60 protein-coding genes, 1 tRNA gene and 1 pseudogene (1 of these 62 cut by a window edge) are annotated in these 55,561 nt (G+C 59.8%); 30 read left to right on the forward strand and 32 right to left on the reverse strand.

Annotated elements, in window-relative coordinates; genetic code table 11:
• Positions 1-749: 749 nt before the first annotated feature.
• The 3 genes from clpS to K2Q04_RS15435 all read left to right on the forward strand — a co-directional run bounded on the left by clpS (position 750) and on the right by K2Q04_RS15435 (position 3,884).
• A complete protein-coding gene (gene clpS / locus K2Q04_RS15425; RefSeq protein ID WP_092866355.1) occupies positions 750-1,103 on the forward strand; it encodes an ATP-dependent Clp protease adapter ClpS in 354 nt (117 codons plus the stop codon).
• 7 nt (positions 1,104-1,110) lie between these two features.
• Positions 1,111-3,567, forward strand: coding sequence for an ATP-dependent Clp protease ATP-binding subunit ClpA (clpA, locus tag K2Q04_RS15430; RefSeq protein ID WP_291165555.1), 2,457 nt, complete (start codon positions 1,111-1,113; stop codon positions 3,565-3,567).
• Between the two features lie 83 nt (positions 3,568-3,650).
• Positions 3,651-3,884 (forward strand): hypothetical protein, encoded by a 234-nt coding sequence (locus tag K2Q04_RS15435; protein WP_291165557.1) that lies wholly within the window; start codon positions 3,651-3,653, stop codon positions 3,882-3,884.
• Positions 3,885-3,900: 16 nt separating this feature from the next.
• On the opposite strand, the gene K2Q04_RS15440 is transcribed toward K2Q04_RS15435, so the two are convergent.
• From K2Q04_RS15440 to K2Q04_RS15455, 4 genes are all read right to left on the reverse strand, one after another.
• Positions 3,901-4,323 (reverse strand): HIT family protein, encoded by a 423-nt coding sequence (locus K2Q04_RS15440; protein ID WP_291165559.1) that lies wholly within the window; start codon positions 4,321-4,323, stop codon positions 3,901-3,903.
• A 48-nt stretch (positions 4,324-4,371) separates the two neighbouring features.
• Positions 4,372-5,544, reverse strand: a complete 1,173-nt coding sequence (locus K2Q04_RS15445; protein ID WP_291165560.1) for a GNAT family N-acetyltransferase — start codon at positions 5,542-5,544, stop codon at positions 4,372-4,374.
• Between the two features lie 114 nt (positions 5,545-5,658).
• Positions 5,659-6,408, reverse strand: a complete 750-nt coding sequence (locus tag K2Q04_RS15450; RefSeq protein ID WP_291165562.1) for a glycerophosphodiester phosphodiesterase family protein — start codon at positions 6,406-6,408, stop codon at positions 5,659-5,661.
• A gap of 4 nt (positions 6,409-6,412) precedes the next feature.
• Complete coding sequence (locus K2Q04_RS15455) at positions 6,413-6,874, reverse strand: RidA family protein (RefSeq protein WP_092864868.1); 462 nt, start codon at positions 6,872-6,874, stop codon at positions 6,413-6,415.
• Between the two features lie 126 nt (positions 6,875-7,000).
• Between K2Q04_RS15455 and K2Q04_RS15460 the strand changes: the two genes are divergently transcribed.
• Positions 7,001-7,870 (forward strand): cell envelope integrity EipB family protein, encoded by an 870-nt coding sequence (locus tag K2Q04_RS15460; RefSeq protein WP_291165564.1) that lies wholly within the window; start codon positions 7,001-7,003, stop codon positions 7,868-7,870.
• 38 nt (positions 7,871-7,908) lie between these two features.
• Here the strand turns inward: K2Q04_RS15460 and K2Q04_RS15465 are convergent, their stop codons facing one another.
• Positions 7,909-8,181 carry a DUF3572 domain-containing protein gene (locus tag K2Q04_RS15465; RefSeq protein WP_291165566.1) on the reverse strand — a complete coding sequence of 91 codons (273 nt, stop codon included), beginning with the start codon at positions 8,179-8,181 and terminating at the stop codon, positions 7,909-7,911.
• 141 nt (positions 8,182-8,322) lie between these two features.
• Between K2Q04_RS15465 and K2Q04_RS15470 the strand changes: the two genes are divergently transcribed.
• The gene (locus tag K2Q04_RS15470; protein WP_291165568.1) at positions 8,323-8,757 is read left to right on the forward strand and encodes a response regulator; all 435 of its coding nucleotides are present in this window, start codon (positions 8,323-8,325) and stop codon (positions 8,755-8,757) included.
• A gap of 23 nt (positions 8,758-8,780) precedes the next feature.
• Positions 8,781-10,151 carry a PleD family two-component system response regulator gene (locus tag K2Q04_RS15475; RefSeq protein WP_291165570.1) on the forward strand — a complete coding sequence of 457 codons (1,371 nt, stop codon included), beginning with the start codon at positions 8,781-8,783 and terminating at the stop codon, positions 10,149-10,151.
• Between the two features lie 578 nt (positions 10,152-10,729).
• On the opposite strand, the gene rpmG is transcribed toward K2Q04_RS15475, so the two are convergent.
• The 11 genes and pseudogenes from rpmG to ruvX all read right to left on the reverse strand — a co-directional run bounded on the left by rpmG (position 10,730) and on the right by ruvX (position 22,470).
• Positions 10,730-10,897 (reverse strand): 50S ribosomal protein L33, encoded by a 168-nt coding sequence (gene rpmG / locus K2Q04_RS15480; RefSeq protein ID WP_045836778.1) that lies wholly within the window; start codon positions 10,895-10,897, stop codon positions 10,730-10,732.
• 75 nt (positions 10,898-10,972) lie between these two features.
• Positions 10,973-11,233 carry a hypothetical protein gene (locus K2Q04_RS15485; protein WP_291165656.1) on the reverse strand — a complete coding sequence of 87 codons (261 nt, stop codon included), beginning with the start codon at positions 11,231-11,233 and terminating at the stop codon, positions 10,973-10,975.
• Between the two features lie 199 nt (positions 11,234-11,432).
• Positions 11,433-11,756, reverse strand: a pseudogene (locus K2Q04_RS22245) (NUDIX domain-containing protein); the annotation flags it as partial.
• Positions 11,689-12,147, reverse strand: a complete 459-nt coding sequence (locus tag K2Q04_RS15495; RefSeq protein ID WP_366935759.1) for a DUF983 domain-containing protein — start codon at positions 12,145-12,147, stop codon at positions 11,689-11,691. The gene K2Q04_RS15495 and the pseudogene K2Q04_RS22245, both read right to left, overlap by 68 nt.
• A gap of 53 nt (positions 12,148-12,200) precedes the next feature.
• Positions 12,201-14,471, reverse strand: coding sequence for a ribonuclease R (gene rnr / locus K2Q04_RS15500; protein WP_291165573.1), 2,271 nt, complete (start codon positions 14,469-14,471; stop codon positions 12,201-12,203).
• 20 nt (positions 14,472-14,491) lie between these two features.
• Positions 14,492-17,257: a type I DNA topoisomerase gene (gene topA, locus K2Q04_RS15505; RefSeq protein WP_291165575.1), complete on the reverse strand. Its 2,766-nt coding sequence runs from the start codon at positions 17,255-17,257 to the stop codon at positions 14,492-14,494.
• Between the two features lie 407 nt (positions 17,258-17,664).
• Positions 17,665-18,852 carry a DNA-processing protein DprA gene (gene dprA / locus K2Q04_RS15510; RefSeq protein WP_291165576.1) on the reverse strand — a complete coding sequence of 396 codons (1,188 nt, stop codon included), beginning with the start codon at positions 18,850-18,852 and terminating at the stop codon, positions 17,665-17,667.
• Positions 18,836-19,438 carry a glycerol-3-phosphate 1-O-acyltransferase PlsY gene (plsY, locus tag K2Q04_RS15515; RefSeq protein ID WP_291165654.1) on the reverse strand — a complete coding sequence of 201 codons (603 nt, stop codon included), beginning with the start codon at positions 19,436-19,438 and terminating at the stop codon, positions 18,836-18,838. The genes dprA and plsY overlap by 17 nt, the downstream gene beginning before the upstream one ends.
• Positions 19,439-19,519: 81 nt before the next feature.
• Positions 19,520-20,851, reverse strand: a complete 1,332-nt coding sequence (locus tag K2Q04_RS15520) for a dihydroorotase (protein WP_291165578.1) — start codon at positions 20,849-20,851, stop codon at positions 19,520-19,522.
• On the reverse strand, positions 20,848-21,822 hold the full coding sequence (locus tag K2Q04_RS15525; protein ID WP_092864902.1) for an aspartate carbamoyltransferase catalytic subunit: 975 nt from the start codon (positions 21,820-21,822) through the stop codon (positions 20,848-20,850). The genes K2Q04_RS15520 and K2Q04_RS15525 overlap by 4 nt, the downstream gene beginning before the upstream one ends.
• A gap of 153 nt (positions 21,823-21,975) precedes the next feature.
• Positions 21,976-22,470: a Holliday junction resolvase RuvX gene (gene ruvX, locus K2Q04_RS15530; RefSeq protein WP_291165580.1), complete on the reverse strand. Its 495-nt coding sequence runs from the start codon at positions 22,468-22,470 to the stop codon at positions 21,976-21,978.
• 204 nt (positions 22,471-22,674) lie between these two features.
• Here ruvX and gatC point away from each other — a divergent pair, with 204 nt between their 5' ends.
• Genes gatC through gatB form a run of 5 tightly spaced genes read left to right on the forward strand, consistent with a single transcriptional unit; the run spans position 22,675 to position 26,596 of the window.
• Positions 22,675-22,962, forward strand: coding sequence for an Asp-tRNA(Asn)/Glu-tRNA(Gln) amidotransferase subunit GatC (gene gatC, locus K2Q04_RS15535; protein WP_092864908.1), 288 nt, complete (start codon positions 22,675-22,677; stop codon positions 22,960-22,962).
• A gap of 3 nt (positions 22,963-22,965) precedes the next feature.
• Positions 22,966-24,465: an Asp-tRNA(Asn)/Glu-tRNA(Gln) amidotransferase subunit GatA gene (gene gatA, locus K2Q04_RS15540; protein ID WP_291165583.1), complete on the forward strand. Its 1,500-nt coding sequence runs from the start codon at positions 22,966-22,968 to the stop codon at positions 24,463-24,465.
• Between the two features lie 37 nt (positions 24,466-24,502).
• A complete protein-coding gene (locus tag K2Q04_RS15545; RefSeq protein WP_291165585.1) occupies positions 24,503-24,817 on the forward strand; it encodes a chorismate mutase in 315 nt (104 codons plus the stop codon).
• Positions 24,810-25,118, forward strand: coding sequence for a hypothetical protein (locus K2Q04_RS15550; RefSeq protein WP_291165587.1), 309 nt, complete (start codon positions 24,810-24,812; stop codon positions 25,116-25,118). The genes K2Q04_RS15545 and K2Q04_RS15550 overlap by 8 nt, the downstream gene beginning before the upstream one ends.
• Positions 25,115-26,596 (forward strand): Asp-tRNA(Asn)/Glu-tRNA(Gln) amidotransferase subunit GatB, encoded by a 1,482-nt coding sequence (gene gatB / locus K2Q04_RS15555; protein WP_291165589.1) that lies wholly within the window; start codon positions 25,115-25,117, stop codon positions 26,594-26,596. The genes K2Q04_RS15550 and gatB overlap by 4 nt, the downstream gene beginning before the upstream one ends.
• 28 nt (positions 26,597-26,624) lie before the next feature.
• Here the strand turns inward: gatB and K2Q04_RS15560 are convergent, their stop codons facing one another.
• The 5 genes from K2Q04_RS15560 to K2Q04_RS15580 form a co-directional block, all read right to left on the reverse strand.
• A complete protein-coding gene (locus K2Q04_RS15560; RefSeq protein WP_291165591.1) occupies positions 26,625-26,771 on the reverse strand; it encodes a hypothetical protein in 147 nt (48 codons plus the stop codon).
• A 172-nt stretch (positions 26,772-26,943) separates the two neighbouring features.
• Positions 26,944-28,311 (reverse strand): cytochrome P450, encoded by a 1,368-nt coding sequence (locus K2Q04_RS15565; protein WP_291165593.1) that lies wholly within the window; start codon positions 28,309-28,311, stop codon positions 26,944-26,946.
• A gap of 64 nt (positions 28,312-28,375) precedes the next feature.
• Positions 28,376-28,540: a hypothetical protein gene (locus K2Q04_RS15570; protein WP_291165595.1), complete on the reverse strand. Its 165-nt coding sequence runs from the start codon at positions 28,538-28,540 to the stop codon at positions 28,376-28,378.
• 135 nt (positions 28,541-28,675) lie between these two features.
• Entirely contained in the window at positions 28,676-29,206 is a 531-nt protein-coding gene (locus K2Q04_RS15575) for a DedA family protein (protein WP_291165597.1), read from the reverse strand.
• Between the two features lie 103 nt (positions 29,207-29,309).
• Positions 29,310-29,765, reverse strand: a complete 456-nt coding sequence (locus tag K2Q04_RS15580) for a hypothetical protein (protein ID WP_291165599.1) — start codon at positions 29,763-29,765, stop codon at positions 29,310-29,312.
• Positions 29,766-29,922: 157 nt separating this feature from the next.
• Here K2Q04_RS15580 and K2Q04_RS15585 point away from each other — a divergent pair, with 157 nt between their 5' ends.
• Both K2Q04_RS15585 and K2Q04_RS15590 read left to right on the forward strand, forming a co-directional pair.
• Entirely contained in the window at positions 29,923-30,891 is a 969-nt protein-coding gene (locus tag K2Q04_RS15585) for a quinone oxidoreductase (protein ID WP_291165601.1), read from the forward strand.
• Between the two features lie 8 nt (positions 30,892-30,899).
• Complete coding sequence (locus tag K2Q04_RS15590) at positions 30,900-31,547, forward strand: glutathione S-transferase N-terminal domain-containing protein (protein WP_291165603.1); 648 nt, start codon at positions 30,900-30,902, stop codon at positions 31,545-31,547.
• 19 nt (positions 31,548-31,566) lie between these two features.
• Here K2Q04_RS15590 and K2Q04_RS15595 read toward each other — a convergent pair whose 3' ends face one another.
• A complete protein-coding gene (locus K2Q04_RS15595) occupies positions 31,567-31,836 on the reverse strand; it encodes a hypothetical protein (RefSeq protein ID WP_291165604.1) in 270 nt (89 codons plus the stop codon).
• A 413-nt stretch (positions 31,837-32,249) separates the two neighbouring features.
• On the opposite strand from K2Q04_RS15595, the gene K2Q04_RS15600 reads away from it, so the two are divergent.
• Positions 32,250-32,510, forward strand: coding sequence for a sel1 repeat family protein (locus tag K2Q04_RS15600; RefSeq protein WP_291165655.1), 261 nt, complete (start codon positions 32,250-32,252; stop codon positions 32,508-32,510).
• A gap of 46 nt (positions 32,511-32,556) precedes the next feature.
• On the opposite strand, the gene K2Q04_RS15605 is transcribed toward K2Q04_RS15600, so the two are convergent.
• On the reverse strand, positions 32,557-33,156 hold the full coding sequence (locus K2Q04_RS15605; RefSeq protein ID WP_291165606.1) for a hypothetical protein: 600 nt from the start codon (positions 33,154-33,156) through the stop codon (positions 32,557-32,559).
• A 157-nt stretch (positions 33,157-33,313) separates the two neighbouring features.
• Between K2Q04_RS15605 and K2Q04_RS15610 the strand changes: the two genes are divergently transcribed.
• Positions 33,314-33,405 (forward strand) — tRNA-Ser (locus tag K2Q04_RS15610).
• Positions 33,406-33,553: 148 nt separating this feature from the next.
• Here the strand turns inward: K2Q04_RS15610 and K2Q04_RS15615 are convergent.
• The 3 genes from K2Q04_RS15615 to K2Q04_RS15625 are packed head-to-tail and all read right to left on the reverse strand — an operon-like array spanning position 33,554 to position 34,925.
• Complete coding sequence (locus K2Q04_RS15615; RefSeq protein WP_291165608.1) at positions 33,554-33,907, reverse strand: transporter; 354 nt, start codon at positions 33,905-33,907, stop codon at positions 33,554-33,556.
• Positions 33,907-34,242, reverse strand: coding sequence for a DUF2304 domain-containing protein (locus tag K2Q04_RS15620; protein WP_291165610.1), 336 nt, complete (start codon positions 34,240-34,242; stop codon positions 33,907-33,909). The genes K2Q04_RS15615 and K2Q04_RS15620 overlap by 1 nt, the downstream gene beginning before the upstream one ends.
• On the reverse strand, positions 34,242-34,925 hold the full coding sequence (locus K2Q04_RS15625) for a glycosyltransferase family 2 protein (RefSeq protein WP_291165612.1): 684 nt from the start codon (positions 34,923-34,925) through the stop codon (positions 34,242-34,244). Before K2Q04_RS15625 ends, K2Q04_RS15620 begins: the two co-directional genes overlap by 1 nt.
• A gap of 100 nt (positions 34,926-35,025) precedes the next feature.
• Between K2Q04_RS15625 and K2Q04_RS15630 the strand changes: the two genes are divergently transcribed.
• Positions 35,026-36,570 (forward strand): glycosyltransferase family 39 protein, encoded by a 1,545-nt coding sequence (locus K2Q04_RS15630; protein ID WP_291165613.1) that lies wholly within the window; start codon positions 35,026-35,028, stop codon positions 36,568-36,570.
• Positions 36,571-36,667: 97 nt separating this feature from the next.
• Here the strand turns inward: K2Q04_RS15630 and hemN are convergent, their stop codons facing one another.
• Positions 36,668-38,002: an oxygen-independent coproporphyrinogen III oxidase gene (gene hemN / locus K2Q04_RS15635; RefSeq protein WP_291165614.1), complete on the reverse strand. Its 1,335-nt coding sequence runs from the start codon at positions 38,000-38,002 to the stop codon at positions 36,668-36,670.
• Between the two features lie 4 nt (positions 38,003-38,006).
• A complete protein-coding gene (locus tag K2Q04_RS15640) occupies positions 38,007-38,639 on the reverse strand; it encodes a hemerythrin domain-containing protein (RefSeq protein WP_291165616.1) in 633 nt (210 codons plus the stop codon).
• A 139-nt stretch (positions 38,640-38,778) separates the two neighbouring features.
• On the opposite strand from K2Q04_RS15640, the gene ccoN reads away from it, so the two are divergent.
• Genes ccoN through K2Q04_RS15685 form a run of 9 tightly spaced genes read left to right on the forward strand, consistent with a single transcriptional unit; the run spans position 38,779 to position 47,312 of the window.
• Complete coding sequence (gene ccoN / locus K2Q04_RS15645; protein WP_291165618.1) at positions 38,779-40,443, forward strand: cytochrome-c oxidase, cbb3-type subunit I; 1,665 nt, start codon at positions 38,779-38,781, stop codon at positions 40,441-40,443.
• Positions 40,444-40,457: 14 nt separating this feature from the next.
• The gene (gene ccoO, locus K2Q04_RS15650) at positions 40,458-41,195 is read left to right on the forward strand and encodes a cytochrome-c oxidase, cbb3-type subunit II (RefSeq protein ID WP_291165620.1); all 738 of its coding nucleotides are present in this window, start codon (positions 40,458-40,460) and stop codon (positions 41,193-41,195) included.
• A 13-nt stretch (positions 41,196-41,208) separates the two neighbouring features.
• Positions 41,209-41,385: a cbb3-type cytochrome c oxidase subunit 3 gene (locus K2Q04_RS15655; protein WP_291165622.1), complete on the forward strand. Its 177-nt coding sequence runs from the start codon at positions 41,209-41,211 to the stop codon at positions 41,383-41,385.
• Entirely contained in the window at positions 41,382-42,305 is a 924-nt protein-coding gene (gene ccoP / locus K2Q04_RS15660) for a cytochrome-c oxidase, cbb3-type subunit III (RefSeq protein WP_291165624.1), read from the forward strand. Before K2Q04_RS15655 ends, ccoP begins: the two co-directional genes overlap by 4 nt.
• Positions 42,302-43,780, forward strand: a complete 1,479-nt coding sequence (gene ccoG / locus K2Q04_RS15665; RefSeq protein WP_291165626.1) for a cytochrome c oxidase accessory protein CcoG — start codon at positions 42,302-42,304, stop codon at positions 43,778-43,780. The genes ccoP and ccoG overlap by 4 nt, the downstream gene beginning before the upstream one ends.
• Entirely contained in the window at positions 43,777-44,265 is a 489-nt protein-coding gene (locus K2Q04_RS15670) for a FixH family protein (protein WP_291165628.1), read from the forward strand. The genes ccoG and K2Q04_RS15670 overlap by 4 nt, the downstream gene beginning before the upstream one ends.
• Positions 44,250-46,445: a heavy metal translocating P-type ATPase gene (locus tag K2Q04_RS15675; RefSeq protein WP_291165630.1), complete on the forward strand. Its 2,196-nt coding sequence runs from the start codon at positions 44,250-44,252 to the stop codon at positions 46,443-46,445. Before K2Q04_RS15670 ends, K2Q04_RS15675 begins: the two co-directional genes overlap by 16 nt.
• A complete protein-coding gene (gene ccoS / locus K2Q04_RS15680; RefSeq protein ID WP_291165632.1) occupies positions 46,442-46,627 on the forward strand; it encodes a cbb3-type cytochrome oxidase assembly protein CcoS in 186 nt (61 codons plus the stop codon). Before K2Q04_RS15675 ends, ccoS begins: the two co-directional genes overlap by 4 nt.
• Entirely contained in the window at positions 46,620-47,312 is a 693-nt protein-coding gene (locus tag K2Q04_RS15685; protein ID WP_291165633.1) for a sulfite exporter TauE/SafE family protein, read from the forward strand. Before ccoS ends, K2Q04_RS15685 begins: the two co-directional genes overlap by 8 nt.
• A 58-nt stretch (positions 47,313-47,370) precedes the next feature.
• Here K2Q04_RS15685 and K2Q04_RS15690 read toward each other — a convergent pair whose 3' ends face one another.
• From K2Q04_RS15690 to K2Q04_RS15705, 4 genes are all read right to left on the reverse strand, one after another.
• Positions 47,371-48,378: an NAD(P)-dependent alcohol dehydrogenase gene (locus tag K2Q04_RS15690; protein WP_291165634.1), complete on the reverse strand. Its 1,008-nt coding sequence runs from the start codon at positions 48,376-48,378 to the stop codon at positions 47,371-47,373.
• Between the two features lie 290 nt (positions 48,379-48,668).
• Positions 48,669-48,938 (reverse strand): hypothetical protein, encoded by a 270-nt coding sequence (locus K2Q04_RS15695; RefSeq protein WP_291165635.1) that lies wholly within the window; start codon positions 48,936-48,938, stop codon positions 48,669-48,671.
• 95 nt (positions 48,939-49,033) lie between these two features.
• Complete coding sequence (locus K2Q04_RS15700; protein WP_291165636.1) at positions 49,034-50,494, reverse strand: AMP-binding protein; 1,461 nt, start codon at positions 50,492-50,494, stop codon at positions 49,034-49,036.
• 167 nt (positions 50,495-50,661) lie between these two features.
• Positions 50,662-51,327 (reverse strand): DedA family protein, encoded by a 666-nt coding sequence (locus K2Q04_RS15705; RefSeq protein WP_291165637.1) that lies wholly within the window; start codon positions 51,325-51,327, stop codon positions 50,662-50,664.
• Positions 51,328-51,383: 56 nt separating this feature from the next.
• Between K2Q04_RS15705 and K2Q04_RS15710 the strand changes: the two genes are divergently transcribed.
• The 5 genes from K2Q04_RS15710 to K2Q04_RS15730 all read left to right on the forward strand — a co-directional run.
• Entirely contained in the window at positions 51,384-51,797 is a 414-nt protein-coding gene (locus K2Q04_RS15710) for a hypothetical protein (RefSeq protein WP_291165638.1), read from the forward strand.
• Entirely contained in the window at positions 51,727-52,650 is a 924-nt protein-coding gene (locus tag K2Q04_RS15715; protein ID WP_291165639.1) for an alpha/beta fold hydrolase, read from the forward strand. The genes K2Q04_RS15710 and K2Q04_RS15715 overlap by 71 nt, the downstream gene beginning before the upstream one ends.
• A 164-nt stretch (positions 52,651-52,814) precedes the next feature.
• Positions 52,815-53,267, forward strand: coding sequence for a 2Fe-2S iron-sulfur cluster-binding protein (locus K2Q04_RS15720; protein ID WP_291165640.1), 453 nt, complete (start codon positions 52,815-52,817; stop codon positions 53,265-53,267).
• Between the two features lie 11 nt (positions 53,268-53,278).
• Positions 53,279-55,432 (forward strand): xanthine dehydrogenase family protein molybdopterin-binding subunit, encoded by a 2,154-nt coding sequence (locus K2Q04_RS15725; RefSeq protein WP_291165641.1) that lies wholly within the window; start codon positions 53,279-53,281, stop codon positions 55,430-55,432.
• Positions 55,429-55,561 carry the start of a cytochrome c gene (locus K2Q04_RS15730; protein ID WP_291165642.1) on the forward strand. 1,202 nt of this gene lie beyond the right edge of the window, so the window shows 133 of its 1,335 coding nt (coding positions 1-133); it begins with the start codon at positions 55,429-55,431; the stop codon falls past the right edge of the window. The genes K2Q04_RS15725 and K2Q04_RS15730 overlap by 4 nt, the downstream gene beginning before the upstream one ends.

The following is a 55,561-nucleotide window of genomic DNA, read 5'->3' on the forward strand; positions in this document are numbered from 1 at the left end:
TCGTCGAAACAAAACGCTAATTCCCTCTGCCGCTCATACCGAGCGGTTGTTTTGACAACCCTGATCCACGGGTTGGCGGTAAAGGCTCCCGTGGAAGGCCCCGCAGTCAACGAAGAGAGCAGAGCACTGTTTTTGGGCACCTTTTGGGCGCCCCCGAATTTTTCGGCGCCCCGCAGATGCACTGGGAAGTGTATGGGCGGAGGACTGCGGCAGGGTTAAAGAACGCGGTAAAAATACCCTCTCCCGGTGTCTCAATTTCGCTCGCCATGCGAGCGTACGGAGCGCAAGCTCGGGGAGGCGGCCATGGACCCGCCGGAGTTCAAGGCAGGGGGCAAGACAGCGGCAGAAGTTCAACGTGAAATTCGGCGTGAGGCCGGGTTAAACTCTTGTCTCTCCGGGCGGAGCGCCGTGTCGGGCACCGAGCCCGGTTGCTATTCGGTCTAACTGGAACTTGAAGGGAGTTTCGTCATTCAATTGTTGGAAATGCCAGATGCGTCACTCGGCTCGTTCTATTTTTTGTTCGTCAGCGTGCCTATATTACGTGCTTGATGGAGACGGGTGTTAGCTTGAACATTTGGCGAGAAAGACGAGTGCCCCGCTGGGCACGCATTTGGGGAAGCGGGCGTTACCTTTCTGCCTCCAACATGCACCCGATGCGGGATAGCTTTGGACCATCCGACGGATTCGGGTTTTCCCCGAGGCACGCGATGAAGACGGTGCAACTTATTCCCTCGTTGGCGGCCCACCGCATGGCCGCGAACAAGGACGACCCGCCCGATGGGCCGCGTCGCGATGACGGCGACGGCGAGTCGAAAACAGGTATCGTCACCAAGACCCGTCCAAAAACGAAGAAGCCGAACCTATATAAGGTTCTCCTGTTGAACGACGACTTCACGCCGATGGAGTTCGTGGTTCTGGTGCTGCAACGCTTCTTCAACAAGGGACAGGAGGATGCGACCCGCATCATGCTCCATGTCCACCATAAAGGAGTCGGGATTTGCGGGGTCTATACTTACGAGGTCGCCGAGACAAAGGTGACGCAGGTGATGGACTTTTCACGGCAGCATGGCCACCCTCTACAGTGCACCATGGAGAAAGAGTAGGACTCGATTGACATCGCTCTCCAAAAATCTTGAAGCCTCCCTGCACCGCGCTGTGCAGTATGCAAACGTCCGCCACCACGAGTTTGCGACGCTTGAGCATTTGCTGCTCGCGCTCGTCGACGATCGTGACGCTGCTGCCGTTATGCGGGCCTGTTCCGTCGACATCGAGCAATTGCGTGCCCGATTGATCGAATATCTCGACACCGAGCTGAAGCCGATCGTGTCGAAATCAGCGCGCGACGCTCACCCGACGAATTCGTTCCAGCGGGTCGTTCAGAGGGCGATCGTCCACGTCCAGACGTCGGGCCGGGAAGAGGTTACGGGCGCCAACGTGCTCGTCGGCATTTTCTCGGAACGCGAAAGCCACGCAGCGTATTTCCTGCAGGAGCAGGAAATGACACGCTTCGATGCCGTTCAATACATTGCTCATGGGATTGCAAAGCGGCCCGGCATGTTCGAGCCGCGGACGGTTCGTGGAGTCGATGAGGACGTGAACGCAACCGAGGGTGAAGAGAAGAAACCAGGCGATGCGCTCAACACGTATTGCGTGAACCTCAACAAGAAAGCCCGCGACGGCAAGATCGATCCGTTGATCGGCCGCGAGCAGGAGGTCATGCGTACCGTGCAGGTGCTCTGCCGCCGCCAGAAGAACAATCCGCTCTTCGTCGGCGATCCGGGTGTCGGTAAAACGGCAATTGCCGAAGGATTGGCGAGGAAGATCGTCGCCGGTCAGGTGCCTGACGTTTTGAAGGGCGCAACGATCTTCGCGCTCGACATGGGTGCGCTTCTTGCCGGAACTCGCTATCGCGGCGATTTCGAGGAGCGGCTGAAGGCCGTGATGAAGGAAGTCGAAGCGTTCCCCGGCGCGGTTCTCTTCATCGACGAGATCCACACCGTGATCGGCGCGGGTGCGACCTCGGGCGGAGCTATGGACGCTTCGAACCTGTTGAAGCCTGCGCTGCAGTCCGGAACGCTCCGCTGCATCGGCTCGACGACATACAAAGAATACCGGCAGCACTTCGAGAAGGATCGGGCACTCGTGCGCCGGTTCCAGAAGATCGATGTGAAGGAGCCGACCGTCGAGGACGCGATCGAGATCCTCAAGGGCCTGAAGTCGGTCTTCGAGGACTATCACAAGATCAAATATACGAACGAGGCCATCAAGGCCGCGGTCGAGCTTTCGGCCCGGTATATCCACGACCGGAAGCTGCCGGACAAGGCGATCGATGTGATCGACGAGACCGGTGCTTCTCAGATGCTTCTGCCGGAAAGCAAGCGGAAGAAGAAGATCACCACGAAGGAGATCGAGGCGACCGTCGCCGTCATGGCGCGCATTCCGCCGAAAACCGTCACGAAGAGCGATGCCGAAGTCATCGCCCATATCGGACGCGATCTGAAGCGGCTGGTTTTCGGTCAGGACAAGGCCATCGAGGCTCTTTCGAGCGCGATCAAGCTGGCGCGTGCCGGCCTGCGCGAGCCCGAGAAGCCGATCGGTTGCTATCTGTTCTCCGGCCCGACGGGCGTCGGCAAAACGGAAGTCGCCAAGCAGCTCGCCAACCTGATGGGCGTCGAGCTCCTGCGCTTCGACATGTCGGAATACATGGAGAAGCACACGGTTTCGCGTTTGATCGGTGCGCCTCCGGGGTATGTCGGGTTCGATCAGGGTGGTCTTCTGACCGATGGCATCGATCAGCATCCGCACTCCGTGCTGCTGCTCGACGAAATCGAGAAGGCGCATCCGGATCTGTTCAACATCCTCCTGCAGGTGATGGACCACGGCAAGCTCACGGACCACAACGGCAAGTCGGTCGATTTCCGCAACGTCGTTCTCATCATGACGACGAACGCGGGTGCATCCGACATGGCGAAGCCACCGATGGGCTTCAACCGTCAGAAGCGGGAAGGCGAAGACACGGAAGCAGTGACGAAGCTGTTCACTCCGGAGTTCCGCAACCGTCTCGATGCCATCGTGCCGTTTGCGGGCCTGTCGCCCGAGATCATTGCGCAGGTCGTCGAGAAGTTCATCTTCCAGCTCGAAGCGCAGCTCGCAGATCGCAGCGTTACGATCGAACTGTCGGATGAGGCGACACGGTGGCTCGCCGAGAAGGGTTACGACGAGAAGTTCGGCGCGCGGCCGTTGTCTCGCGTCATCCAGGAATACATCAAGAAGCCGCTGGCTGAAGAACTGCTGTTCGGCAAGCTCGAGAACGGCGGAACGGTGAAGGTTCTGGTCTCCGGAAAGGGCCCCGACAGGACGTTGGCTTTCGACTTCCTGCCGCTCGATCCTTCGAAGAAGGCCAAGTCGCCGGAAGACGAAGAGACGGATGACGACGACGATCTTCCGCAGCCGGTTCTTGCGGATGCGACGCCGAAGAAGGCGTTGCCCGGGCCGAAGGAAAAGGGCGAGAAGCCCAACGGGTCCGGAGCGGTGCCGAGCGTGCCGCGGAAGAAGAAAGAAGAGTAAAAGTTCAACGGCACGACCTTCGGGTCGTGCCGTTTCTTTATGTGTCGAAGCCGTTATGAGGGCCTGACGGCCAGCGTGGTTGCATGATCTGGCTCACCGCCTTGCTTCTCGCGGGAATTTTCGGTTGGCTCGGAACAGGCTGGCTGGCGCCCGTCCTGCTCGGCGTCGTTGCCGGGCTGATCGTTGCGATCGACAGCATCGCTGCGAACGAGTTCACGGCAACCACGGCAGTCACACTTGCGATGATCATCGCAGCGATTTTTGTCGTGTGGGGCGGCATCCGCGCCCTGAGGCGTTCTCTTACGACCGCCGGTTAGCCGTCCGGCGAAGGGGTCAGCCCGCGAGTGCTGCCTTCAGCTTTTCAGCGTTAGCGGCGAGCACGGAACCTTCTTCCATATTTCGCGCGTGGATGTGCAGCGGTTTGCCTTCGTAGCGGGGTATGACGTGGAAATGCAGGTGAAAGACCGTCTGGCCGCCCGCCGTTTCATTGAATTGCGCGATGCTGATGCCGTCGGCATTGAAGGCGGACTTCGCGGCGACGGCGACCTTCTGAACGAGTGGGATGACCTTTGCGAGCACTGCGGGATCGGCGTCCAGCAGATTGCGCGAGGGGGCTTTGGGCAGGACCAGCGTGTGGCCCGGCGACTGGGGCATCACGTCCATGAACACGATCGCGTCGGCATCCTCGTAGACTTTGTGGCACGGAATTTCGCCGCGCAGGATCTTCGCGAAGATGTTGTTTGCGTCGTACGACATGATGGTCCGCTCGGCTCAATATGCGGCGGCCTTCGACCGGGCGCCGCTTCAGGCTTCGTCTTTGCGATAGGGGCCCATCTCGGTCAAGTCGGCATTGAACCGGGTCACGGCTTGGCGCTCCTGGTTCAGGAAGCGTTCCACGGCGCGTTCGAGCGCCGGATCGGCGAGCCAGTGGGCGGAATATGTTTCGACCGGCAGATAGCCGCGTGCGAGCTTATGCTCGCCTTGGGCGCCGGCCTCGACGCGCGGGAGCCGGTGCTCGATGGCGTACTCGATCGCCTGATAATAGCAGACCTCGAAGTGGAGAGCCGGGTGGTGCTCGATTGCGCCCCAGTAGCGGCCGTAAAGGCAATCGCCGCCGATGAGGTTCAAGGCGCCCGCGATGTAGCTTCCGTGCCGCTTGGCAAAGACCAGCAGGCACCGCTCGGACATGGCCTGGCCGAGGAGCGAGAAGAACGTGCGATTGAGATAGGGCCGGCCCCACTTGCGGTTTCCGGTGTCCATGTAGAAGGCATACATCGCATCCCAGTGGGCTTCGCCGATGGCTCTGCCGGCGACGCGTTCGATCTCGATCCCGTGCGCCAATGCCGCCTGGCGTTCTTTTCTGATCCCCTTGCGTTTGCGCGATGCGAGGGTGCCAAGAAAATCGTCGAAGGAGCCGTAGCCCTGGTTTTGCCAATGGAATTGCTGGCCGATCCGCGTCAGGAGGCCGAGGGCGCGCAGGCGGGCCGCGACGTCGCGGTCGAGGAATGTCAAGTGCACTGACGAAAGGCCGCCGAGGCGGGCGACCTCAATCGCTGCAGCTGCCAGAATCTGCTCGTCGGAATAGGACTTGCCTCCGGGCTTCACGAGCAGGCGGGGGCCGGGGACGGGCGTAAACGGCACGGAGATCTGCAGCTTCGGATAATAGCGGCCGCCTGCCTGGGCGTAGGCATCTGCCCAACCGTGATCGAATACGTATTCACCCTGGCTGTGCGATTTCAAGTATGCGGGCGCGGCTGCGGTCAGCGCTCCGGTTTCGTCTTCGACGATGAGATGGCGCGGCAGCCAACCGCTTCTCGTTCCGACCGCGTGCGATTCCTCAAGCGCCTTGAGGAACGCGTGGGAGACGAAGGGATTGAACGTCGCTGGATCGGGATTCGCGCAGGCATCCCACTGCACTGCATCGATCGCTGCGATCGACGGGGCGAGCTTTACGGCCGTGTCGGGAGATGTCGGCATCTTTACCGCTGCTGAAGGTGTCCCAAGTCTATGCAACTCCTTCGCGGTCTCATAGCGACAAAGAGCAGGGCAGATCCGCGCTGCTTGCGGCGATCGCGAGCGGCGGTTCTATCGTCAGGGACGAAAGCCCTCGAATATCATGGCGTCGGCGTGCGCTTCGGCGATGCGCCGCTGTTTCGGCGTGCGCACTGTCCATGTGAAGAGCGGCAGGCCCGAGACCCGGCGCACGTATTCCGTTACCGGGGTCGGCAGCGCATCGACTTGGTAGGCATAAAAGTCCGGCGCGACGGGGCCCGACTCGAGCAGGTTGCGAAGCCCGGCTGCGCGCTTTCTTTTGATCTCGCGCGACCACCAACCGCTGCCCGCATAACTTCCCGAAACGATCCCGCGCGGGACGTCCGGGGCCAATCTCCGCACAGCAGTCATCACGTCCGGATCAAACGACATCAGCGCGACGGGGCCGCGATATTCGGAAACGAGCCTTGCAATGCTGGCGATGAACTCGCGGTCCGGCGGCTGCCATTCGCTTTTGATTTCGATGAGCAACGGGACACGCCCACCGACTAGGTCCAGCAGCCCGGCGAGCGTCAGGATCGTAGCGTCTCCGACCCGATAGCGCAGTGATCCGAGATCACGTTCCTTGATGGCCGAGAGGGGGCCGCGTCCGTCGACGAGCCGGTTCAACGTCTCATCGTGAAAGACGATCGGAACGCCGCCTTTGATCGGCCGTACATCGCATTCGATGCCGTAGCCTGCCGTAATGGCCGCCTCGAACGCGGGGCCTGTATTCTCGATGACCCCGCGCTTCGCGTCGTGCAGGCCGCGGTGAGCGATCGGTCGAAGAAACGCTGCGCGGTCGAGCATGGCGTCAACGGATTTTCAGGATCGCATCGATTTCAACGCACGTGCCGAGCGGCAGGCTCGAGACGCCGACAGCGGATCTCGTGTGCCGTCCGGCGTCGCCGAGGACGGCGACGAGAAGGTCGGAAGCGCCATTGATGATTTTCGGATGATCGACGAATTCCGGCGTAGAGGCGACGAAGCCCGTCAACCTCAAGACCTGGACCACGCGTTCAAGATCGCCGAGAGCGGCTTTCGCTTGTGCCAGCAAGCTGAGCGCGGATTGCCGGGCGGCTTCCTGCCCGTCTTCGATGGATACGCCGGCTCCCAGCTTGCCTGTCAGCACGCGGCCGGTCGCGTCCTTGGCGACCTGGCCGGAAATGAAGAGTTGGTCACCGGAAATGAGAAAAGGCACGTAATTGGCGACGGGTTGGGGCGCCTCGGGGAGTTTAAGGCCCAATTCGGAGAGCCTTTGATCGACTGTTGTCATTGGCATATTACCCATAGTTAGATTTCGGTGCAGCTTGTGCCGTGCTAGCGCCTCTTTGCAACGCTTTATCTGCGAACTAGACTGCTGGAGCTTTAAGTATACAGGCCTGGAGAGCGAGTGAGCCCAATGATAGTGCGTGAAGGCTATGCCACGTTCGCGCTTCTCGTGCTTGCCGGTCAGATACCGGTTTCGCCGGCGGCTGCAGCCGATCTTATCCCGTTTGCCCCACATCGAGCGGTCTATGAGCTTTCTCTGGGAGGTTCAACGGCGGGCTCGGGCGTGACGGGCGTCGCTGGCCGGATGGTCTATGAGCTCAGCGGCTCGCAGTGCGACGGCTATACGCAGAACATGCGTTTCGTGACTGTGATGACGAACCAGGAAGGAGCCGAGACGCTCAGCGATCTCAGGAATTCGAGCTGGGAAGAGGCCGACGCGAAGAAGCTCAGGTTTTCTTCGACACAATATCAGAACGATAAGCTGGCCGACACGAGCCAAGGGGATGCTGCGCGTTCGAAAGGTGCGACGCCAGTCGTCGGCGTTGATCTCGTGAAGCCCGCGAAAAAGCGCGTGTCGTTGCCGCCCGATATTTATTTTCCGATGCAGCACGCTTCAACGCTCGTCCAGGCGGCCAAAAGCGGTTTGAAGATGTTTGCGGCCAATCTCTACGACGGGTCGGAGCAAGGCGAGAAATATTATTTGACCAATACTGTCATCGGCAAAAAGTTCGACAGAAGCGCCAAGACTGTCCCGGCTTCCTTCAAAGGTGCGGACATTCTGGCGAGCGTCGATTCTTGGCCAATGACGATCAGTTATTTTGAGGCCGGCAAGGACAAGAGCGATCAAGCGCCGTCCTATGAGCTGTCGTTTCGGTATTTCGAGAATGGCGTCACCAGCAATCTGAAGATTGATTACGGCGAGTTCTCCATCAGGGGCGAGCTTAAGGAACTGACGGCGCTGACGCCCGGCAAGTGCCCAGAAACGAAGGACGGACACTAACCAGTTCGTAGTCCAATCGCGACCCGTCGGCCGAGCGACTATGAGTAATCGATTGGTCCTGTCAGAAGTTGATGGGCCGGGCCCATGATCGCGGGATCGATGCCGGCTTCCTGGCAGAACGACAGCAACAGTCCTTCGTCGGAAAGAATGTACTCGAACATTGCTGCTTGCAGCTCGCTAGAACTGGCGACGCCTCGAAGATCGTCAGGTGAAAGCCCAGTCAATGACAGAAAACGCGAAGTTTGATTTGGGTCGGCGAGCAGGAATGCCAGCACCTGCAACGCTAGTGACTCTGCATCATCCTTAGTCATAGGTTTTGATCTGGAGCGAAGCATTGCGATTCCTATGCGTAGGCTGATGTTAACTGTTGGTTACGGCTTTCGAGGCAAAGATGACCCAGGGTTTGGGCGAGAATCGGTGCAAAACGACCGCGATGGAGAGTGGGCGGTTTAATGACGTATCAGGAATCCAGAACGAACGTCGAGCGTCGCGTGCCTGAGCCGCGGCCAACGGTGCGATCTGTCCTGATCGTCGAAGACAATGAGCTCAATATGAAGCTCTTCAACGACCTCCTCGTGGCGCACGGCTACAAGACGATCCAGACGCGAAATGGCTTCGACGCGCTCGAACTCGCGCGCAAGCACCGTCCGGATCTGATCTTGATGGACATCCAGCTGCCAGAAGTTTCCGGCCTCGAGGTGACGAGATGGCTGAAGGACGATGACAATCTCCGCGAAATTCCGATCGTAGCCGTAACGGCCTTCGCGATGAAGGGCGACGAGGAAAGGATTCGGTCCGGTGGTTGCGAAGCTTACATTTCGAAGCCGATTTCGGTGATGGCTTTTCTCGAAACCGTTCGAAAGTTCATCGGCCCGTCGAAGCCGTAGTTCGTCTCCAGATTTAGTGATCCATGACAGCCCGCGTACTCGTCGTTGATGATATTCTTGCAAATGTGAAGCTTCTCGAGGCGAGGCTGCAGGCGGAGTATTTCGAGGTTCTCACCGCGAACAGCGGGCAGCAGGCCCTCGACATTCTGGCGCGCGAAAGCATCGACGTCGTGCTACTCGACGTCATGATGCCCGGCATGGACGGGTTCGAGGTGTGCCGGCGCATCAAGGGCAGCCACGCGACCCATCACATTCCCGTCGTCATGGTCACGGCACTCGATCAGCCGTCCGATAAGGTCCTGGGCCTCGAAAGCGGCGCCGACGATTTCCTCACAAAGCCCGTCGATGACATCGCACTCGTTACGCGTGTGAAGAATCTCGCGCGCCTCAAGATGCTGAACGACGAAATGATCATGCGTGCCTCGACAGGCAAGGACATGGGCATTCCGGACGATGGCTCGCTCGCGCGGGCGCTTTCCGCGAGGTCGGGCCGGGTCATGCTGGTCGACGACCATCCGCGTTCGGCGGCGCGTCTTCTCGAAGTCCTATCCAAAGCCAACGACGCCTACGCGGAGCGCGACGCGCAGATCGCGCTGGTGCGGCTTGCGGAGGGCAATTTCGATCTTCTCATCGTGAGTTTGTCGTTGCAGGGCGCCGATGGTTTGAGGCTTTGCTCGCAAGTGCGTTCGCTCGAACGTACAAGGCATCTTCCGGTCATCATGCTGGTCGAGCCCGGAGACGAGGCGCGCTTGCTCCGCGGGCTCGATATGGGCGTTAACGACTATCTGATGCGTCCGATCGATCGGCACGAGCTGCTCGCGCGCGTGAAGACGCAGATCAAGCGGAAGCGGCATTCCGATTTCCTGCGGCATCGCCTCGCTGAGAGCGTCGAGCAGGCAATTACCGACTCGCTGACGGGGCTTCATAACCGCCGTTACATGGAAGGGCATCTTCGAACATTGGTCTCGGAAGCGATCCGCACCGGCCGCAACCTGTCGATGCTCGTTGCCGACATCGACCATTTCAAGAACGTCAACGACACGTACGGTCACGACGTCGGCGATGCTGTGCTCAGGGAGTTTTCCGTACGCCTTCGGCGGAATACGCGCGGGATAGATCTCGCGTGCCGGCTCGGGGGCGAAGAGTTCGTTATCATCATGCCGGATACTGATCTCACGCACGCCTACCAAGTCGGCGAGCGGCTGCGGGCATGCGTGGCAGCGGATGAATTTGCGATCGGCGACGGCAGAAGTATCCGTGTGACGGCGAGCGTCGGGATCGGCACGCTGGAAACGCCCGAGGACACTCCCGAGACGATGTTCAAGCGTGCGGATTGCGCGCTCTACATAGCCAAAAGGCGCGGACGAAACCGGGTCGTCGCCGATGCGGCGTAACTGAGACTTTCGGGACTATGCGGTCGTTGCTGCCGCGCAATTGGGGCGATGCAACATTTCTATCGTTGCCGATCCCAGGCCAATTTTCGTATTACTTGCGGGTGTTTAGTCAGCCGGCGAGACAATGCTGGCCGTTTCGAATCGTTGCTCTGCTGACACAGTAAAGCAGTTGTTGCTTTCCGCACTGTATTCTGGCACCAATTTCAATAACGACGTGGGGATAATAAGAACATTACGTCAGATTTGTTGGTCGCGAAGCCTGCAGCATGCTGTTTGGATGGCGACCGAGAAATCCCGCGCTATTGGGCCCGCCGCATAGCCTGATAGAGTGGGTATGATCGAACCGAGCGACCACACGAGTGGCCTCCTCGAACGGTTGCAGAGGGTCGATCGCGAAGCTGGGTGAGGAACAACGCCCTCTTTGAACCTCGCCCGGTTGTGGCCAGGGTCGCGAAGCTGTCTCGGAACGATTTACCCCGCTGCCGAGTTTGCTTTAGGCCCTGGCCGCTTTCAGCCAGGGTCCCGTCAGTACATCGATTTTTTCAAAAACAAACCAGAGTAGGCCGGCGTTAACGCGCCTACTTGATCTTGGTTTCCTTGAATTCCACGTGCTTGCGCACGACCGGATCGTATTTCTTGAATACGAGCTTTTCGGTCGACGTGCGCGGGTTCTTCTTCGTGACGTAGAAGAAGCCGGTGCCGGCAGACGAGAGCAATTTGATTTTTTGTGTAACTGGTTTCGCCATCGATCCTGGCCCTAAGTGAAAGCGCCAATGAACCTTGGCGAGGAAGCGCGCAACATACGCGCGAACTTTGCCGTGTCAAGGCGGCGGAGGTGCGACTTTACAGGATATTAGATCGCGACGATAGGCAGATCCGGCCGAATAATAGAACGGCAGGAATTCGCGTATGCCGCTCAATTTCGGATCGTCCAAAAGAAGCGCTGCGACGTCGTCGAGTACATGTTTGGTGATCCGCGGCAGATCGAGATCCGAGGCCTTCGAAATGGTAAACCAACCGAGATCCAGCAGCTCGCCGTCGGGCGGGGCGAAATTTCCGGATACTGCGTTCGCCTTCGCCACGAAAAACCAAGTGTCGTAGCGGCGGACGCGTCCCGGGGGGGGTAATGGCGCGCGCAAACGGCAGCAGCTCGGCGGGGGATGGGCTATGCCCCGACGCTGCAAAAGCCTCCCAGGCCGCGCTCTGATGCGAGAATAGGCTCTTCGTGCCGATTACGAGGCCGGTTTCCTCACAGAGTTCGCGAACGGCCGCCAGCGCGAAGGGCTTGATTCCGTCTGCCAGGTTCGCCGGCATGAAAGCGCCCGCGAACCGATCGGCGAGTGCGCGATCGTCTTCCTCCACGCGGCCGCCGGGAAACACCCATTTGTCGGGGAGAAAGATTTGGCTGGCGTGGCGGCGTCCCATCAGAAGAGTGGGTTCCGGCCCCGACGTGTCGACGACGACGAGGCACGCTGCATCGCGGATCGGCGTCTCGGTCAGTTGGCCGTTCGCTAGTTCAGACATCGCGACGGGGATCTTAGGAGGCCGCGGGGGGTGAGGGCGGCCACTCTTCTGGCTCGTCCGTATTCGGACCTCCGAAGCCATGCATGCGAAGGGCCCACTGATATCCGACGAGCGATCCCTTCACGCGCGGCAGCAGCCACAAGCTCAGCAGTATGAGCGCCGGCATCCAGATCGCAAGCTGTACCCATGTCGGCGGCGAATAGAGCCGTTCGAGAATGATGATACCGGCGACGATGACGTGCGCGGTGATCGTCATGACGAAATAGGGCGGAGCGTCGTCGGCGCGCTGGTGGAAAAGCTCGGTTCCGCAAGACGGGCAGACGTCATTGACCTTCAGATATTTGCCGTAGAGCCGTCCATCACCGCAGGATGGGCACTTCTGGGACCAGCCACGGCCCAATGCCTGCCAGACATTTCGATCTGTGCCATCGTTTGCGACGGGGATGTTGCTTGCGGTGTCCAGCATGAGCATGTGATGGGGCGTCCTGGCGCGATGGTCAAGGGTGCGGGCCACTTTCTGCGGCGTTATCGTCCCCGGCCGCGAAATTTGTGCGACTTTCGCGGCCGAGCGTTGCGATTGCCGATTGCCTTCGAAGCGAAATTTCCCTTGGTCGGCTCGGTCAGCATTTCAAATCGTAGCGCACCGGCGGACGGGATTGCCTCGAGAAGGCGGACCTCGACCGTATCGCCGAGCCGATAACCCGTACCGGAACGGGCGCCGATCAAAGCGTGGGCCGCCTCGACGTGGTGGTAGTAATCGTTGCCGAGACTGGAGATCGGAATGTAGCCGTCGGCTCCGGTATCCTTGAGTTTCACGAAGAGGCCGGACCGCGTGACGCCTGCGATGCGCCCATGGAATGTCGCGCCGACATGATCGGCAAGGTGAGCGGCGATCAGACGATCCGTCGTTTCACGCTCGGCGGACATGGCGCGACGCTCTGTGTCCGAGATTGCTTTTGCGATGCTTGCGAGGCGCGGAATTTCATCGTCGCTTAGTCCGTCGGAACCGAGACCAAGCGCGCGGATCAGTGCGCGATGCACGATTAAATCGGCGTAGCGGCGGATCGGAGATGTGAAGTGCGCGTAGCGGACGAGGTTCAGACCGAAATGCCCGATGTTCTTCGGATTGTATTCGGCCTGCGACTGCGAGCGGAGGATCACTTCATTGATGAGGTCGGGAACGGGCAGATCCTTCGCCTGCTCGAGGACGCGATTGAAAGCTTCCGGTTTCAGCGCACCGGCGTGCGGAACCTTCATGTCGAGCGTTTCGAGAAAGTCTCTGAGGCCCTTCAATTTCTCCGGGCTCGGCGCGTCGTGGACTCGATAGACGAGCGGAAGGCGCTTTTCCTCGAGCGTCTCGGCGGCTGCAACGTTGGCCTGGATCATGAACTCTTCGATCAGGCGATGCGCCTCTAATCGTTGAGGCGTCACGACGCGATCGACTTTGCCTTCGGCGTTGAGAAGGATTTTGCGTTCGGGCAAATCGAGGTCGAGAGGACCACGCTTGTCGCGCGCCTTCGCGACAGCTCGGTAAGCCGCCCACAGCGGCTTCAGTGCCGTCTCCATGAGAGGCAGACATTTTTCCGACGGGTCACCGTCGATGGCCGCCTGCGCCTCCTGATACGAAAGCTTGGCGGCCGATTTCATCATGGCGCGCAGGAACGTATGGCTACGCTTTTCGCCGTGCTTGTCGAACACCATGCGGACGGCGAGGGTCGGGCGCTCTTCGAGTTCACGCAGCGAGCAAAGATCGTTCGATATTTTTTCCGGCAGCATCGGCACGACGCGGTCCGGGAAATAGACCGAGTTGCCGCGGAGTTGCGCTTCGCGGTCGAGCTTCGAGCCGGGGCGGATATAGTGAGCGACGTCGGCGATGGCGACGGTTACGACGAAGCCGCCTGAATTTTTCGAGTCCGTATCGGCGGCCGCGTGCACGGCGTCGTCATGATCGCGGGCATCCATCGGGTCGATGGTGAGGAGCGGAATGTCGCGAAGATCAGTGCGGCCTTTCATGGTGGGCGGCGGCAGCGTCTCGCATTCCTGAATGACCGACTCGGGGAAATCTTCCGGGATGCCGTGAGCGTGAATGGCGATCAGCGAAATTTTCCGCTGATCGTCGGGATTGCCAAGGCTTTCGACGATTTCGGCGCGGGGCGTTGCGAAACGCCCGCGCCGGTTCAATTGGAAGCGAACGAGATCGCCGTCGCTGGCGCCGCCGGTATCGTCAGGCAGAATTTGCCAGCTCTTCAATTCTTTCCGATCGATCGGCTCGATGGTGCCGCCGCCGCGTTTCGATGCCCGATAGATGCCGAGAAGGCGGCGCTTCTCACGCGGCAGCTTCTTGATCGGCGTCGCTTCGTAGGACGCGGCACCGCTTCCACGCGGCAGCTTGTCGAGGCGCGCCAGAACGTGATCACCGATCCCGATCTCGACGTCGCGTCCGTGGCCGGTCAGCATGCGAACGATCGGCCGCTTGCCGTCGTCTTCTTCCCAGTGCAGCGGCTTTGCGATGAGATCGCCGTCCTTGTCGCGGCCTGTGACTTCAAGTGTCGTGGTGGGCGGGAGTTTGCCCTTCTCACGCATGTGCTTTTTATCGCCCGCCAGCGTGCCTTCTTCCGACATCTCGGCGAGCAGTCGCTTCAACGCGATGCGGGCGCCGCCCGATACGCCGAAGGCGCGCGCGATCTCGCGTTTCCCGACCTTGCCCTGAGCGGAGTTCAGAAAGTCGAGGATCTGCTCTTTGCTCGGAAGTCCGCCGTTTGCAGGAGCGCGCGTCACGTTCGATTTGCGGGCCACCTGGCGCCTCGTGTTTGCTATCAGGCCTTGGCCCTAGCGAGTTTCTTTGCTGGAGCGGCAGCTTTCGCGGCTTTTTTTGCAGCAGCAGGTTTCTTTGCGGCCGCAGGCTTGGCGGCCTTGCGTTCCGCAGGCGCCGCAGCTGCCTTCTCAGGCTTTGCCGCTTTCGTCGCCTTCGGTTTCGCGGCGCGCGACGACTTCGACTTTTTGCCTCCGCCGTTGGCTACCCGCTCAGCCAGAAGCGCCACCGCCTCATCCATCGTGAGGGATGCCGGATCCTTCGCGCGCGGTACCGTGGCGTTGACCTTGTTGTGCGTGACGTATGGCCCGTAGCGGCCCTCGAGCACCTGTACAACGCCGCCTTCGCTCGGATGCTCGCCGAGATCTTTCAGCACCTTCGGCGCGTTTCGCTGGAAACGGCTCTTGCCGCCGCCGGCGCGCTTTTCGGCGATCAGCGTGACGGCCCGGTTGAGGCCGATGGTGAACACGTCCTCGATGCTCTCGAGATTGACGTAGGTCTTGGCTCCGCCGTTCTCGTGAACAATGAACGGCCCGAACCGGCCAAGACCCGCAGTGATCGCGCCACCTTCATCGGGATGTGCACCAACCTCGCGCGGAAGCGACAGGAGCTGCAGCGCCTTTTCGAAATCGAGCGTCGCTGCGTCGATGCCCTTCGGAATGCTCGAGCGTTTCGGCTTTTCGTCGCCCGATGCTTCCCCGAGCTGGATGTAGGGTCCGAACCGGCCGGTGCGTAGCGTGACCGCAACGCCGTCGTCATTGTAGCCTAGAATCTTGCCGTCGAGCGCGTTCGCGTCGCCGTCGGCAGACTGGGTCAGCTGGCGCGTATAGTTGCATTCCGGATAGTTTCCGCAGCCGATGAAGGCACCGTATTTGCCGGAAATCTTGAGGCTCAGGCGTCCCGATCCGCACTTCGGGCAAAGGCGCGGATCGCTGCCGTCTCCCTTATCCGGGAAGACGTGCGGCCCAAGCATTTCGTTCAACGCTTCGAGAACGTCGCCGACGCGCAGATCCTTGATCTCTCCGACGGCCGCCATGAAGTCGCGCCAGAAGTCACGCAGCACGTCCTTGTAGGCAAGTTCGTCGTTGGAGATGAGATCGAGCTTTTCTTCGAGCTCGGCCGTGAAGTCGAATTCGACGTATTTCTTGAAGAAGCTTTCGAGGAACGCGATGACGAGGCGTCCCTTGTCCTCGGGGACGAGGCGCTTCTTTTCAATGCGGACGTAATCGCGGTCGACGAGCACGGCCATCGTCGACGCATAGGTCGAAGGCCGGCCGATGCCGAGCTCTTCCATCCGCTTCACCAGCGTCGCTTCCGAGAAGCGGGGCGGGGGCTGGGTGAAGTGCTGGTCGGCGCTGATCTCTTTATCTTTCAGATGATCGCCAACGGCGAGCACCGGAAGACGGCGATTCTCGTCATCGTCGTCGGCCGTATCGTCCTTGCCTTTTTCGATCGCGCGGACACGGTCGTCGCGGCCTTCCTCGTAGACCTTGAGGAAGCCGTCGAACATCAGGACAGAGCCGTTCGCCCGCAGGCCGTAGGCCTTGCCGTCGGCGCCCTTGACCTCGATCTCGGCTGCCGTCTGCTCGATGTCGGCCGGGGCCATCTGGCTCGCGATGGTGCGTTTCCAGATGAGATCGTAGAGCGCGGCCTGATCCTTCTCGAGGTGCCTGCGGACCTGATCGGGCTTGCGGCGCGGGTCAGTCGGGCGGATGGCCTCGTGCGCTTCCTGCGCATTCTTGGCCTTCGTTTTATACTCGCGGGCGAATGGCGTGTAGTTCTTGCCGTACTCGGCAGAAATCACGTCACGGATTTGGCTGACGGCCTCCGGTACGATCTGAACGCCGTCCGTTCGCATATAGGTAATGAGGCCGACGGTCTCGCCGCCGATATCGACGCCTTCATAGAGGCGCTGGGCGATCTGCATCGTCTGCTTGGCCGAGAAGCCGAGCTTACGAGACGCGTCCATCTGCAATGTCGACGTCGTGAACGGCGGGAAGGGATTGCGCTTCGTGGCTTTCTTCTCGATCGACGCGACGCGGAAGTCCCGGCCGATCAACGCCTGCCGGATGGCAGTCGCCGTCGCTTCGTCTTTGATGTCGAGCTTCTTGAGCGTCGTTCCATCTATCGCGACAAGGCGCGATCTGACGTCTTCGCCCTTGGCTGTCGAGAGAAGCGCCTCGATCGTCCAGTATTCGTCGGTTTTGAAGGCCTCGATCTCGGCTTCGCGGTCGCAGACGAGACGGAGGGCGACGGACTGCACGCGGCCAGCCGACCGGGAGCCCGGCAGCTTCCGCCAGAGCACGGGCGAGAGTGTAAAGCCGACGAGATAATCGAGGGCGCGGCGCGCCAAATAGGCGTCAACCAGGGGTTCGTCGATCTTGCGCGGCTCCTTGAGCGCGGCGAGGATCGATTGCTTGGTGATGGCGTTGAACGCCACCCGCTCGACCTCGGTATTCTTATTCAGAGCCTTTTTCTGATTGAGAATTTGCAGGATGTGCCAGGAAATGGCCTCGCCTTCGCGATCAGGGTCCGTCGCGAGGATCAGTTTGTCGGCTTTCTTAAGCGCGTCGGCTATCTCGCGCATGATCTTCTGGGACTTCGGATCCACTTCCCAGTGCATCGCGAAATCTTGCTCGGGCTCAACGGAGCCGTCCTTCGCAGGCAGGTCGCGCACGTGCCCGTAGGACGCGATGACCTTGTAGCCTGAGCCCAAATATTTATTGATCGTCTTGGCCTTAGCGGCGGATTCGACGATGACGACGTTCATCTGGCGATTTCGCTCCTGGGCCGCTCTCTGTCCGCCGGGTCGACGGGTAAGCGGCCTTCATTCGCCGCCTCGAGGCGGGGCCGGAACATGGTTGATCGCCGCAGCGCTGTCAAATCCCAGGTTGTTACGACTTTAGATTGTATATTTATTATAGTTGCCACCATAACTAGAGTGCTGTACATTAAGGATATGGACTGTGCGGATCATTTCTCAAGGGCGATGGAAGCGTTGCAGGATAGCGGACATTTCGGCCGGTCAGGCGGTGAGAAGCGAGAGCACCTAGAATATCTTGCTGATTTATTGGGCGAATTACAGCTCATGGCCGAGCGTGAGGGGTGCCGGAAGTTATCCCGTATGCTGGCTATATCGCATGCCGAGGCGCGGCGTGAGACGGATCGCCAACAGAGCTAAACGCTTTTCAGCGCCACGAGGCTATGTCCTTGCCGCTCGATGCGGCCTCCGAGATCAAGCTCCAGGAGCGCAATTTGAACCGCCTGGATCGTCAGACCGGCGTTACGTGCGATGGCGTCGACGGTGACGGGGGCCGGTCCGAGCGCGGAGAGGACGGCTTTCGAGACGTCTTCGGGCGCAAGCTCCACCACCTGAGGTTTCGTTGAGGCTGGTTCGGTGGCGGGCTGCTCCATGGGCAGCGTAAAGTCGTAACGGCGTTCTTCGAGGCCCAGGATGGGGCGAAGAATTTCTACCACCTCCGCGGCTTCGGTGACGAGCGTTGCGCCCTGCTTGATCAGGTTGTTCGTCCCTTCCGCGCGGGGATCCAGGGGATGGCCGGGGATGGCGAAGACCTCGCGACCGAGGTCATTGGCGTAGCGGGCCGTTACGAGGGTACCTGAACGCGCCGCGGCCTCGACGATGACGACGCCATTGACCAGCCCTGCGATGATCCGGTTTCGGCGGGGAAAGTCCTTGTCTCGTGGCTTCAGGCCCGGCGGCCGCTCAGTGACCAGGCAGCCTTCGTTTCCGATGAGGGCCTGCAATTCGGCATGTTCGGGCGGATAGATCCAATCGATGCCGCCGGCGACAACGGCGACGGTGCCGCTTTTCAACGTCGACTCGTGCGCCGCCCGATCGATGCCGCGCGCGAGGCCGGAGACAATGACGAAGCCAGCTTCTGCCAGTTGGCCCGCGAATAGGCGGGTCAGCTGTACGCCGGCAGCAGAGCATTGCCGCGATCCGACGATCGCGACGGCCGGAACGTTCAGAAGCTCGTGATTGCCTTTGATGTAGAGCATCGGCGGCGGTGCTTCGATGCGGGCGAGAAGGGCCGGATAGTTCGGCTCAATCGTGAAGATTGGCGTCGCGCCTATTCGCTGGGCTGCTTCGAGTTCGCGTTCCGCATCGGCCTTCGGGCAGATCCGGATCGTCCGGCCGGAGCCGCCACGCCGGGAAAGCGCGGGCAGGGCTTCGAGCGCTTTGTTGGCGCCGCCGAAGTGATTGATGAGATCGCGGAAGGTTACCGGTCCGACGTTCTCTGATCTGATCAACCTGAGGCAGGCCAGTCTCTCCTCGTCGGAAAGCTCTGCCGTTGGCAGCGGTGCGGGGCGGAAAAGCTGCGGCTCGTCAGGTCTTGGAGCCAATGCTCGGCTCCTGTCCTGCGATCAGGCGTTCGATATTGGCGCGATGCTTGAGGAGAACGATGAGGCTCATGATCGTGACAACTGCCGCGAGATTGGTGTCTCCCCACATCCAGGCGGCGACGGGTGCGGCGATCGTGGCGACGATGGCGGAGAGGGAAGATATTCGCGTCAGTGCGGCGACCGACAACCAAAGCACGGCAAAGACGGCGGCGCACTGCCATGCGAGAGCAATCAAGACGCCGAGGTACGTCGCGACGCCCTTGCCACCTTTAAACCCGAGCCAGACGGGAAAGATGTGCCCGATGAAGGCGGCAAGACCGGCGAGCATTGCGGGTGTTTCACCCAGAAAATGTCTCGCGATGAGCACGGCGACGGCACCCTTCGCGGCGTCGAGAAGAAGGGTCGCCGCCGCGAGACCTTTGTTGCCGGTTCGCAGAACATTGGTCGCGCCGATATTGCCCGATCCGATGCTCCGGATGTCGCCGAGCCCAGCTGCACGCGTGAGCAGCAGGCCGAACGGGATTGAGCCCAGCAGGTAACCGACGACCAATGCGAGCGCGATTTCAACCGGCGAGCCGCTGTCCATCAGCACTGCCAAAGGTAACAAGGAGCTCATGGCCTAAATCTTTTTCGCAAGATCCGCTGGTATGGCAGAGGAGAGGTGGGTCTACGTGCGTTCGACGCCAGCGTATTCGTAGACCGTTTGCCCGGCAACCATCGTCCTCAGCACGCGTCCCTGCATTTTGGCTTCGTCGAAGGGCGTGTTCTTCGAGCGAGACCGCAGGCGGTCTTTGTCGACGACCCAAGGCTCGCCCGGATCGAACAGCACGAGGTCCGCGATGGAGCCCTTCGCGAGGCGCCCGGAGTGTAGTCCTAAGAGCCGTGCGGGATTGATGGTCATAGCCTTCAGCATTGCCGGGAGCGTGATGTCTCCCGAATGCACGAGGCGTAGCGCTGCCGAAAGCAACGTTTCGAGACCGACCGCGCCATCGGCGGCTTCCGCGAACGGACGGCGCTTGGTGTCGGCGTCCTGCGGGTCATGGCTCGATACGATGATATCGATATCGCCGTTGGCGACCCCCTGCACCATCGCGACGCGATCTTCTTCCTTGCGCAAAGGAGGACGCATTTTGAAGAACGTACGGTATGGCCCGACATCATTTTCGTTGAGAGTCAGGTGATTGATCGAGACGCCGCAACTGACGGGCAGCTTTTTCGCCTTGGCGTTTTTGACGACGTCGAGGCTCTCCTGACAGCTGATCGTTGCGGCGTGGTAGCGGCCGCCGGTCATTTCGACGAGGCGAACGTCCCGTTCCAGCATGATCGTCTCGGCGATTTTGGATATGCCGGGCAGTCCGAGGCGGGAGGCGACTTCGCCCGAGTTCATCGAGCCGCTCGAGAGGTAGGGGTCCTCCGTGTGGTGGACCACGAGCGCGTTGAAGTCCTTGGCGTAGCTCAGGACATTGCGCATGACGCGGGTATTGATGACGCTCGATTTGCCGTTCGAGAAGCCGATCGCTCCGGCGCGCTTCAGAAGACCGATCTCGGTCATCTCTTCGCCCTGGAGGCCCTTAGTCATGGCGGCCATGGTCTGGACGTGCACCAGGGCGTTGTCGCGGGCGCGGCGCTGGATGAAATCGACGAGCGCGACCTGGTCGATCACCGGGTTCGTGTCGGGCATCACGACGATCGTTGTGACGCCACCGGCGGCGGCAGCGTGACTTGCCGTCTTAAGCGTCTCGCGGTGCTCGTAGCCCGGTTCGCCCGTGAAGACCTGCGCGTCGATCAGGCCGGGCGCCAAGACATTGCCTTTGCAATCGATGACAGTCGCCCCTTCCGGAGCGTTGCGCCTCAAATGCGCGCCGAGGTCGGCAATCATGCCGTCTTTGACGAGAAGGCCGCCGGGCTCGTCGCGGTTCGAAGCCGGGTCGATGAGGCGGGCGTTGATGAAGACAGTCGCGGTGCCGAGGCTTTTCGGCTTTTCGATCGGCTTTCTCATCGGGCGTCCTCCGCGAAGCCCGGAAGGTGCGCCGATAACGCTTCGAGTACGGCCATTCTGACGGCAACGCCCATTTCAACCTGTTCGCGGATGACACTTTTGGAATGATCGGCGACGGTCGAGGCGATTTCGACGCCGCGGTTCATCGGGCCTGGATGCATCACGAGCGCGTCGGGCTTGGCGCGGGCCAGCTTCTCGTGATCGAGCCCGAAGAAATGAAAGAATTCGCGGGTCGACGGGACGTATGACGCGTCCATCCGTTCGCGCTGGAGGCGGAGCATCATAACGATGTCGACGCCTTCGATGCCCTTCCACATGTCGGTAAAGACTTCGCAGCCGAGGCGCTCCGGAGAGGACGGCATCAACGTCGTCGGTGCGATGAGGCGCACGCGGGCGCCGAGTGCATTCAAGACGTTGATATTGGATCTCGCGACACGCGAATGGAGGATGTCGCCGCAGATCGCGACCGTGAGACCGGCGATACGGCCTTTGGCCCGGCGGATGGTCAGCGCGTCGAGAAGGGCCTGTGTCGGATGCTGGTGCGCGCCATCACCGGCGTTGATGACAGAGCAATCGACCTTCTGAGACAGAAGTTCGACGGCGCCGGCCGCATGATGGCGGACGACGATGATGTCCGGGCGCATCGCGTTCAGCGTGACCGCGGTATCGATGAGCGTTTCACCCTTCGTGACCGACGACGTCGCGACGTTCATGTTCATCACGTCGGCGCTCAGTCGCTTCCCCGCCATTTCGAACGAGGCCTGGGTTCGCGTCGACGATTCGAAGAAGAGGTTGATGATCGTTCGCCCCGCAAGCACGTCGCGCTTGCGACCATTATTGCGGATGTGATCCGCGTTCTTGTCCGCGAGATCGAGCAAGAAATTGATTTCGTTAGCCGACAGACCCTCGCAGGTCAGCAGGTGGCGGCGCGGAAAAACTTTCAGCGCATTGGTATTCGATTTCGATGTCATTAAAGGCGCTTCTATAGGGGGAGTCTTGCGGGGCCGCAAGCAGGGGAACGACATCAATCCCAAAGGGCCTTAACGGCGCGTGAAGTGCGATCCGGGCACGGAGCGTCGCGAAGCGGGGTAGTGCGGGGCGCCGGGTCATCCTCCCGTGGCCGATTAGTCCTTGTTATTCAGGCGATCGAGCGCGCTCTGGAGGATGATCGTCGCGGCCAGCTTATCGATCACCTCGGCGCGCCGTTTGCGCGTCTGATCGGCGTCGATCAACATTCGTTGAGCCTCTGCGGTCGTCAGCCGTTCATCCCAGAGCAGAATCGGAAGTGGCGACATTTTATTGAGATTGCGCGCGAGGGCTCGGGTCGCCTGTGCGCGCGGGCCCTCCGTCCCGTCCATATTGCGGGGGAGGCCCAGCACCAGCCCAGCGACGCCGTGCTCTGCGACCAGGGCGAAGAGACGGACCGCGTCAGCCGTGAACTTGGTCCTGCGGATCGTTTCAAGGGGAGAGGCTATTGTGCGCCGTACGTCCGACAGGGCGAGGCCCAGCGTTTTGGTGCCCGCATCGATCCCGATGAGGCGTCCAGCCGCGATGGCGCGGAATTCGTGCTGATCTTCCGTGGTGCGGCCCGGTATCGCTGGGGCGGCCGACTGGTTCATTAAGGCATGCCTGAATATGTGTAGGGGGAGGATTGCAAAGCTGCCTCTACCAGCTTCGGCGGCAAATTGGCATCGTTCGCCGCCCTTTGCCTTCGGTTTAACCCACTGAGGGTCGCTCAGATAGTACCGCCGGTTGCATTGAAGCGGGGAGGGCGGGTAAGAGAGCTTCGCAACATCCCCCGATTTCCTTGAAGGGAACTTTCCATGCAGGTCGACGAAGCGACCGTTCGCCGTATCGCGCGCCTCGCCCGGATCAAAATCAGCGACGCCGAGGCCAAGGGACTCGAGAAAGAGCTCTCGGGCATCCTCGACTGGGTGGCGCAACTCGACGAGGTCGATACGAGCAACGTCGAGCCCATGACGCGTGTCGTCGCGCAGAAGCTCAAGATGCGGGACGATGTCGTCACCGACGGCGAGATCGCAGAGCAGATCGTGGCGAATGCGCCGCTCGCCGAGGACAATTTCTTCGTGGTGCCGAAGGTCGTGGAGTAGCTGGTGACGGATCTTACAAAATTGACGATGGCCGAGGCCCGCGACGGCTTGGCGAAAAAAGATTTCACGGCGCTCGAGCTGACCGACGCGTTCATTTCCGCAATCGAGAAGGCCAACCCTGCGCTCAATGCTTACGTCCTGCAGACGCCGGAGCATGCGCGGGTCCAGGCCAAGGATAGCGACAAGCGGATTGCGGCCGGCAGTGCTCGTCCGCTCGAAGGTCTGCCGATCGGCAACAAGGATCTTTTCTGTACGCGCGGCATCCGCACGACGGCGTGCTCGAACATCCTCGGCGAATTCAGTCCGACCTATGAGTCGACCGTCGGACAGAACCTGTGGGATGCCGGCGCGGTCATGCTCGGCAAGCTCAACAACGATGAATTCGCGATGGGTTCGTCGAACGAGACGAGCGCCTTCGGCAACGTCGTCAGCCCCTGGCGGCGGAAGGGCAAGGACGGCAAGCTGTCGACCGACAAGCTCGTTCCGGGCGGCTCGTCGGGTGGTTCTTCGGCTGCTGTCGCCGCGGGCCTTTGTTTAGCTGCGACGGCAACGGACACGGGCGGTTCGATCCGGCAGCCGGCTGCGCTCACAGGCACAGTCGGCATCAAGCCGACCTACGGCCGCTGCTCGCGCTGGGGCATCGTCGCGTTTGCATCGTCTCTCGATCAGGCCGGACCCATCGGCAAGACCGTGCGCGATGCCGCGATCATGCTCAAAGCCATGGCGAGCCACGATCCCAAGGATACGACGTCCGTCGATGCGCCTGTTCCCGATTACGAAGCGGTGCTTGGCAAAGGCGTCAAAGGGCTGAGAGTCGGCATTCCCCGGGAATATCGCGTCGAAGGCATGTCGTCCGAGATCCAGAAGCTCTGGGACGACGGGATCGCTTGGCTCAAGTCGGCGGGCGCGACGATCCACGACATCTCGCTGCCGCACACGAAATATGCGTTGCCGGCCTACTACATCGTGGCGCCGGCCGAGTGTTCGTCGAACCTCGCGCGTTACGACGGCGTACGTTACGGCCTGCGCGTCAACGGCGACAATCTGATCGATACCTATGAGAATACGCGCGCCCAGGGCTTCGGCAAGGAAGTGCGCCGCCGGATACTCATCGGCACGTATGTGCTTTCGGCTGGCTACTACGACGCTTATTATCTCAAGGCACAGAAGGTTCGGACGCTGATCAAGCGCGATTTCGACGAGGCCTGGAATAAGGTCGACGTTGTCCTGACGCCGACGACGCCGTCACCGGCATTCGCGTTCGGCGAGAAGACCGGCGATCCGTTGGCCATGTATCTTGAAGATATCTTTACGGTCACCGTGAACATGGCAGGGCTGCCGGGTATGTCGGTTCCGGGCGGTCTGTCGTCTGAAGGAACGCCGCTCGGGCTGCAGCTGATCGGCAAGCCGTTCGACGAGGAAACGCTGTTTCGAACTGCTCAGGTTATCGAGGATGCAGCCGGCCGCCTAACCGTGCCGGACGCTTGGTGGATGAAGGGCTGACATCATGGATCCGAAACGGCCGTGGGAATGCGCAGACATGTCCCAGGTGCGCACTGAAATCGATCGCATCGATGCGGCCTTGGTCGACCTTATCGCCGAGCGCTTCGGCTACGTCGACCGCGCGTGGCAGCTCAAAATGAATTCGAGCGAAGGCGCCATCGTGCAATGGCGCATCCAGCAGGTGATCGATCGCGTCAAGGCGCGAGCTGCGGAGAGGGGCTTGCCGCCCGAGATGATCGAGATGGTTGGCGCCCAGTGGCGGAACATGATCGGCTGGTTTGTCCAGTTCGAAGAAGAAAAGTTGAGACAAGTCCAAAACGACCCCCAAAAGTCGGGAGTAGACGGTGCCTGATTACCAGCCCGACGTGCCGCTGATTGAAGTTTTTCTTTACGGCGTGCTCAATCCCGCAACGATCATCGTCGCCTTCATGCTTGGGCGGCGCGCGGATGACAAAGCCAAGATCATGATCGCTGCTTTCGGCGGAGCGGCCGCCGGAGCGGCGTTGCTCTACGTTTTAACATTCCTGCGCCTTTTTGACGGGCCGACGCTCGGACGCGCCATTGCGGGCGTTTTCACAACGTCGCTCATCGCGGGCTGCGTGTATGCCGGCATCGGCTATGCGACCAAGGGATCGACTGGAGGCGAGAAATGAACTCTCAGAAAGTCGCTGAAAAGCCGAAGTCCAAGAACTTCATCGAAGGTGCGACGGGTGACTGGGAAGTCATCATCGGCCTCGAAGTGCATGCCCAGGTCGCGTCGAATTCGAAGCTGTTTTCGGGCTCTTCGACGGGGTTCGGCGCGCCGCCCAACAGCCACGTCTCGCTGGTCGATGCCGCCATGCCCGGCATGCTGCCCGTGATCAATCGCGAGTGCGTGGCGCAGGCCATTCGCACCGGTCTCGGTCTCAAGGCGCAGATCAATACGAAGAGCGTTTTTGACCGGAAGAACTATTTCTACCCGGACCTGCCGCAGGGCTACCAGATCTCGCAGTACAAGCAGCCGATCGTCGGCGAAGGCGAAGTTGAGATCACGGTCGACGGCGAGACGCTGACTGTCGGCGTCGAGCGGCTGCATCTCGAGCAGGATGCGGGTAAGTCGCTCCACGATCAGCATCCCGATTATTCCTACGTCGACCTCAACCGTTCGGGCGTCGCGTTGATGGAAATCGTCTCGAAGCCCGATCTCAGGTCGTCGAAGCAGGCGCAGGCCTACGTTACGAAGCTTCGCAGCATCTTGCGTTATCTCGGCACGTCCGACGGCGATATGGACAAGGGCAACCTGCGCGCCGACGTCAACGTTTCGGTCAGGAAGCCTGGCGACAAGCTCGGCACGCGCTGCGAGATCAAGAACGTCAATTCAATCCGCTTCATCGGTCAGGCGATCGAGTACGAAGCGCGCCGCCAGATCGACATCATCGAGGACGGCGGCACGATCGATCAGGAAACGCGTCTCTTCGATGCCGCGAAGGGCGAGACGCGTTCGATGCGGTCGAAAGAGGAAGCGCACGACTATCGCTATTTCCCCGATCCCGACCTTCTGCCGCTCGAATTCTCGAACGACTATGTCGAAGAGCTGAAATCGAAGCTGCCGGAACTCCCCGACGAAAAGCGGGCGCGTTTCATCGAGAGCTTCGGGCTTTCAGCCTATGACGCCGACGTGCTCGTCGCGGAGCGGGCATCTGCGGATTATTTCGAGAAGGTCGCGGGTGGCCGCGACGGCAAGGTCGCCGCGAACTGGGTGATCAACGAGCTGTTCGGGCGCCTCAATAAAGAAGGCAAGGCAATCGAGGATTCGCCGGTGTCTTCGGCACAGCTCGGCGCCATTGTCGATCTCATCGGCTCCAATGCCATCTCGGGGAAGATCGCCAAGGATCTCTTCGAGATCGTCTGGACCGAAGGCGGCGATCCGGCCGAGATCGTCGACAAGCGCGGCATGAAGCAGGTGACCGATACCGGCGCTATCGAAAAGGCCGTCGACGCCATCATCGCGGCCAATCCCGAAAAGGTCGAACAAGCGAAGGCCAAGCCATCGATGCTGGGCTGGTTTGTCGGTCAGGTGATGAAGTCGACCGGCGGCAAAGCGAACCCTGCAGCGGTCAACGACATCCTGAAAGCCAAGCTCGGAATCTGACGGACATTCGCAGTCGTCGGGGAGGCCGTCAGAAGGCTTTCTGAAGGGCCAGACGTCTTGCCTTGCGTTCGCGAAGGCCGACGAAGACGACGTGCGCGATGCCGATGCATGCCAGTAAGACGAAGCCGAACGGTACGACGGCTGCAAACCCGTAAGCTATTTTTGTCGTTGTCATTTGCCTCTCCTTGGAGGCTGGGGTGGCGATGCGACAAATCATAGCAGCGAGAGTTTGAAGCTCCGCTCATGCGTCCATGACAAATGGCACGACGAAATTTGCGATCCAGTAACTCGTGGTAAACGCGGAGTTAATGTCAGTAGCTTCGCGCCCGGCCTTCTGATCGGGCCCGTTACAAGGGGCGAACGATCAACGGCATTCCGCCTTTCGGGCGGAGCGTGACGCGGCTCACGGGCTCCGGCAGATGCCGTCCGTCCCATTCGAAGCGGACGTTTCGCAATAGCGTCGCGAGGATTGCCGTCGCTTCGAGAATGGCGAAGGAAGAGCCGATGCAGACGCGCTGTCCGTAGCCGAAGGGCATGAACTGGGTGCGCGGATAATGCGCTTCGTTCTCAGGCAGAAACCGGTCCGGGTCGAAGCGATCGGGATCTTGCCAGAGCAATCTGTGGCGATGAATGGCGAAAATCGGGATGACGATCAGTGTGGGCTTTGGGAGAAAGATCCCGCCGATTTCGACGTCTTCAGAGTTCACGCGAGTCATGACGGGTGCCGGCGGATAGAGGCGCATCGCCTCTTTCAAAACGCGCGACGTGACGGGCAGCTTGGCGATCGTCGCGGCATCGACGGGGCCCGAGCCAATCACCGCATCCAATTCTTCGCGCACACGGGTTTGCCATTCCGGTGCGCGCGCCAAAACGTACAGCGTCCAGGTCAAAGCCTTCGCCGTCGTTTCGTGGCCAGCGAATAGAAACGTCGCGAGATTATCGGCGATCATTTCATCGGACATCGGTTCGCCGGTATCGGGATCCTTTGCCGCCAGCATGCGTGCGACGAGGTCGGAGCCGGTCGAGCCGTCCGCCCGGCGCTGGGCGACAAGATTTCCGACGATTGTGCGCAGTTCCACGGCGGCTCGCCTCATGCGGTCCTTGCCGGGATGCCAGAGGGTCTCGGGTAGTTGCAGGAGCGACGCCGCGACTTCCCAGGAGATCGGATTGAGATAGGCACGGCCCGCGCGCTTTATGAGGTCGCCGTCGCGGGTGCTGACGCCTGCCAAGATCGTTCGGGCGATGATGGAGAACGTCGTATCCGTCAGGTCTTCTTCGACATTGGTGACGAACGGGCTCGGTCCACGCGACCGCCAGTGCATCACGCAATTGACCGCGGCGTCGACCATTGTCGGCACATAGCCGAGAAGCTCGGCGTGCCTAAAGGGCGGGCTCGCAACTTTACGCTGCCAGCGCCAGCTCTCGCCCTGCGCAGTCAACAGTCCGTTGCCGATGATCGGCTTCAGGACGCGACGATCGAGCCGCGTTTTCGGAAACTGCTCGGCGTTTTTGAGAAGGATATTCTCGACGAGCGCCGGACCCGTAACCCACGCTATCAGCGGGCGCTTGCCCCCGTAGGTTACAATGGGCTCCTGGTAGACGGCGCGCGGAATTGCCCGCAAAGGGTTGCGGACAAAGCGGCCCAGGAAGGGAAGTAGGGGCAGTGCGCGCGCGGACGGCGTGACCGTCGGCGGGTAGAACGCAGTCGTCGTCATGTCGTTACTCGCGTCACCATTCACGCCGGCAGACAGAGTACGTAGTGAGCGACTGCGCTTCTAGCTAGGCCGATGCTGCCTTCTTTGCGCGGGCTTGGCCTGCGAGCTTCTTCAGGCGCGTGCGGACGCCGGCCGTGTTGCCCTGAATACGGGTCTGCGGCGCACGCGGAATGGTGCGCTTGGCCTTTTTCTTCTGCTTTTGAATATTCTTGGGCGACGTCTTAGACATGAAACAGGCCTCGGAAGGTGGAATGTAAGGAAACGACGCTGCGCCCTGGCGCAGCAGTTGGGCGATCCTCTACGGGATCGCGCCAGTTCGTGCAAGTACGGGCGTCATTTTACGGGCCGAATGCCTCGGTTTCCCCTAATGCAGGAGATAGTTCAGGCCGAAATAGGCCGGTGCGATTACGCCTGCCGCCCAAATAAATGCGGCAACGACGTTAGCCAGCTGGAATTGCCATTGCGGCATTGCGTACATCCCAGCGACGACAGGTATGATGGCGCGGACGGGCCCGAAGAAGTGCCCAAAAAACACGCTCAGCGCACCCCACCTGGCAAAAAAATTCTGTCCCTGGTCCACCAGTCCGGGATTGCGCTTGAACGGCCAGACCTCGCGAATGCCATCCTTGTAGTAGAGCCCGATCCAATAGGAGATCGCATAACCGAGCGAGCCGCCGACGCCCGCGGATACGATGGCCGGCCAGAGGACGTTGAGTTCAACACCGCTTTTAGCGAGCAGAGCGGAGATGCCAATCAGTATGGCGGTGCCCGGCCAAAGGATGGAAAGAAAGCAAAAGCTTTCGAGGAATGCGACGGCGAACGCTATAGGAACGGCCCATTCTTCGTGCGCTCTCACGAACGCGACCGTGGCATCGACGAAGTCCTGCACGCTCATTTAGCGACTTTCAGTTGGAAGTTATTGTTTGCGTGCGAGCCTGCTCGGCCAGCGGCCCCGTGATGTCCCGGCCACATAGGGAGCCGCACTGCCGGGTTCAAGTCTACCGGCACCGGCGCGCGATTTCTTGTGCAAGTTCACGCGAAACTTCGCGCGCGAGCATCGCAGCGCGTGCAATTTGTCCTGTGGACAATCCGACGTAAGCGCCTCCGCTGAGGGCGGACGGGCCCCGGTCGGCCTCTGCCTTGCCGTGCGCCAACTCGTTGCAGTTCAGTTCTTTGCGCTTTCGGCTGAACGCCATGAGACGCACGCCGGAAGCATATTCATGAGGGCCGGCGGACTGCTTCACCCAGGAGCGGGAAGGGTCGGACATGTACGAATCGTAGACCATTTTTCGCTGACTGATGCAGACGTTGCTGTCGTCCACGCATTTCAATCCACGCGCCGGGTCGCCCAATGCAGCTTCATTGCCAGCACAGCCCGCCAGGAAGGTTGCGAGCAGAAGCGCCATGGCGGCGTTCGATTTTCTGGTGTGCGGCGCATGTTCGAAATGATTCAAGGTAATTTCCGTTTTCGTTTCCCTCAGGCGGTAGAAAGTCAGCGTGGCAGGCTCGTGGCGAACGGGGGTCTAAGATGTGGCCCGTGTCAAGCCACTAGCGGGATTCGCCGCGGAACGGCATCTCTAGACCGGGGATCATCCGAGAGGAGCTTACGACATGCCATTTGCAGTTCGGGTGCACGCCAACGGGGGGCCGGAAGCGCTCGTCTATGAAGAGGTGCCCGTCGCCGATCCGTCGCCGGGCGAAGTGCTGCTTCGGCAACGCGCGATCGGCGTCAACTTCATCGATGTCTATCATAGGAATGGTCTCTACAAGTTGCCGGGCTTGCCAGCCATCATCGGCTCCGAAGGCGCGGGCGATGTGATTGCCGTCGGTCCCGGCGTCAGCCGCTTCAAGGTCGGCGATAGAGCAGCTTATGCCGGGTCCATCGGCGGCTACGCCGAGGTTCGCGCCGTGCAGGCCGAACGGCTCGTGAAGTTGCCCGAGGGCATCGATTACGACACTGCCGCCGCGATGCTGCTGCAAGGCATGACCGTTCGCTACCTGCTGCGTGAGACGTATCGAGTCGGGCCCGAGACGACGATGCTGCTGCATGCCGCTGCGGGTGGTGTCGGTCTCATCGCGTGCCAGTGGGCGCATGCTCTCGGGGCCACGATCATCGGAACCGTCAGCTCGGACGCGAAAGCCGAACTCGCGATGGAGAATGGCTGCACGTACACGATCAATACAAAGCGGGATGATTTCGTCAGCGGCGTGCGCGAGTACACCAACGGAAACGGATGCGATGTCGTGTACGATTCCGTCGGAAAGGACACCTTTCCGCAGTCGCTCGATTGCCTGAAGCCCAGGGGGCTTTGGGTGTCGTTCGGCAACTCTTCAGGGGCCGTACCGCCATTCCCGCTGACGGCGCTGAAAGGGTCTCTTTTTGCCACGCGCCCGACGCTTTTGGCTTATACGGCAACTCCTAGGGATCTTGAGGACAACGCTGCAGAACTGTTCGAGATGGTGCTCAGCAAACAGATTCGGATCACCATCAATCATCGATACCCGTTGAGCCGTGCCGCCGATGCTCATCGCGATCTCGAGGCCCGGCGTACGACGGGTTCGGTCATTCTCATTCCCTAAGGAGTGATATGCAGGACGACGGAGACGAGGAGCAGCCGATCGCGCTCCATTTTTGGCCGACGCCCAATGGCTTGAAGATTTCCATCATGCTCGAGGAACTTGGCGTGCCTTACGAGGTGTCGTTCGTCGACATCGGCAAGGGCGAGCAGTTGGCGCCCGAATTTCTCGCAATCTCGCCCAATAATAAAATTCCAGCCATCGTCGATCCCGAAGGGCCCGATGGTCAGCCGCTCGCGCTTTTTGAATCGGGCGCCATTCTTCAATACCTCGGACGAAAGTTCGGCGCGTTCTATCCGTCCAGCGAGAGGGCGAAGGCCGAGGTCGATCAATGGCTCTTCTGGGGGGCGACGGGCCTCGGCCCGATGGCTGGGCAGTGCAACTACTTCCGCAATTATGCGCCGGAGAAAATTCCCTCTGCGATCGATCGCTATACGAAAGAGGTCGAACGGCTATTCGGCGTGTTGGACAAGCGGCTGAGCGATCGCCCCTACATCGCGGGGAAGTATTCGATCGCGGATATCGCCAGTTTCACGTGGGTGCGAATGTGGGAGAAGCTGGCGCAGGACATCGGCAAGTTTCCGAATGTCGAGCGGTGGCTCGGAGAGATCGGTCAGCGACCGGCGGTGGTCAAGGGTTTGGCGGTGAAGAAAGTATGAGCGGCGGATGGATCGGCGATTATTCGCTGCGTCCGATGAGGCTTTCAGGATCGACTGTTCGTCCTGTCACCTTTTGGAATGCCATCGCGCTCAAGACCTTGTTCGACTGTACATGCCGAAGTGCTTCGGGTGTCTCGCCGGAACGGATGGCTAGGGACTTGCCCGTGAAGTCGTCGCCGGACAGGTCCGACAATCCGATGTAGGCGGGGTGTGATCCTTGTTGTGCGCAACCTGCAAGCAACAGGAACCCTGCAGCCGCAAACGAGCGGCAGACTACCGATTGAGCCATAATCCCTCACTCAGACTGCGAGCAGCCCGAACCCTCCTTAAGGCCGCTTTTCGGCCCCAGATTTAAGGTTACCAGCACGCGGCTGAACCCCGGCTGAACATTCGAACCCCGTCGTTCGATTAACGCACCGTGGCCACCTTTTTGAAGCATGGTTAGGAAATGGTGGCAACCCTTCTTAATGTCTAATCACCAGTCGTCGCACTTCGGCCAAAATGTTTCGATCCCGATCAGAAAGTAGCGGTGTGTAAGGCGATTTTAGCCTGTTGTTAAAGCAAATTTGTTCGGCCTTTTACGAGATTTCATCCAACGGCTGCCATGGTTCGGGTGCGCTCATCTATGACGAGCGCAGGCTTTGCCGCCTCACGACATGAAGAGCGCGATGGCGGCTGTTGGAGTGTTTTCTCATGGCACGTATGGACGTGTTGTCGCGTCAAATCGATTACTCAGCTCAGGGCGAACAATCGGATGCCTTTTTCGAGCTCGGTCTCAGTTTCTGCACGGGACGCGACGGAGCCGTCGATCTCGTTCAAGCTCATAAGTGGTTCAACATCGCCGCGAGCAAGGGCAACGACGAGGCGAAGCGCTATCGGTCGGAAGTCGCAATCGACATGAGCAAGGCCGACATCATCAAGGCACAGAAATTGGCCCGTGAGTGGCTGGTCTCCGTCCATTGACGTCGACCATGTGACGCATCGGGTGCTGCATCGGTTTTGTGCGGTGTCAGCAATTCGTGAAGAATGACGAGAGGCACTTCCAAGAATTCTTGGCGGCGCCCCCGACTGCTGCCCCAGCTTTTTCGAGTGCCGTGGTTGCCGATTTTGCGGCATCGCCAGCGGCGCCAGCCGTTTTCGCGCTCTTCTCAACCATCTCCTGCACGGTTTTCGGAGGCGGCTCGCTCTGAGGCGGGCCGGCGGCCTGATCGTGTTGCGCTTCGGCCGGATTTGGCGCTTGCGGCGGTGTCACAGCGGCGCTATCGCCGGTCTTCGCTGGGCCGGTAGGGGTATCGGTTTGCGGCTCGTCTTCGGCCGCTTGGCCACCCAACGCTGGCGGGGCGGGAAGCTCCTTCCGCTCGCCGGGGCATGGGGCCGTCGCAGTGCGGTCTACCGAGCAGCTCTCGTGGGCGCCAGACTTGGCGAGAGCCGTGATGCAGTACAACTTGGCCACTGTGTCTATCGTGGCGTTCGACGCGCCGTCGACGACGCACGCGTAGCTCGCATCGGGGGCAGAGCATTTGACGCAGAGTTCGGTCGCGTTAGCCGCAGCCGCCCCCAGAAGCGCCGAAAATCCGATACTCAACTGAATTTTGAAGCAAGTGCGCACGGCTCAGCCCGTTTCCAATGGAGGACCATTGCTTTCAGGACACTAGGACGACTTTGCGGCGACGGCCAGCGGGGGCCACGTCACGCCTGTGCATTCTCCCGTCGCGTCTTGCATTGCGCTGGTCCGGCCTCTATAGGGGCACAGCCCATTGATTTGGGGAGACGTGGCCGAGTGGCTGAAGGCAACGGTTTGCTAAATCGTCATACGCCCTAAAGCGTATCAAGGGTTCGAATCCCTTCGTCTCCGCCATACCAGTGGCCCATCCGACACCAGAGTCTTGCAACGCTGCGCAGCCCGTGCGTGTCCCCAGGCGTCGTGGCTTGAGGCGTAAGCCCTGTCGCCGCCCGCTTTATCTGAACTCGAGGATAGCTATTTGGCTCGCTAGGCAGGACTTGCCCTAGCTCATATTGACGATGGCTAAGCCCGTTAGAACGCACAAGATGCCAAGTCCGTATAGCGGAGAAAGAGCTTCGCCCAGGAAGATCCGGGCACAGAGAGGTACTATCGCTGCGCCCAAAAGAGCGAAGGGATAAGCCCGGCTCAACGGCAACTGAGTGAGTATCCAGATCCAGAGCAAGCTCGTTAAGCCATACAACGCGAAGGCTGAAATGAGCGAAGGCGACAAGAGAATATGCAGCCATGAACCGTCTTTCAGGCGGAGGAAATCATTGGCGGCGAGCTTGAACAGAAGCTGGCCGATAGCCAAGCTCATGGAAAAAATCAGGCAGGAGACGGTCAGCCAGAACGACATTATTTCCGATCGTCGTGAGGTGATTTCGCTGTGTGAAGGGCGAATGACTTTGCCAATTCAGATAGGCGTTGGTCCAGCAGCCTGTTGCGCAGATGCAAATTGAATATTGCTGCGATCGCAATCACCATGAACAAGTAAGCAATGAGATCGGCGCCCCTTCCCACGCCCACAAAATGCGCCACGTCAGTAGCGACCTCGGGGAAAGCCACTAAGATCATGCCAACAAGCGCGGCAATCGCCATGACATAGCTTATGAGCCGCGACCGCGTCCGTTGCGTAAACGCATACAGCGTCAATACGAGCAACGCCCAAATCAGGAAGAGGCGCATAATCATTAGTTGAGCTTCGCCACGAAGAGATCTTTCAAGATATCGACCATGCCGGACATTTTCTGTCCTTTATGTCTCGAGTAGTCCGTATACAAGATGCAGCAAGGCGCCTCCTGGTATCGCAGGTTCTTCGAGGAAATTTCGTGCAAAATTTCGGAGGCGTGCGCCATCCGATTTTGTTTGATGTCGATTTTTCTTGCCGCCGAAGCTTTAAACGCGCGCAATCCGTTGTGGGTATCCGTCAGACGGAGTCCGGTCGTAACGCGCGTAAAGATGGTGGCAAGTCGCAGAACGAGAGACTTGGATATCGTCATTCCTTTTGTCGACCCAAGGAAGCGCGAGGCCAGGACGACATCCACATCGTTTGCAAAGAGTGCTCGCACCAAGGCCCGGGCATCGTCTGCATTATGTTGCCCGTCAGCGTCGAAAGTCACAATCGCTGTGGCGCCTTGCTGCAAAGCATACGAAATGCCCGTCGACAAACTTGCGCCTTGGCCGAGATTGACAGGATGACGACATAGATGCGCGCCAGCTTTGAAGGCGATGTCAGCGCTTCGGTCGGTCGAACAATCATCAACGACAACGACGTTTTTGAAGGCGGCGAGAACGTCGTTCACCGTCTTGCCGATTACGGCCTGCTCGTTATAACACGGGATGACAATCCAAACATTCTCAAAGACTTCAACCAAAACGAATTCCCACCGACATGCTTTGTATCTGCGATGACGATAACTAAGTCGTTCGCGCGCTGCAAGTTGTCCCTGAAAACTCAAATGAAGTTGTGGTGACGTGAGAAAAACCGACCCTGTCTCCTCGCTCGATGCCGGCTGGAATTCAATTAGGTCTGTACTGGGAAGCGATTGGCTTCGTGGACTATTTTTTGTCTCTTGCTACGCGGCCTTTTTTGTTTACGCGTTTGCGGGGCTTCAGTCCGGCCACAGCTGGGGAGACGATTTTGCTCTCTACTTGTTGTTGGCGGAGAACATTTTAAACGGCCGGCCGTACGAGACGCTCGTCACAGGTATAATAGTGCCGCCCGGATTTCCGCTCGTTCTTTCCGTGGGCATCTGGCTTTTTGGCGCAAATTTCCTGAAGCTAAAGACCATCAATATTTTGGCCTATGGCATTGTCGTCCTGAGCACGACAAAAATATGCGAACGTCTTCTTGGCGGCGTCACGGCACTACTTGTTCCCATAATCCTTTTTCTTGTGCCATTCTATTATTACGCCCAGCAATCGATATTGGCGGATGTTCCTTTTGCGGCCGCGATCTCGGCGGCGCTTTATTTCTATATCGAGGCAGCGCGCCGGATTAAATCCGGCGAAGCATTCGCCGCACACGCGTTCTTCTTAGGTTGCGCCATCTGGTCCGCGCTCCTGCTCCGGCCCGCCGGCCTACCTTTGATTCCGGCAGTCGTTTTGGCTGCGGCGGTGGACGCATTCGTGGACCGAAGCCACATGCGTGGTTATGCGATACTCGCAGCGACCTCTGTTCTGGCATTCCTAGCCAGCATCGCCGCGTTCCATTCCGATAGTCCGTCAAATTCGACGATGATCATCGATTACTTCCTGTATTCCAAGACGAGCTTTTTCGAAACAGTAAGTTCGTTGATCCAGTCGCGTATCGTTCAGGAATATCAAAATCTACGTATTCTTTTCTTCTGGTACATCGGAGTTCCGGTATGGCCGGTTTTGACCATGGCTGCATTTGGTTGCGGATGGTTGGTGTGCACGAAGAAGGACTTCGTGCTCGCCGCGTTCACGGCTTGCTACTTGGGTATGCTTGTTCTCACCCCTTGGACTGGAGGATCGAGATATCTCCTGCCGCTTTTGCCGGCGCTGTGTGTCTTCATACTTAGTCCTTTGCTGTTCCTTTTCAGGGCATCGACAACGGGTCACAAGGACTACCGGAGGATATCCGTCCTCGGGCTCTTCGTTTATTTTTGCTTGCTTCTGTTTGTCGTTAAGGACATGCGCGCAGGAACGGCCCTCGCGCACGGCGTCAACGCTGACGAGATCAGCGATGCAAAGACGGTAGAATTATTCGATTGGCTGAAGACGCACACCGCGGCCGGTGACGTCATCTGCTCGTCTAAACCGCGCGCTGTTGTGTATTTTTCCGGTCACCCGGGGTGCGGTTTGGACTCGGCTTTGACTGAGCTTCCGAAGCCATTCGAGCCTTGGATGCGAAAAAGAAAGGCTACCTTCGCAGTGCTGATTTTACGGCGCGGTTATGTCGACGTTCCGCTGGATGAGCTGCTAAGAGACGATAAGAGCGTCGCGGAAGTTTTCCGCAATGCGGATTACGCGGTTTACAAGACCGCGACGCCCTAGGATTTGCGATCGGCTAGTTGACTTTGCGGCGGCTCAGGGTGGCGAGCTCTCTGCAGGAGAGCTTGCACAGAGGGGCTTGCCGGGTGAATAGCGGCGACTAGACCGCGGGCGAGCCGCGCGTTGCAGAGTCGAAATAGGTATCGAAGCACGCCGCAATGCTTCTCACAAATGGTTGGCCGCGGGGTGTCACTACGAAACCGTTCTCGGCCTTTTCCAGAAGACCTGCGCTGTCTGCCTCGACCATCTCTCGGCCTTCCAGAATGACGCGCGATGCTAACGCTCCGAAGCGCTCACGGATGTCGGATTCGGAAAAGCTGAAGTCGCACATTAATTTCGCGATGACATAGCGTCGAACGCGATCTTCGTCCGTCAGCTTGACGCCTCTTGTCGTGGCGAGCCCTGTCGCTGCAATACGCTTTTCGTATTCGGCCGGAGACGACACGTTCTGGAAATATGCGCTGCCGAGGGAGGAGATGGATGACGCCCCCACACCGACGAGGGTTTCCGACGTATCGGTGGTATATCCTTGAAAGTTGCGGCGAACGGGTCCGAGCGCCAAGGGATCGTCCTTCAAGGCGTAATGGTCGAGTCCGACCTGGACGTATCCGGCGGCATTGAGTATGCGCGCGGCCCTTTGGGACTGGGCAAAGCGTTCGACGCTGTCGGGGAGCGTTTTGGAATCAATAATCGATTGGTGTGCGAAGCGCGCGGGCAGGTGCGCATATCCAAAGAGCGCGACCCGATTTGGGCGTAGCGAAATAACCTGCTCGACGGTCGCCTCGATTCCAGATCGGGTCTGCAGCGGCAATCCATAAACGAGATCGACGTTGACCTTGTCGATGCCGGCATCCCGCAAACTATCTATGCAGGCCGATGTCACTTCGAACGACTGCTGCCGATTGATAGCGGTCTGAACAGCAGGGTCGAAATCTTGGACTCCAATCGATACACGATTGACGCCTGCGCCCCTCAGCGCCTGCGCAAGAGACGCGCTCGATTCACGCGGGTCGATCTCAACGGCGAATTCTGCGGCGGCGTCGATCTCGAAAGAATCGCGAATGGACGCAGCCAACGCCAAAATCTGCTCGGCGGTCAGGATGTTGGGCGAGCCGCCGCCCCAATGCATGTATGAAATCTTGTGCTTCGAGAGTCCAAGCTCTGCGAGGGCCAGCAATTCGGCTTCGAGAGCGTTTAAATAGCGGGTCACCGGTTCCTTGGTGCGTGCAACTTTCATATTGCAGCCGCAGTACCAGCAAAGCTTCTTGCAGTACGGCACATGCACGTAGAGCGAAAACGGCGTGTCGTCCGCCAATTTGGTCAGAGCTGCTGCGAAGTCCTGAGCGCCGACCGTGTCCCGAAACTGAGCGGCGGTCGGATAGCTCGTATATCGTGGAACGGGAGTGCTCATGCGGCGCACGAAATCTGGAGACATCCCGTTATTTCTCCTGCCCGAGGGAGGCGGGGCATTTGACGCAGATTGACGATGATGATTTCCCGGCTCTGAGCGTCAGCAGCGGTATTCTGATGCAACGGGGATGGTCGCTCGTCATGATCCATTCCTGAAGGCGTGTGAGGTCTTCGACGGTCAGCGCTCTGCGTGCGGCTGGCAAAACAATGCTTTCTTCCCATGCGATATGGCGGCGCTGGCTTTCGAAATAGCCGCGAAGAATGTAGCCAAGCATCTCTGGGTTCTGTGGCGCGCTGTTTTGCAACGCGTCCGTCAGCGCTTCGACGAGTTCGTCTGCGATGTCTTCGTCGCACTCGTGCTGCAGGCTGAGGCCCGCCAGTGCCTGAAGGACGGTGTCGTTCGACGACAGCCGCCCTCTGAGAATCGGGAAAAGTGCGTCTTCCTCGAATTTCGTGTGCGCCTTTACGCTGCCCTTCAGAATAGAAATCGCGATCACGGCCAACGCCGGTTCGAGCTTGGCCGGCAGGTTGTCGGCGATGCTTTCCAGAAGAGCGCACAATTCCAATTGTAGGGCGTGCTCTTCTTGAATGATCTCCAGGGGATGGGGTGTCCGGCATACACCAGCATCATCCAGTCGTTTTGCGGGGCTGGCATCCGTCATTGGTGAACCCTCGAAAACTGAGGCCGCGTCTTAGCGATGTGGTTTTACCCCCGCCCTTTATGTCGAACATGACTTAGATCAAGGCTGACGGCGATCCGCTGTCCGACTGTGCGTTCCGCATTGGGATCGGGAGGCAGCTTTGCAGGACGTATTGGACGAGCGCTCTGGGCTCAGCGACACGCTGGCGCTGATAAGCGCGGTCATCATCGGCGCGATCGGCCTTGTGTTCGCGCTTGCCGGAGAGGAGGAGATCCTTCGGCTTCAGGGGCTCATCATATTAGCGGCGGCGGTGGCAGCAGGCTTCTACGTTGCAGCGCATCCGACAAACCTCAGAGAGGAGAAGCGTTCCGGCTACTTCGACGGTCCCATTCGCGTTGCGACGGTCGCGTGCGTTTTCTGGGGCATTGCCGGATTTCTCGTTGGCGACATCCTCGCTTGGCAACTTTCGTTTCCGGCGCTGAACCTTGATTTGCCGTGGACCAACTTCGGACGCCTGCGGCCGGTTCACACCTCGGCCGTCATTTTCGCGTTCGGCGGCAATGCCCTCATTGCGACATCGCTTTATGTCGTCCAGCGGACAAGCCAGGCTCGGCTCCCGGGCAAGTGGGCGCCGTGGTTCGTCGTCTGGGGGTATCAGCTTTTCATCGTTATCGCGGCGTCCGGCTACTTGATGGGCGTGACGCAGGCCAAGGAGTACGCTGAGCCCGAATGGTACGCCGACATATTGCTGACGGTCGTATGGGTCGCCTATCTTCTCGTGTTTCTCGGTACGCTGAAGGGTCGCCAAGAGCCGCACATCTACGTCGCGAACTGGTTTTTCCTGGGCTTCATCGTCACCGTCGCGATGCTGCATATCGTCAATAACCTGGCGCTGCCCGTGTCGTTTCTCGGAACGCTGAGCTATCCGCTCTTTCCCGGCGTTCAGGGCGCCATGACGCAATGGTGGTACGGGCACAATGCCGTTGGATTCTTTCTGACGGCCGGGTTTCTCGGCATCATGTATTATTTCATTCCGAAACGCGCCGAACGGCCGGTCTATTCCTACCGCTTGTCGATCGTGCACTTCTGGTCGCTGATCTTCCTCTACATCTGGGCGGGACCGCACCACCTCCACTACACCGCGCTTCCCGAATGGGCGCAGACGCTCGGCATGACGTTCTCGATCATGCTCTGGATGCCGTCGTGGGGCGGCATGATCAACGGGCTCATGACGTTGTCCGGTGCCTGGGACAAGCTCAGGACTGATCCGGTCATCCGTCTGCTCGTCGTCAGCGTGGCGTTCTACGGAATGTCGACGTTCGAAGGGCCGCTGATGTCCATCAAGGAAGTCAACTCGCTCTCGCACTACACAGACTGGACGATCGGACACGTCCATTCCGGCGCGCTCGGCTGGGTCGGCATGATCTCGTTCGGCGCCGTCTACTGTCTGGTGCCGTGGCTGTGGAAGCGGCAAGGCCTGTATTCGATGAAGCTCGTCGAGTGGCACTTCTGGCTCGCGATGATCGGCATCGTTCTCTACATCTCGTCGATGTGGGTTGCAGGCATCACGCAAGGTCTGATGTGGCGCGCCTACGACCGCCTCGGCTTCCTCAAATACTCCTTCATCGAAACCGTCGAGGCGATGCACTGGCCGTATGTCATTCGCGCGGCCGGCGGTGCGCTGTTCCTGCTCGGCGGGTTGATCATGGCCTATAACGTCTGGCGCACGATCCGAGGGGATCAGCCGGTCGATGTCCGTGATCAGCCGGCGGTAGCCGCAGCGCCTGAGCTGCGTCCCGGCGTCGTCGCAATGCCAGCCGAATAACGGGAGCGATAATCGTGAACCACGCCATTTTCGAGCGAAACTCGATTATACTTCTGATCGGTGCGCTGATTGTCGTTTCGATTGGCGGCATCGTCGAGATCGCGCCGCTGTTCTACGTTCAGTCGACGATCGAGAAGGTGCAGGGCATGCGGCCCTATTCGCCGCTCGAGCTTGCCGGCCGCGACATCTACGTGCGCGAGGGCTGCTATAACTGTCACAGCCAAATGATCCGCTCACTTCGTGACGAGGTCGAACGCTACGGCCACTACTCTCTGGCCGCGGAGAGCATGTACGACTATCCGTTCCAGTGGGGCTCGAAGCGAACGGGGCCCGACCTTGCACGCGTCGGCGGCAAGTATTCGGACGCCTGGCATGTCGAGCATATGCGCGATCCGCGCGCGGTCGTGCCTGCTTCGATCATGCCTGGCTATCCGTTTCTCGATCGCACGCTTCTCGATTACTCGAACATTTCGAAGCGCATGAAGGCGTTGAAGGAGCTCGGCGTTCCTTATAGCGACGAGATGATTACGAGCGCGGGTAAGGACGTCGTTGCGCAGATATCGCCCGACACCAAAGAAGCAAAGGCGCTCGTCGCGCGCTACCCGAAGGCGCAGGTGCGGAAGTTCGACGGCCAGTCGCCGGGGGAGAACGTCGAGCCCACGGAACTCGATGCCGTCATCGCTTATCTGCAAATGCTCGGCACGCTCGTCGACTTCACGAAGTTCGATGCGAGTGGTCCAAACCTTCGATAAGGGGAGCTCGGTCTTGGCCTACGAAGACATTCAAATGGTCACGCAGATTGCGTCGCTGGCAATTTTCGCCAGCATCACGATCGCGGCATACATCTACGCCTTCCGCAGAAGCAACAAAGCCAAGTTCGCGGCGGCTGCGGAAATCCCTTTCCGCGCCGATGTGCTCCCGGCCGATGAGGATAAACGATGAGCCATGGCAAGAAAATCGACGACGTGACGGGCGTCGAGACGACTGGACATGTTTGGGATGGCGACATCTCAGAGCTCAATAAGCCGTTGCCCAGGTGGTGGCTCTACACCTTCTATGCCTGTATTTTGTGGTCGATCGGCTATTGGGTCGTCTATCCGGCGTGGCCGACGATCAACGGCTACACGAAGGGCGTACTGAACTACAGCCAGCGCGAACAGGTGCAGCAAGATATCGAGGCGTGGAAGTCAGGCCACGCAAAATATCGCACGCAGATCGCCGAGATGTCGCTCGCAGACATTCGCAAGAACGACGAGTTGTTCCAGTTCTCGATTGCGGGCGGTGCGGCGCTGTTTGGCGAGAATTGCGCGGGCTGCCACGGGCGGGGCGCGCAGGGCGGTATCGGCTATCCTAACCTCAACGATGACGACTGGCTGTGGGGCGGTGATCTCGAAAAAATTCATCAAACCATTGCCTTCGGCATAAGAAGCGGCAATCCGAAGGCACACGATACGGCGATGCCGCACTTCGGAACCGACAAGATTCTCGACGAGGCGCAGATCCGAGACGCCGCCAATTTCGTCCGCTCGTTCTCGCATCTCGACGTCGATCAAGAAGCGGCAAAGAGAGGCTCGCAGATCTTCGCTGACAATTGTGCCGCGTGCCACGGCGATCAGGGCAAAGGCAATCAGGAATTGGGTGCACCCAACCTGACGGACGCTATCTGGCTTTACGGCAACTCGCAGGAGGCCGTGATGCAGAGCATCCGAACCGGGCGTGGCGGCGCGATGCCGGCGTGGTCCGAGCGTCTCGATCCGGTCGCGGTAAAAATGCTGGCGCTCTTCGTCTATTCCCTCGGCGGAGGGCAAGCTGAAGCTGCGAGTGCCTCCGCTCCCGCGGCAGGCGCGGACAAACAGAAATGAACACGATGGACCGACCGAACAAGTTTCTGATTGGAGGAGGAGACGAGGGGCGCCCCAAGCCGCCTCCGCGGCAGTCGGACTACGTGCCGAGAAAGAAGATCTATCCCAAGCGTGCGCGAGGGACCTTCCGCGGCATCAAGTGGATCGTGATGGCGGTTACACTCGCGATCTACTACGTGGTGCCGTGGTTGCGGTGGAACCGCGGCGAGGGCCTGCCCGATCAAGCCATCCTGTTCGACTTCGCCAATCAGCGCCTGTTGTTCGGCCCCATCGAAATCTGGGCGCAGGAATTTTACTACGTCACCGGGCTCCTTGTTCTCGGAGCGCTGTCGCTCTTTCTCGTCACCTCGATCGCCGGCCGCATGTGGTGCGGATACGCTTGCCCGCAAACGGTCTGGACGGACCTGATGATTGCCGTCGAGCGTTTCTGGCAAGGCGATCGCAATGCGCAGTTGCGCCTCGATGGCCAGCCGTGGACATTCGAAAAGATCTGGAAGAAATCGATAACCCATCTGTCGTGGCTGGCGATTTCGGTCGCAACGGGCGGTGCGTTGGTTTTCTATTTCGGTGATGCGCCGACACTTGCCATTGAGCTGGTGCACGGTACGGCACCGACCGTCGCCTATTTCTTCCTCGGACTGTTCACGTTGACGACTTATTTGCTTGGCGGGCTCGCCCGCGAGCAGGTCTGCATTTACATGTGTCCTTGGCCACGCATTCAGGGCGCGATGGTCGATCGCGATTCTCTTCTCATTTCCTATCGGGAGCTTCGGGGCGAACCACGCGGCGCCCACAAGACGGGCACGACGTGGGATGGCCGTGGCGACTGCATTGACTGCAAGGCCTGCGTTGCGGTCTGTCCCACGGGTATCGACATTCGCGATGGATCGCAGCTCGAATGTATCCAGTGTGCGCTCTGCATCGACGCGTGTAACGAGATAATGGATCGGGTCGGCCGGCCGCGCGAACTCATCGCCTATACGACTATCGGCAACCTTTCCAACGCCACGAGTTCGCCGCGCGAGGGCTGGCGGATCATTCGTCCGCGCACGATCCTTTATACGGTTATGATCACGCTTGTGGCGTCTCTCATGGGATGGTCGCTGCTCAACCGCGCAGACTTCGAGTTCAGCGTCATCCAGGATCGCAATCCGCTTTTCGTTGTGTTGAGCGATGGCGGACTGCGCAACGGCTACATGATCAAGATCGCGAACAAGGTCGAAGGGGTGCGACACTTCAAGTTGCGCTTCAGCGGACCGGCCGATCTTCAGCCGAAGTTTGTGGAGTTCGACGGCACCGACCCGACGATAGAAGTCAACCCATCAGAAGTCAGAGCTGTCAAAGTCTTCCTGTTGCTCTCAGGCGCCCAAAGGAAAGAACTGAGGTCGGATGCCGAGCCCGTTACGATCGAGCTCCAGGATCTTGATAGCGGCCAGACGGCATCGCGCGCCACGACATTCAGGAGTCCGCAATGAGCGTCGCAGTATCAAAAGGTTCGCTTCGCGGGTGGCATGTCTTCGCGATCCTGGCCGGGTTCTTTCTTACAGTGACGGCCGTGGATGCGGTTATGATCACCAAAGCTGTTTCTACGTTCAGCGGCGACACCGCCGACGCCTATCGCAAAGGCTTGGCCTACAATCAAACGCTTCAGGAAGAGGCGGATCAGAACCGGCTCGGATGGCATGAAAGCCGAACGTTCGATTCCAAAACAGGCCGCATTGCGATTGCGTTGACGGATGAGAACCGGCAACCCATCGATGGTTTGCTCGTGAAGGCGGAAATCGGGCGTGCGACAACCGACATATTCGATCGCCGGTTCGACTTGGCGCCCACGGGGAACGGGGCTTACGCCGCCGACATTTCAGGACTTTCGGAAGGCACATGGACGCTTTCCGTCACCGCTATGGAGAAGGACAAGGTCATTTATAGATCGAGGGAACGGATATGGAAGCAGCCCTAGACGCCGGGCTCGCCGCGCAGGCGCCAGGCGCAGAGGCGCGGCAGACTATCGTGCTTTCGGTCCCGAGCATCGTTTGCGGGAACTGCATCCGTTCCGTTGAAAATACTCTGCGCGCGCTCCGTGGCGTCGAGGCGGCCCGCGCGAACCTGACGACCAAGCGCGTATCCGTCGTGGTCGACCCGTCTGTCCGCTCTACGATCGACCTCGCAGCGGCTCTCGAGCATGCTGGATTTCCCGCTGCGCCGTTGATCGAGAACGCCGAAACGGAGCAGGCCGCGCGTGTGAGCGAGCTTATTCCTCGTCTCGGTGTTGCCGGGTTTGCGGCCGGAAACATCATGATGCTGTCCGTGGCGGTCTGGTCCGGAGAGGCCAGTGACATGGACAGTTCCCTCATGGATCTGTTCCATTGGTTGTCGGCGCTCATCGCACTGCCGGCCGTCGCCTACGCAGGTCAACCCTTCTTCAAGTCGGCGCTTGCTGCATTGAGGTCCCGGCGCCTCAACATGGATGTGCCCATTTCGCTCGGCGTGCTGCTGGCGACAGGCATGAGTCTGTTCCAGACGATGCGCAGTTCGGAGCAGGTCTACTTCGATGCCTCGACGTCTCTACTGTTCTTTTTGCTGATCGGGAGAGTGCTCGACGAGCGCATGCGGACCAAGGCGCGCGGAGCGGCAGAGAATCTGATTGGGCTCAGGGCGACGAACGCGACACTCGTCGCTCCGGATCAAACGACCAAGCTCGTGCTTGCGAGCACGCTCAAGCCGGGCATGATCATTGCCGTCGCCGCGGGCGAGCGCATTGCGGGTGACGGGCAGGTGATCTCCGGCCAGAGCGATATCGACGAGAGCCTGATCAGCGGCGAAACCCGGCCGCGCGCCGTTTCGATCGGCGATACCGTCTATGCGGGCACGATCAATTGTGCCGGCACCCTGCGGGTGCGGATCACAGCCGCGGAAGACAACACGCTTCTCAGCGAAATTGGCCGCTTGATGCTCAACGCCGAGCAAAGCCGCGGCCGCTATGTTCGGCTTGCAGATCGCGCCTCGCAAATATACGCGCCCGCAGTCCATGTTCTCGGACTGCTCACGTTCATCCTATGGATGGCGCTCGGCGCGCCGTGGGATCAATCTCTCACGCACGCAATCGCCGTTCTCATTATTACGTGCCCGTGCGCCTTGGCACTCGCTGTGCCCGCCGTGCAGGTCGCTGCGATGAGCCGTCTGTTCAGCAAAGGCGTTATTGTCAAAGCTCCTGATGGGCTCGAACGTCTCGCCGAAATCGATTGCGTCGTCTTCGACAAGACGGGAACTCTGACGACTGGAGAGCTGCGGCTCGAGACGAGCGATGGCGTCGATGTGGCTGCTCTCGGCCGGGCAGGATCGATTGCAGGGATGAGCAAGCATCCATTCGCGCAAGCTCTGGCTAAGGCTGCTCGTGCGGAGGGTATTCAAACGCGCGCCGTTGAGGGCGTCGAAGAAGTTCCGGGTTCTGGGCTCGTCACGACGTCGATGGGCTTTGAGGAGAAGGTAGGCTCGGCCGCGTGGGTAGGTGTCGAGGATCGCAACGCGTCGATCTGGTACGTGGCCGAAGGCAAGCCTGCTGTCGGCTTCGTGTTCGTGGATGAATTACGGAAGGACGCGTCCGCGTGCGTTTCTGAACTCCGGCGCGCGGGATATCTCGTCAAACTATTATCCGGAGACCGGCGCACCGCCGTTGCGCAAACGGCTGCCGCTTGCGGCATCGAGGATTGGACTGCGGAGGTTCGTCCAGACCAGAAGTTGGACGCAATCGAAGTCCTGAAGGCGCGAGGATACAAGACGCTGATGGTCGGCGACGGCCTCAACGATGCGCCGGCGCTTGCTGCCGGACATGCCTCGCTATCGCCTGCATCCGCCATCGACATTGCTCAGACCACGGCGGACGCCGTTTTTCAAGGCGACGTTCTTCGCCCGGTCATAGAGGCGCTGTCGGTCGCAAAGGCCGCACGCCGCTTAGCGTTGCAGAACTTTGCGATCGCAATTGTCTACAATTCGATTTTCGTGCCGCTCGCGATGGCCGGTTACGTGACGCCTTTGATTGCGGCGCTCGCCATGTCGGGATCATCGATCATGGTCACAGCTAACGCGCTTCGTCTTCGCTCGAAGGCCTTGCGCCTTCCAAACGTCGGAGCATCGGCATGACCTCGCTTGCTTGGCTCGTTCCTGCTGCGCTGACTCTCGGGATGATGGGGCTCGCCGCCTTCCTCTGGGCACTCCGGAGCGGCCAATTTGACGATCTCGAAGGCGCCAAGTGGCGCGCGATCAGCGATGACAACGATCGCATGGCGACGGAATCGGATCGGAGCCGAGGAGACGATGTTTAGCGAGAGCTTCGTCAGCGGTATCGCCGTCGGACTTGCCAGCGCGCTCCATTGCGGCGCGATGTGCGGTGGCATTGCCTGCGGAGCGAACCTGCTGCTCGGCGCGAATACTTCCGGAGATAGAAATCTCAATCTCCTACTGATGCAGGCCGGGCGCATCATGACTTACACGGCAATCGGGGGTGCAGCCGGAGCTTTTGGTGGTGATATCCTGTCTCGCATGCCGACCCAGAGCCCGATCGTGCTGCAATGGGCGGCGGGTGCGTCGCTGTTATGGATGGGGCTGGTGCTCGCTGGACTGATGCCGAGGCTAGCCTTCATCGATCATGGCATGGAGGTTCTTGCGTCCGGGGTAAACACCCTGCTGCGTCCTGCCGGGCAGAGCCGATATTTAGCCCCTGTCATGCTCGGCGTCGTTTGGGGGCTCAATGCCTGCCCGATGGTTTACGGCGCGGCGTTGCTGGCAACTCTGACGCGCACGGGCGCAGAAGGCGCGACTTTCATGCTCGGTTTCGGCGCCGGCACCGTGCCGGCCGTAATTGCATCAGCTTATGGGATCTCGTGGCTCAACAGGCGAGCCGGGGGCACCAAGCTCAATCTTCTGGCTGGTGGCGCCCTCATGCTCGGCGGTGTCGCCATCGTCTACTTTCCTCAGCATTTCGCGAGTGTGCTGTGTGTGGTCAAATAATCTGGTCGCGAAGGCGATCGGCGTAGTGATGCTGTCGAGTGGGGCCAGCTGACAGCCTTTAGAAGTCCAGGCAGATCTTGCCGAAGTGGCTGGCCCCTTCTTGCAGCCGGAACGCATCGGCGATTTCCGCGAGGCTGAAGCTGCGGTCGATCACTGGACGTAGGCCAGTCGCGTCAAGTGCCCGGGTGAATTCAATCTGCTCTCGGCGGCTGCCGACGATAAGGCCCTTCAGGCGCGCCTGCCTTGCCATCAGCAGAAAAGTCGGGACTTCGCCGGCGAGGCCGGTGAGCACGCCGATCAACGAGATGTGTCCGCCGATTGCGACCGATGCGATGGATTGGGGCAGTGTGCCCGGCCCCCCGACTTCGACAACGTGATCGACGCCGCGTCCGCCCGTGAGTTCGCGAACGCGCTCGCTCCACTGCGGCACGGATTTGTAGTTGATCAGGTGATCGGCGCCGAGCGCACGCGCGCGTTCAAGCTTTTTATCGGATGAGGACGTGACGATCACCTCGGCGCCCATCGCCTTGGCGAGCTGCAGCGCGAAAATCGATACGCCACCGGTGCCTTGGACGAGAACGGTGTCACCGGCTTTCAAGTGGCCATCGACCACGAGCGCGCGCCATGCAGTGAGCCCGGCGGTTGTGAGCGTTGCCGCCTCGGCATGGCTGTAGCCTTTCGGCGCATGGGTGAACCAACTCGCCGGGCGCACGACGACTTCGCAAGCGTAGCCATCGATGCCGTCGCCCGGGGTCGAGGCAAAGTTGTCGACGTCAGGCGGACCATCCTGCCAAAGGGGGAAAAAGCAGGATGCGACGTGGTCCCCGACTTTGAATTCCGTGACGCCTTCGCCGACGTCCTCGACGACGCCTGCGCCATCGGACATCGGAATTCGTCCATCGGCTGTCTGCATTTTTCCGGCAACGACGAGGTAGTCGTGAAAGTTGAGAGAACTGCCATGAATGCGAACGCGGATTTTACCGCGTCCCGCTTTGCCCGGGTCCGCGAGATCGACGAGGGCAAGGTTGCCCAATCCGCCGGGGGCGGTGATTTTGATCGCTTTCATGTCACGTATCCCGTCTTCTCATTGGCGTAGCCTCTCTACCCCGGAGGCGCGCAGATCTCTTATCGTATCGCATCACGTTGTCGAGTGCGCGCGGAGAGTGCGGTTTGAGGTTCGGGATGCCTTTTCGGCGGGGCGGCTGGATGCAATGGGTTAAAAGTCGAACTGTCAGGCGCAGATCACTACGCGCGGTCATTCACCGAGCAGGAGGCGGGGTGAGCATTTCGTAAAATGGGCAGATCAGGCAGAGACTTTGAAAAGGGCCGCGCGATTTAAGCGGTCCCCCCGCGAGATTAAGCGCCGATGCCGAGAGCGATCTGTCCCGACCGCGTCTCCACACTATAGATCCCCAGGAAGGTCTCGCCTTTGTGAATGCCTGTCGTCAGCCGGCCGTTGATCTCGAAAGTAAAACCCTCCGCCATATCCTCGATGCGCGCGATCGCTGCATCTGTCGCGTCACCCTCAAGAATGAAGTGTACGTGTTCGCTATCAGGATACGCCAATGCGCACCGCAAAGCAGGCTTATCGGGACCGTCGACGATCTTCAGCATTTTTCTGGTCATGACTGATACTCCGCAAAGAAAGCCCTATCCGTTCAACTGGATTCGTCAGCTGGGGTTCCTCATGAGAGGGCAGTGCAACGGGGCCGGCGCTTCTCTCAGCGGACTTCAGCTGCCGGTAGTCCTTCAAGCGCGGGCGAGGCTGGTGGTGGTCCGAATAGGTTCTTTGCTCGGCGGACCTTTCCCGATTCCTCGGGGAGAATGCGATCGACAAGTTCGATGTCGAAGTGGATGACATTCGCAAGCCCCTCCGTCGTCACCGATTGTTGGATGTACTGGCGGAGCTTCTCTGCGGAGAGCGTTTGGCCCGGTAACGGTGCGGCGCGCAAGACGAACCGGTTAACGCCGGTCTGAAGAAATTGATGCTCGGCCAGCCTCGTCTCGTTGTGGAGGGCGAGGAGAAAAACATAATACGGAAGGTCGCGTATCTCGCCGTCGACGTTAACCCAGAATTGATCCTTCGATCGTCCCTGGACCGCCTTCACGAGGGGTAGGAGACTTCCGCAATCGCACGGCGTCGCGCTGATTGTGACCATGTCGTCGATTTCATAGCGGATGATCGGCTGAGCCAAATTGTACAGGTTCGTGAGAAGCACCTTGCTTCCCTTCGTGCCGTTCGGAACGGGCTTGCCGTTCGCGTCGACGACTTCGAGGAATGCGAGTTCGTCGTTCAGATGGCTGCCGTGAGTCGTTTGGCATCCGCAGGTGAGGGCCATGCATTCGGCCATGCTGTAGACGTTCGTGATGTGCACTCCGAAAGCTTTTTCCACGCGTTTCGCGATGGGCTCAGGGAGCGGCTCACTGATGTTCATCATTTGCTCGAGATCGCGGGGACGCTTCAGGCGGCCCGCTTCGAGTTCGCGCGTGATCGTCTCGAGCGAGCTCGTGTAGCCGGTGATGAAGTTCGGCTGAAATTCATTCAATTTCGCGACAAGCACGTCGGGCGGATCGAATACCGAGAGGCGCTGCAACTTGAGAAAGCGGCGGGCGCGTTCGGGGAAATAATTGAAGAATGTACTGCTTGGATAGAAGCCCGGCTTTTGGGTGATGATGGAGAAGCGCGCCGGATTGAACAGGCGCTGAAGGTGGGGCAGGAACCGCCGGTTCAATTTCTTGCCCCGTGCGAACTGGGCGGCAAAGGTCGTCAAAATCGCTGGTTTGTCTTGAACGATGATTGCCGGTTGCCCCTGGCTTCCCGAGGTGTGGCAGACGGCGAATTTGTCTTTGTAGTAGGCCCCGATGTTGGCCGGGTCCTGCATGAAGCGCTCGATGTCGGCACGACGAAGCTCGCGATCGGTGAAGATGTCGTCGAGATTCGCCATCATCTCGACCTTCGTGAGGGTCGGAAGATCGGTTAGGGCGCAGGTTTTCAGATCGATGCCCTGGAACTTCTTTCGATAGTACGGGGAATTGTCATACGCAAATTGCAACAAATGGCGGAAGCGCTCTTCCTTGGCCTTCGCGCGGGCCGCAAGGTCGCCCGGACGCGGTGGCAGGAGAGAGCGGATAGCAAGCGCCAGCTTCAGCTGATCGTAAGCGGCGGCGAGAAATCCTCTCATATGAGATATGCCTTCGAGATGGTTCCAGAGATCATTGATATGCGGCTAACACGGGCGAAAAGGGGGCGGCGTCGTTCTTCAAGCGATAACGGCCGGGAATTCGAAATGTCTGCTCACTGCGATCCTTTTGGGCTGGGTCGTTGATTTCGAGATCGTTTCGAGGGTGCTCAGCCGACGGTCGGTGGCCCTCCCGTGCGAAGGCCAGGGAGAGGGCCCGGTAGAGAAGCTTCCGCCTCGGCTTGGAGTTCCGCTTCGTGGCGCTTTAGGTAAATGAAGATTGCGATCAGTATTCCAATTGCGATTGCAATGCCGATGACGCCGAGCGGCCCCTGTACCTGGTGAATGCTGCGGCCCAAGGTGTAAGCGGACATACCGACGATGCTCGCCCAAATGACTCCTCCGAGCGCGTTGGCCACAAGAAACCTAGGCCACGGCAGCTGGTTGATGCCGGCCAGCAGGGCCGCGAGGAACCGAAGGACGGCAAAAAAGCGTCCGAAGAATACGACCTTGCCGCCGTGCTTCTGGAACAGGAATTGACCGAGCTTTATGCGGCCTTCGGTCAAGCCGACATAGGAGCCGAATTTCAAAACCAGCGGATAGCCGAATTCACGGCCGATGAGATAGCCGATGTTATCGCCGACGATTGCGCCGATGGATGCCGCTGCGATGACCATGGCAATATTGCCGTCGTGAGTTGCGGCATAGATAGATGCGATGATCAGCACCGCCTCGCCGGGGAGCGGAATGCCCAAGCTTTCGAGCCCGACGATGATGGCAACCGTCCAGATGCCGTACGTTTCAAAAAGATGATGCAGCTGTTCTGGCGATATCAATAGCCATTCCTTTTTGGCGGGCTGAGCAAAAGGTCGTCGGGGCGAGTGGTCCGCTAATGGAGGATCATTTTGCCGATAATCAAGATTGGGCTAGCGCGGACGTGAACTGCGTCGGTGGAATACCGCACCGGCCGCAACTCGGGCGGATGGCCGACAATGACAAGCACCCACTTTCGGCTTCAATCAATGCGCCAAGTATGAACAGCGTACTTTATTTCAGTGTGCGTTGCCTCACTGTGACGCCGATGGCGGAACCTATTGAAGGTTATCGCGGTATTAACAGATCCTATGGTCGTGTTTGGCTGATCAAAGAAGCGGTGCAACATGCCGTCAACCATTGCGGCAAATTGATCGGGCGGCCCGCTTGCGCATTTGGAACTCCGATTTCAGAAATAGAGAATGATCTGGGTGCCGAAAAAAGCATGGGCCGGACGGTCCCTGTCGCATCTTCCCGCTGGCCTCGCCGGTGACGCGGCGTTTCGGCTCTTTTGCTTGCCGGAATTATCGCATTATCGCGCCGCCAATCATTTGCAGCTGGCTGAGCGGGCCCGATTTCATTTGCGCAATGCTCAATGGCGCCGGATTGCGACGCCGGTCGGTGATATTCAGGTCTACATCTTCGAGCCGGACCGCAGGGTTACACTGGGCACGGTGCTCGTCGTGCACGGATGGACTGGCGAAGCTTCATTCATGACGGCTGTCGCCGAGCCGATACGGCGCGCGGGATATCGCGTCGTTCTGTTCGATCTGCCGGCGCATGGGCTCAGCGGCGAACGTTCGACCAATCTCATCGAATGTGCGCGTGCGACAGCGATCATTGGCCGTCAGTTCGGCCCGCTTAGCGCAATCGTTGCGCATTCGTTTGGCGGCATGATCTCGCTTGTTGCGGCGGAGGGGCGGCAGCCGATGCCTTATGCCCTTGAGACGCCGCGCATCGTTCTCGTTGCCAGTCCGAACAAGCTTCCGGAAGTTACGGGTGAGTTTGCGGAGCGGTGGGGTCTTGATGGTGCGGGACGGCGCGCGTTCGAGGCGCGGCTGGAACGCATTTCAGGCCGTTCGCTCAACTGCTTCACCGTCGTCAAGCTTTTGCGCGCGGCGGGGTGCGAAGCCCTTGTCGTCCATGACCGCGAGGACCACGAGGTTTCGTTTCGATGTGCCGAAGAGATCGTTTCGGAAGCTGATGGTGCGGAGTTGCTACCGTATGCGGGCTTCGGCCATCGCAATATCCTTTTCGCGCCGCCGGTCGCTCGAACGATCGTTTCGTATTTATCGAAGGTAGAGAATAGCGCACGTCAAAGAACGTATAGCGATAATGCTGCGTGACTATATCGATGGTCGTGAAGTTCCCAATTTTCCGGCTTTATCGTCGCTTTGATCGTTTGAATTATAGCTGTAATATAAACACGTATACTCGAAGGATGTCGCGCGGCCTCGTGCGATTTCATTGGATAGCAATCCATTAATCATTCAAGCGCCGGGAGCACGTGATGATCACTCTGACAATCAACGGTCAGCCCCGAGACGTTGATACTTCCCCCGACACGCCTCTTCTCTGGGCGCTCCGCGATTTGCTCGGACTGACGGGCACAAAGTTCGGATGCGGCATCGCGCAGTGCGGAGCTTGTACCGTACATGTCGACGGCGAGGCGGTTCGCTCGTGTCAGCTGCCGATCGGTTCCGTTGGCGGCCGCGCGATTACGACAATCGAAGGCATCGGCGCCACGGATGCCGGCTCCAAGGTTCAGAAGGCATGGCTGGATCTCGAAGTCATCCAGTGCGGCTATTGCCAATCCGGGCAGATCATGTCGGCGGCAGCACTGCTTGCCCATACGTCCAATCCCAGTGATGACGACATCGACGCGGCGATGGCTGGGAATATCTGCCGCTGCGGTACCTACGTCCGTATCCGCGCGGCGATCAAAAAAGCGGCAGCGGCATGAGGGAGGTTCAAATGCGGACAAACCTGGTCTCCGAGGCAAGCACCCTTTCTCGTCGCGATCTTCTCAAGGCGGGAGCCGCGGGCGTTTTGCTTGTCAGTTTTCGTCTGCCTGTTGCACACGCGGCCGATGAAAGCTTTGCGCCCAACGGGTTCATTCGCGTCGGCAACGACGATGTCGTGACGCTCATCATGCCGCAGGTCGAGATGGGGCAAGGGATTTACACGAGCGTCGGGATGATCCTGGCGGATGAACTCGACGCCGATTTCAATAAGGTCGTTCTGGAACACGCGCCGCCCGATGAGAAGCTTTACGCCAATCCGGTATTTCACATTCAAGCTACCGGCGGCTCGACTTCGGTGCGCGCGTTCTGGATGCCGCTTCGCAAAGCTGGCGCTACCGCGCGAGCAATGCTCATCTCCGCCGCCGCACAACAATGGAATGTGGAACCGTCGAGCTGCCGGGCGTCGAACAGCGAGGTCATCCACGATGGAAGCGGGCGTAAGCTCGGCTTTGGAGCGCTCGCCACGCAAGCGGCGACGCAGACGCCGCCCACCGATCCGCCGCTCAAGCCGCTCAAAGACTTCACGCTGATCGGCAAGCCGATCAAACGGAAGGACACGCCAGAGAAGACCAATGGCACAGCCCAGTACGGCATCGACGTGATGCCGGCGGGCGTTCAGTTTGCGACGATCGCAGAATGCCCGGTATTCGGTGGCAAAGTCGGACGCGTCGACGACACCAAGGCCAAGGCCATAAAGGGCGTTCGTCAGGTCGTCGTGCTCGATGACCTTGTCGCGGTGGTCGGCGACTCGACGTGGACTGCGATGCAGGGCCTCGCCGCGCTGGACATTACGTGGGACGAGGGGGCGAACGTTGCGATTGGGTCAGCCGAAGTCTGGGACGCTTTGCGGAATGCCAGCAAGGGAGAAGGCGTCGTCGCCAAAGAGGAGGGCGACGTAAAAGGCGCTTTCGCCGCCGGCGAGCGATACGAGGCAGTCTACGAGTTGCCATTTCTCGCGCACGCGGCGATGGAGCCGCTCAACTGCACCCTTCACGTCACGAACGACGCTTGCGAACTCTGGACCGGATCGCAGGTTATCGCGCGCGTTCAGTCGGAGGTCGCCAAAGCGCTCGGATTGCCGACCGAAAAGGTGACTGCCCACAATTTCCTGATCGGTGGCGGGTTCGGTCGAAGGCTCGAGCCCGATATGGCGGTCAAAGCCGCGCGGATCGCTCAGCACGTCGAAGGGCCGGTGAAAGTCGTTTGGCGGCGTGAAGAGGACATGCAGCATGATGTCTACCGGCCGGTCTATCACGATGCGCTCGCGGCGAGCGTGAAAGACGGCAAGATCACCGGCTGGACGCAACAGATCACCGGCTCCTCGATCATATCCCGTTGGCTGCCTCCGGCCTTTCAGAAAGGTATCGATATCGATGCCGTCGATGGCGCGACTGATAATCCGTACGGCATTCCCAACGTTCGGGTGGTGTACATTCGGGCGGAGCCGCCGGCGGTGCCGACCGGGTTCTGGCGCGGCGTCGGCGCGAACAACAATTTCTTCGCGAGCGAGAGTTTCATCGACGAGCTCGCGCACCGGGCTGGCGAAGATCCTGTCGCATATCGAGTGAAGAGGCTCGACGCTACGCCGCGCCTCAAGGCAGCCGTTCAGCTGGCGGCGTCGAAATCCGGCTGGGGTGGAGCGCTTCCTGCGCGCAGGGCTCGAGGCATCTCAGCTCAGACTGCGTTCGGTAGCTTCATTTCGACTGTTTGCGAGGCAGAGGTCGACGAGAAGGGCGAAGTTCGCGTGCACCGTCTGGTCTCAGCGGTGGATACGGGTATCGCCGTCAATCCCGACACCATCATCGCGCAACTCGAGGGCGGACTCATTTTTGGCCTGTCGGCGGCGCTGTTCAACGAGATAACGATCGCGAAGGGGCGCGTCGAGCAGAGTAATTTCCATGACTACCGGATGTTGCGGATCAATGAGGCACCGAAAATCGAGGTGCATCTGATCTCCAGCACGGAGTTTCCGGGAGGGATCGGCGAAACGGGAACGACCGCCTCCCCGCCGGCTCTCACGAATGCGCTTTTCGCGGCGACTGGGGTTCGATTGCGAAGGTTGCCCATCGACCGCGAAGCGCTCGCTGGGAGAAAGCCCGCATGAAGCGACCGTATTGGCTGGCTCTGCTCGCAGTCATCATACTCATCGCTGCGGTCTGGATCATCTACGTGCCGGGGCCGCTGGCCTTTGCAAAGGGTGGCTCGGTCGCTCTTGCCGATTATAAGGACGGCA

The sequence above is a fragment of the Hyphomicrobium sp. genome (genome assembly GCF_019753045.1).
Lineage (GTDB): Bacteria > Pseudomonadota > Alphaproteobacteria > Rhizobiales > Hyphomicrobiaceae > Hyphomicrobium_B.

Coding starts and splice junctions, on each gene's coding strand:
- plsY (WP_291165654.1), bottom strand. CDS start 19,438: ATGGACAGCGGCTCGCCGGTTGAAATCGCGCTCGCATTGGTCGTCGGT.
- K2Q04_RS15700 (WP_291165636.1), bottom strand. CDS start 50,494: ATGAGAGGATTTCTCGCCGCCGCTTACGATCAGCTGAAGCTGGCGCTT.
- K2Q04_RS15690 (WP_291165634.1), bottom strand. CDS start 48,378: ATGAAAGCGATCAAAATCACCGCCCCCGGCGGATTGGGCAACCTTGCC.
- K2Q04_RS15575 (WP_291165597.1), bottom strand. CDS start 29,206: ATGAGCGTGCAGGACTTCGTCGATGCCACGGTCGCGTTCGTGAGAGCG.
- K2Q04_RS15450 (WP_291165562.1), bottom strand. CDS start 6,408: ATGCTCGACCGCGCAGCGTTTCTTCGACCGATCGCTCACCGCGGCCTG.
- K2Q04_RS15465 (WP_291165566.1), bottom strand. CDS start 8,181: ATGACTAAGGATGATGCAGAGTCACTAGCGTTGCAGGTGCTGGCATTC.
- K2Q04_RS15435 (WP_291165557.1), top strand. CDS start 3,651: ATGATCTGGCTCACCGCCTTGCTTCTCGCGGGAATTTTCGGTTGGCTC.
- hemN (WP_291165614.1), bottom strand. CDS start 38,002: ATGTCTCCAGATTTCGTGCGCCGCATGAGCACTCCCGTTCCACGATAT.
- ccoS (WP_291165632.1), top strand. CDS start 46,442: ATGACCTCGCTTGCTTGGCTCGTTCCTGCTGCGCTGACTCTCGGGATG.
- K2Q04_RS15595 (WP_291165604.1), bottom strand. CDS start 31,836: ATGGCTCAATCGGTAGTCTGCCGCTCGTTTGCGGCTGCAGGGTTCCTG.
- K2Q04_RS15560 (WP_291165591.1), bottom strand. CDS start 26,771: ATGACAACGACAAAAATAGCTTACGGGTTTGCAGCCGTCGTACCGTTC.
- K2Q04_RS15475 (WP_291165570.1), top strand. CDS start 8,781: ATGACAGCCCGCGTACTCGTCGTTGATGATATTCTTGCAAATGTGAAG.
- K2Q04_RS15710 (WP_291165638.1), top strand. CDS start 51,384: ATGGAGGATCATTTTGCCGATAATCAAGATTGGGCTAGCGCGGACGTG.
- K2Q04_RS15520 (WP_291165578.1), bottom strand. CDS start 20,851: ATGAGAAAGCCGATCGAAAAGCCGAAAAGCCTCGGCACCGCGACTGTC.
- K2Q04_RS15615 (WP_291165608.1), bottom strand. CDS start 33,907: ATGTCGTTCTGGCTGACCGTCTCCTGCCTGATTTTTTCCATGAGCTTG.
- K2Q04_RS15570 (WP_291165595.1), bottom strand. CDS start 28,540: ATGTCTAAGACGTCGCCCAAGAATATTCAAAAGCAGAAGAAAAAGGCC.
- K2Q04_RS15525 (WP_092864902.1), bottom strand. CDS start 21,822: ATGACATCGAAATCGAATACCAATGCGCTGAAAGTTTTTCCGCGCCGC.
- ruvX (WP_291165580.1), bottom strand. CDS start 22,470: ATGAACCAGTCGGCCGCCCCAGCGATACCGGGCCGCACCACGGAAGAT.
- K2Q04_RS15445 (WP_291165560.1), bottom strand. CDS start 5,544: ATGCCGACATCTCCCGACACGGCCGTAAAGCTCGCCCCGTCGATCGCA.
- K2Q04_RS15600 (WP_291165655.1), top strand. CDS start 32,250: ATGGACGTGTTGTCGCGTCAAATCGATTACTCAGCTCAGGGCGAACAA.
- gatC (WP_092864908.1), top strand. CDS start 22,675: ATGCAGGTCGACGAAGCGACCGTTCGCCGTATCGCGCGCCTCGCCCGG.
- K2Q04_RS15715 (WP_291165639.1), top strand. CDS start 51,727: ATGATCTGGGTGCCGAAAAAAGCATGGGCCGGACGGTCCCTGTCGCAT.
- K2Q04_RS15460 (WP_291165564.1), top strand. CDS start 7,001: ATGATAGTGCGTGAAGGCTATGCCACGTTCGCGCTTCTCGTGCTTGCC.
- K2Q04_RS15675 (WP_291165630.1), top strand. CDS start 44,250: ATGGAAGCAGCCCTAGACGCCGGGCTCGCCGCGCAGGCGCCAGGCGCA.
- topA (WP_291165575.1), bottom strand. CDS start 17,257: ATGAACGTCGTCATCGTCGAATCCGCCGCTAAGGCCAAGACGATCAAT.
- ccoG (WP_291165626.1), top strand. CDS start 42,302: ATGAACACGATGGACCGACCGAACAAGTTTCTGATTGGAGGAGGAGAC.
- rpmG (WP_045836778.1), bottom strand. CDS start 10,897: ATGGCGAAACCAGTTACACAAAAAATCAAATTGCTCTCGTCTGCCGGC.
- K2Q04_RS15695 (WP_291165635.1), bottom strand. CDS start 48,938: ATGACCAGAAAAATGCTGAAGATCGTCGACGGTCCCGATAAGCCTGCT.
- K2Q04_RS15620 (WP_291165610.1), bottom strand. CDS start 34,242: ATGATTATGCGCCTCTTCCTGATTTGGGCGTTGCTCGTATTGACGCTG.
- K2Q04_RS15455 (WP_092864868.1), bottom strand. CDS start 6,874: ATGACAACAGTCGATCAAAGGCTCTCCGAATTGGGCCTTAAACTCCCC.
- K2Q04_RS15565 (WP_291165593.1), bottom strand. CDS start 28,311: ATGACGACGACTGCGTTCTACCCGCCGACGGTCACGCCGTCCGCGCGC.
- K2Q04_RS15685 (WP_291165633.1), top strand. CDS start 46,620: ATGTTTAGCGAGAGCTTCGTCAGCGGTATCGCCGTCGGACTTGCCAGC.
- K2Q04_RS15495 (WP_366935759.1), bottom strand. CDS start 12,147: ATGCTCATGCTGGACACCGCAAGCAACATCCCCGTCGCAAACGATGGC.
- K2Q04_RS15470 (WP_291165568.1), top strand. CDS start 8,323: ATGACGTATCAGGAATCCAGAACGAACGTCGAGCGTCGCGTGCCTGAG.
- K2Q04_RS15640 (WP_291165616.1), bottom strand. CDS start 38,639: ATGACGGATGCCAGCCCCGCAAAACGACTGGATGATGCTGGTGTATGC.
- ccoP (WP_291165624.1), top strand. CDS start 41,382: ATGAGCCATGGCAAGAAAATCGACGACGTGACGGGCGTCGAGACGACT.
- gatB (WP_291165589.1), top strand. CDS start 25,115: ATGAACTCTCAGAAAGTCGCTGAAAAGCCGAAGTCCAAGAACTTCATC.
- clpS (WP_092866355.1), top strand. CDS start 750: ATGGCCGCGAACAAGGACGACCCGCCCGATGGGCCGCGTCGCGATGAC.
- K2Q04_RS15725 (WP_291165641.1), top strand. CDS start 53,279: ATGCGGACAAACCTGGTCTCCGAGGCAAGCACCCTTTCTCGTCGCGAT.
- K2Q04_RS15585 (WP_291165601.1), top strand. CDS start 29,923: ATGCCATTTGCAGTTCGGGTGCACGCCAACGGGGGGCCGGAAGCGCTC.
- K2Q04_RS15545 (WP_291165585.1), top strand. CDS start 24,503: ATGTCCCAGGTGCGCACTGAAATCGATCGCATCGATGCGGCCTTGGTC.
- K2Q04_RS15670 (WP_291165628.1), top strand. CDS start 43,777: ATGAGCGTCGCAGTATCAAAAGGTTCGCTTCGCGGGTGGCATGTCTTC.
- K2Q04_RS15720 (WP_291165640.1), top strand. CDS start 52,815: ATGATCACTCTGACAATCAACGGTCAGCCCCGAGACGTTGATACTTCC.
- K2Q04_RS15440 (WP_291165559.1), bottom strand. CDS start 4,323: ATGTCGTACGACGCAAACAACATCTTCGCGAAGATCCTGCGCGGCGAA.
- K2Q04_RS15590 (WP_291165603.1), top strand. CDS start 30,900: ATGCAGGACGACGGAGACGAGGAGCAGCCGATCGCGCTCCATTTTTGG.